Source organism: Glutamicibacter sp. HZAU (assembly GCF_004100365.1).
Taxonomy (GTDB): domain Bacteria; phylum Actinomycetota; class Actinomycetes; order Actinomycetales; family Micrococcaceae; genus Glutamicibacter; species Glutamicibacter nicotianae.
Genome location: NZ_SCKZ01000001.1, coordinates 1 through 57671 on the forward strand (window position 1 = coordinate 1; position 57671 = coordinate 57671).

The window sequence follows — 57671 nt, forward strand, 5'->3', positions numbered from 1 at the left end:
CGCATCAGCGTTATCCGCAGTGTTCACGTCCGTGTTCGCATCGGTATTCGCGTCAGTATTCGCATCCGTATTGGCATCGGTGTTCGCATCAGCGTTATCCGCAGTGTTCACGTCGGTGTTATCCGCCGTATTTACCTCGGTGTTGTCCGCCGTATTCTCATTAGTATTGGAGACCAAAATGTTGAACGTAACCTCGTCTGTGGACTCATCGTCGGCATCGCCGTCTGTTGCAACAGCGGTGTGAGAACCGACGGCCAAGCCTTCAAACGATGTGCTCCATTTGCCGTCCTCGCCAACGACTACTTCTTGGGAAGTGGCGACGTCTCCATCGAGCGTTACTGTTAAGGTCGCACCTGGTTCGGCTGAACCTGCTACAACAACTGTGCCGCCTTCGGAGAACTCTTGTCCCTCGAAAGGAGTTTCGATGACCACAGGAGCTTCAACGGCAGCCCGAACTTCGGATTTTGCAAACGAAACCTTGTTAGCGGCTTCTCCCATCGACGGAAGTAGCTCCACTGATAGAGCAGTAACGAAATCGCCTTGTTCAGTCGAGTCAGTCTCGCTGTTCGGATCGTCAATAACGGTGGTTCCCTGTTCATTAACAGTAATCTCAACGATTTCGTTCAGAACTTCTGCAAAAACTGGTTGCAGTGGTTGAGTCACACCGTTTACGAGTCCGGTAATGGTGCCATCAAGTCCGTCAATAACGGGGTTGAGCGCAGTACCAACTGCGCCCCCAACAATCCCGGTCACGTCTTCAAGCAGTGGAGTTACCACATCGCCCAAAGGGATACCCAAGAGATCTAGATCAATGACCGTGGTCGGCTCAGTCTCAACCAGGCCCAAGAAACTTGCGACACTACCCGTGATATCTGCGGTGCCTCTTACTGCTCCAAGATTCACACCAAGATTTACTACGATGTCGATTTCGTCCAACGCAGCGTTTACTTTATCGCGCAGATCCGTAATCAGATTCGACAACGCCAAGGTGACTTCCTCGGCGATATCCTGGACGGCTTCGGGGGTCAGAACTTCATAGTTCGGAGTCTTGTCATTCAGGCCACCCGTCGTGATTTTTGCCAGATCGACAGTAACGTCGCCTGTTCCCAAATCAATGGACACGAGCCCGGTATTAGTGCTGATTACACCAGTGAGAACGTCAGTCTTTACTTTCCCGAGAGCGTCATCCAACCCGTCAAGGCCAACATTGGCTCCTGTTACGCCTAATGTCGTAATTCCGAGTGGAATCGAGATATCTTCCAGCTGCGAAATAATAGTCCCCAGCGCACCTTCAGTCGAGAGGGTGGTGTTCAGAGTTGTTCCGAGACCATCAACAACCGATCCAAGGGAGTTGGTCAGCTCTTCGATTGCAGGACTGCTAACGGTGGCTGTAGCTCCTGCAACTACGTAGTCTGTCGACAAAGTTCCATTAGTTTTTTCCGCCTTGGAACCCAGTGCGCCAATTTCCAGCGATGCTTCGTCAATAAGGTTGTCGGTAAGTCCACTAACCTGAAGTTGGTCAAGCAGCCGAGTCAAATCGACGTTAGCGAACATTTCGCCAGATGTAATATCGTCGAGTCCGATAGTTCCATCGGAACTGACTACACCTGCGCCGGCCTTCGCAATAGTATCGCTCGGGGTCTCGGCATATGAATTTAGAACCCCAGCATCGCCCAAGGTCAGAAGTCCGTTGCCGTTGCCATTGATCAATGGCAACGCGCTTAGTCCGGTACCCAGGTTAAGCGTCAGTGCATCCAAAGCTTCAACGGCTAGTGGGCTATGAACTGGGCCCGGCGAACTTGGGTTACCCGCATAGGCAAAAGCAGCGTCAGCAACAGGAATATCAAGCAAGTTCAGATCCAGTACTCGCCCCAGCGCTTCAGAGCCATCAGTAGGTGCCGCGTACGCGGCAGTTACGGTTGGAGCCACGAAAAGGCTGGCAACGACTGCACCGGCAAGAACCCGGCGTACTGCACGCGGCTTCTTACTATTCTTAGGTGGCAAATTGTTTGCTTGCACCACTATCCTCCAAAAGATGGTTGTGATCAGGAAACTCATAAAAGCCCCCATTTGACCCTACGGTGGATCAACTCATCCTCACAGGTTTCTTTCAGCCATTTCTTTGCATACTCAGGTCAAAATTATTATCCGTTCGGCCAAAATCATTAGCTTGAAGGTAATACTGATAAGTAATTCAATTTCTCACGAGTTGAGGAATTGAGGTTTTATTAGGCTTTCACCTGACAATTTATCCGAATGGAAAGTAACAATAGGACTAAAACCTAGTAATTCGATCTGTCAAGTCAAGGAATTGGACTGGTTGGCCATAGACTGGGCTTCACCGGCTAGCTCACGTCACGTCTGGATGAGTTGATCATGCCGGGCAGGATAACGACGGTTTTCAGAACTGAGGATTCTTGTATGGAGCAAATGCGTATTCACTTGGCTGATAGTGACCATTTTTCAAGGGCCGGAATTGCTGGCGTCTTGTCTGACGCTAATGACATGCAGATCGAACACGTTTCGGACTCCATGACCGAAGCAGTTCAAGCGGCAACCGAGCTGAAGCCAGACATTGTCATTCTGGAATCATCCCTGAACGGGACAGATTTGCTCAGTTCGATCCGCGAAATTTCGGAAAAGACACCAACTACCAAGATTGTCGTTTTGGCTACCCGATACCGGAGGGACGAGATCTTCAAGGCCTACGATGCTGGCAGCGCAGCACTGCTTTCAAAAAGCTCCATCAGCTCGGAATTGCCTAGCGCCTTGCGTATGCTCACCGCTGGATACCAGCTTTTCGCTGAACCCGAGGATGGCTGGGAGCCGCCAACGCGCATTGTGCGCCGAGCCACGCAGCAAGCTGCCATAAGCAATCTCAGCGAACGTGATCGCAGCCTAACGCGCCTGGTAGCTGCGGGGATGACGAATTCTCAGATCGCGCGCATCGCGCACATTTCCGAAGGATCAGTCAAGCTCCATTTGGCTCGCATCATGGAGGAACTTGAGGTGACCAATAGGGTGCAGCTTGCGGTCATTGCCACAGAAACCGGATTGGTGTCCTCGGCAGACCTGCAAATCGCCTAACGGTATCGCCCGGACCGTTAGTACACCGTACGCAGCTGGCTGGCAGGGATCCACATTTCTTCGCCGTCACGGTCGATCCGCCGCCACGCGCCCTGTCGGGCCACAATGACAACTGCAGTATCTGCAGGCAGGATTCGCGCCAACGAATAGTGATCGCCAGGACCGCGACGCGCGTTCAAGCCAATGGTGGTCAGCGCACGCTGGTTGGGAACGGCAATCAATCCGCCTTTGGCTGGACGCGTTGGAATCTCCTGCAAGTACATGCTTGGAACCCAGCCGAGCAATTTGCCGCACTGCACTTGGGACCATAGGCCCTGCTGGAGCATCGAGCGGACCTTGGATCCCTGGTCAATGACCTTGAGTACCGGATAACCGGTGCCGCCGCCCTTGCGCAGATTCAACGTAGCTGTCGTCATATGGGTGGCTTCGATCAATGAATAACGTGAAAGAACCGGCTCGGCCAGTTCGTCATCGTCTTCTGTAACCGCCGGCTCGTCGAATACCGCTGGAATCGGTTCAAGATAGATATTCGGCAACCAACCATACGTATGGTGCACGAGAACGTGCGCCCACGAGCCCTTGACCTCGATCAGCACCAGCTCGGTGCCTTGCTCCAGATGGCTTTGCACTACATAGTGGCGGCCGGCGCCCTTGCGCAGCTTGAGCGAGGCAGTCGTCCGGTGGGTATTGGCAACGGACGACGTCCGCGCCGACTGATGTGGAAAGCCCACCTGGTTCACGACCACCTCAACTGAAAAACTTAGGGAAGCAACCACCGGTTGCTTCCCTAAGTTTATTCCATATTTAGAAGATGCGTGCTTCGCAACCTCTTAGGATGCGGAAGAGCGCGAGCCGAGCTCTGCGTCCAGTCGCAGCAGGCCGCTTCCGTCGTTGCCGATCATCTTGACGCGGTCCAGGATTTCGCTAACGGTGGCTTCCTCTTCCACCTGCTCGTCGATGAACCAGTGCAGCAGCGGCATGGAGTCGATGTCTCCCTCGGTCTGTGCCAAGCGGTACAGCTCGCGGATTGCTTCGGAGACCTTCTGCTCGTGCGCCAACGAGGCAGCGAACGCGTCGGCAACGCTGTTCACGTTCACGGTCGGTGCAGGCTGCTCGCCAATCTTCGGGTGTGCCGAACGGTCGGTCATGTGGGTCATGAACTTTTCCGCGTGCACGATTTCCTCGCCAGCCTGGGCGCGGAACCAACCAGCAATGCCTGGGAGGCTCAAAACGTCCATTTCAACTGCCAGCTGACGGTAAACCGTGGCTGCGGTTAGTTCGAGAGTTACCTGGGTGCTGAAGGCTTCTGCCAGTTTTCCTGTAAGTTCCATGCCACCAGAATAACCCTGCACAAGCGCCTTGTCACCGAAGTTTGGACTCACTTAGTCCAACCTGAATTAGGGAATCATCCCAAGTTGGGATCAAGTTAACATAGCCGATACTAACCTAGGTTAGGCCAACCGAACCGCTCGCAATCTACTTGCCCAACCCTGCCCGACGCAGTGCCTCAGCCATCGCTGTGTTGCCCGGTGCAGCAGGTTTTCCCTGGGCGGACCGGGCATTGCGATTCTGCCCATTCCGATTCTGGCTTGGTCGTGCCGAACCGCCAGCCCCCGGTCCCTTCCGCTCGCGCGGTCCGGAGCCCTTGGCTGTTTCCCCGGCCGCGGGCAGTTCATCGTCCAGGCGCAGGGTCAGCGAGATGCGCTTGCGCACAACGTCTACGTCCAGCACCTTGACCTTGACAATCTGGCCGGAGCTGACGACCTCGCGAGGATCCGAAATGAACTTGTTGCTCATTGCCGAGACGTGAATCAGGCCGTCCTGATGGACACCGAGATCCACGAACGCACCGAAAGCCGCGACATTGGAGACTGTGCCTTCCATGATCATCCCCGGCTTCACATCCTTGATGGTCTCCACGCCTTCTTTCAGCGTAGCCGTCACGAACTCACCGCGCGGGTCACGGGCAGGCCGGCGCAGCTCGGCGATCACGTCGCGAATGGTTGGCTCGCCAAACTGCTCAGTGGCGAAGTCCTGCGGGTTCAGCTCCTCAAGCCGGCGGCCCTGGGCCTCGGCGCTGGCCTGCAGGGTCTTGGCCAACGCGTAGGCTTCAGGATGCACCGAGGAAGCGTCGAGCTTCTCCTTGCCTCCGGTAATGCGCAGGAATCCCGCGCACTGCTCGAAAGCCTTGGTTCCCAGACGGGGCACCTTCAGCAAATCCTTGCGGGTGGCGAAAGGTCCGTTGGCGTTGCGATGATCCACGATGTTGCGGCTGAGCAGCGGTCCCACGCCGGCCACACGGGCCAGCAGCGACGGAGATGCGGTATTCACATCGACGCCCACGGCATTCACGCAGTCCTCGACCACCGCATCCAGCGCGCGGTCCAGCTTCGAGGCAGTGACATCATGCTGGTATTGCCCCACGCCGATGGACTTCGGATCGATCTTCACCAGCTCGGCCAGCGGGTCCTGCAAGCGGCGGGCAATCGATACCGCGCCACGCAGCGACACATCCATATCCGGCAGTTCCTGGCTGGCCAGTTCCGAGGCCGAGTACACCGAAGCGCCAGCTTCCGAAACGATGACCTTGCTGATGCCCTCGCCGCCCAGCGCCTTGATGACTTCAGCCGCCAGTCGGTCCGTTTCACGCCCGGCCGTGCCATTGCCCACCGCAATCAGCGTCGTGCCATGCTTCTTTGCCAGATTAGCCAGCACTGCGATGGATTCATTCCACCTATTGGCTGGTGCGTGCGGATAGATCGTCGTCGTTTCCACCGACTTGCCGGTCAGGTCCACCACGGCAACCTTCACACCGGTGCGCAGGCCTGGGTCCAAGCCCAGCACGGCCTTGTTGCCAGCCGGCGCAGCCAGCAAGACGTCGCGCAGGTTCGCCGCGAAGATCTTCACCGATTCATCTTCGGCGGCTTCGAACAATCGCGAACGCAGGTCGGATTCGAAACGGGTCAGCAGGCGGGCCTTCCACGCCAACCGAACGGTCTGCGCAATCCATTTGGCGGCAGGTGCATCGCCAGGAACATTCAGCCCCAGGGACGCAGCAATGGCGTTCTCGTAATTGCCGCGGGCGTCGGCCAAAGCCTGTTCATCTCGTGGGTCAGCTTCGGCAAGCTGCAGATTCAGCACCCCTTCGCGTTCGCCGCGCAGCAGGGCAAGGACCCGGTGCGAGGGCAAGCGATCAAGATCTGCCACGTAGTCCAGGTAATCGGAGTACTTCCCCTGGCCTTCTGCGGTCGCGCCGGCGGCGACGCTGGCACCGATCTTTCCGGTCTTCCACAGGCGTTCGCGCAATTCCCCAGCGAGAACAACGTCTTGGGATACCCGCTCGGTCACGATGGAACGCGCGCCGGAGAGCACATCTGCAACGGTGGCAAAACCTGCCTCCGGGTTCAGGTAGCCGGCAGCCGCCTGCACCGGATCCGTCGATGGATCAGAGAGCAGCAGATCAGCCAGGGGTTCCAATCCGGCTTCGCGGGCAATCTGGGCTTTTGTGCGGCGCTTTGACTTGAATGGCAGGTAGAGGTCTTCGAGCTCCGCCTTGGTGCCAGCCTCACGAATGGCCTGGGCCAGCTGGTCTGTCAGCTTTCCGGATTCGGCAATGGCTTCAAGGACAGCCGCTCGGCGGTCCTCCAGCTCGCGCAGGTACCGCAGACGTTCTTCGAGCAAACGCAGCTGGCTATCGCTGAGCATGCCGGTGACTTCCTTGCGGTAGCGGGCAATAAAGGGAACCGTTGATCCGGAGTCCAAGAGTTCGATCGCTGCCTTGATCTGCCATGGTGCCACAGCGGATTCGCTGGAAAGTTCCCGGGCCAGTTGGGCAATGATGTGCTGCCCGGTCGCGCTGTCTTTTGCGGTGTTCTTCTGCTCGCTAGTCACCGATCCATTGTGCATCATGCGGTCCGATCTTCTGATGATCGACTCGGTTGGCATTCAGCAGAAACTCAATCTCCGTAGCTATGATTTGTTGTTATGGGGATTGTGAAAGTTCGAAAGTCAGCGGCGCTAATTGCTATTTCAAGCATTGCGCTTTTGAGCAGCGGATGCGCATTTGTCGAGGACACTGCGGCCGATGCAGCCAACCAGCTGACTGATGCCGCGTCCAAGGAAATCGTGCGCCAGGCCTGCGCTCCCGTCCAGGACGGCACGATCGACGCAAGCGAACTTCGCGTCCTCTCATCCATAGTGAAATCAGTTCAAGGCGGCGGCCTGCCACAGGAATTGGTTGATGTGCTCCAAGAACTGGCGAACTCCGGAGACCAGGCACCTGAAGCCCTGCAGCAGCGACTGGTCGAGATTTGCGACGAAGCGACAATTTCCAACTAGCCGCCGTTGGACGCACCAAGTATCGGCTGATCTAGACTTTTCTCATGGTCGAAATTCCAACAAGCGGCAAAGTACGTCTCGATGCATGGCTGTGGGCGGTGCGCATCTACAAGACCCGTTCGGCTGCGACCACTGCCTGCCGCGCCGGGCATGTCCGCTTGAACGGCGACCCGGTGAAGGCCTCGCAAGCTGTGGTTTCCGGTGATCGCATCCGTGTACGCAAAGACGGTTTCGACCGCGATCTCGAAGTCAGCGGGCTGATCTCGAAGCGTGTTGGCGCGCCAGTTGCCGCCAGATGCTACATCGACCACACCCCGCCCCGCGAGCGCCTGGTCATTCCCCAGGTTCCGATTCGCGAGCGTGGCGCCGGCCGGCCCACCAAGAAGGACCGCCGCGAAATGGATCGCTTGCGGGATTCCTGGCAGGCCCCCGAGCCAGGTTCTGATCTGTCCTAGGACAGTTCAATCGCCGGAACGTCGGTGGTGAATCGGAAGATCTGCGCGTAGAAAGCCAGGGAGCTTTCCAACGCCTTGATGATGTTCTCCGACTTCCTGAAACCGTGCTGTTCCCCTTCAAAGAGGATGTAGGCATGGTCGATGCCGCGTTCGGCGAGCGCGTCTGCCACCACCTGCGACTGCGCCGGCGGCACCACCTTGTCTTCATCGCCCTGCAGCAGCAGTACCGGGCAGGAAATCTTGGACACGTGGTTGATTGGCGCGCGCTTTTCATACAGTTCAGCGGCTTGAGGGTACGGTCCCACCAGCGAGAACATGTACTGGGATTCGAAGTCGTGGGTGTCCTGCACCAGGCCCACCAGATCCGAGACTCCGTAGCGGCTGATGCCTGCGGTGAAGGCATCCGAGAAGGTCAGTGCGCACAGCACGGTCCACCCGCCAGCGCTGCCGCCTTCGATGCCGATGCGTGCGGGGTCGGCGATACCCTGCGCCACCAGCGCATTGACCACGGCGACAGTATCGGCCACATCGACCACGCCCCAGGCACCGCGCAGGCGGTTGCGGTATTCACGACCGTAGCCGGTGGAGCCGCCATAGTTCACGTCAACGACGCCGATTCCGCGCGAGGTGTAGTAGGCCACCGTGGCGCTGAGCGTCGGCGAAGCCTGGCTGGTCGGCCCGCCGTGCACGAAGGTGACGAATGGCGGCAATTCGCCCTCCATTCCTGCATAGCCTTCCTGGGATGGCCGGTAGAGCAGGGCATGGACGGATTGTCCCGCGAGGTTCTTGCACTCGAATTCCTCGACGTCTGGAAGCATCGCTGGGTCCGGCAGCTGGGCGATCGCACGGGTCACCGCGTGATGCTCCAGCGTATCGAGGTTGATCAAGGTAATCTCTTCGCCCTGGGTCATCGATGACGTGCCGGCGAGCAGCCAGCCCTCACGCACAGCGAAGGGGCGGATGCGGGTAAACGGCAGGTCGAAATCCTCCAGTCCACCGGTATCCGCGTGCAGACGTGCCAGTCTGGTGGTGCCGGTGCCGTAGGAGCAGAGCATGGTGCGGGCGCTTTCTGCCAGGTACCACCCGGTACCTACCTGCCAGAGCGGGCCAGCGAATTCTGCGGGACGGTCAACCAGCCGGGTGATGCGCGCCGAGCTGTCCTGGTAGAGGTAAGGGTTCCACCAGCCGCTGGCATCGGAGATGAAGGCCAACTGGTCATCATCAAGCCACTCTGGCTGCATGACCGAGATATCTGCTCCACCAGCAATGACAGTGTCCTTGAGTTCGCCTTCGCCAGCGAAATCGGCCAGGTGCAGTTCGGTGGAGTCCCACGGCATATTCGGGTGTTCCCAGCTGATCCAGGACAACCGCGTTCCAGCTGGATTCATCCGAGGCGCTGCGACAAATCGTGCCGGGCCGCTGAGCAGGCGGATCTTGTCCAGGTCCTCGGCGGCGCTGCCGTCCAGCGGGATTTGCACGATATGGCGTACCGGTTCTGCTCGCAGGTCTTCCATGATGGCCAGGATGGAATCTTCCGGGCCTTCGGTGAATTCTGCGAATCTCAGCTGCGGATCTGCGCCGTTGCCGCTAGCCGGAGTCAGTGCCGTCGGGTTGTGCGTGCCTGCGGCTTGGGAGTACACCCGCTGGTCAGCGAAGTTCACGAAGACAATGGCCGGCGTGCTGCCTTCAATGAGCATCCAGCTGGCGCCGCCGTATTCGTGGACTCGGGAGCGCACGTTGTACGGGGCCTGGATGAGTTCTGCGCCGGGCGTGCCGTCGGTGCCGTATTCCATAAGGGTGATGCGCCCGCCCTCGGCGGGACGGCCTTCTTGGACAATCAGCTTGTCCCCGTAGAAGCAGGCACCGCCCAGTGGCTTGGTTCCTGCTGCAACGTCATGCGCGGAAATCGATGATGGCCAGGATCCAAAGGGCAAGTGCGTAGGCATATTCTTGATCCTAGCGATCTTTGCGATTCATCACGACCCTCGACAAGCATCAATTCGGTGCGCTTGGATTGATCCATGACGAGATATGCAGTTTTCCTGCGTGGTGTGAACGTCGGCGGGGTCAAAGTCCTGATGAAAGACCTGGTCCATCTGCTAGAAGATGCTGGTTTCACCGACGTGAAAACACTATTGGCCAGTGGCAATGCCGTGCTCAGCGCACGCACCGATGACCCGCTGGCCGTCAAGAAAAAATGCGATGCGGTCCTGGCCGAGTACTACCAGCGACCGATTCCCACGATTGTCTGCACCGTCAAGGAGGTCCAGCGGCTGTCCCAGCCTTTCCCGCTGCCCCTGCCTGAACCGGCCAGCGAGCACCACGGGTATTTCACGCTCTGCGAATCAGCTGCGGATGCCCAGGCGTTGGGCGCTGCCATCCAGGACCTGGCTGAGCCCGCAACCCATCTGGTCCAGGACCGTGCCGTGGCGTGGATTGTCCGCAAGGGGCAGAGCACCACGAATCCCATCGGGAAGCTCATGGACGCCCAGGCGAAGCACCGGCTGGTGACGACCCGGAACCACAACACCCTGGTCAAGGTCGCAAAGATTCTTGGCTGAGATCTCCGGTGAGCAATAATTGAGCCTTGTCCCCCTGATTGACCTGCAAAAGGCTCCGGAATGTACATCCTGATCGAACTCATTGGCATCTTCTTCTTCGCCGTCGCGGGTTCCTTGATGGCTGCGCGCCGCGGCTTCGACCTGCTCGGCTCGGCCTTCCTCGGCGGAGTCTGCGGCTTGGGCGGCGGAGTGGTGCGGGATTTGATTCTCAATCAATCACCAGCGACGTTCGAGCACCCGGTCTACTTTGTGCCTCCGGTGCTCGCTGCCCTTTGCGTTTATGCATTTACCCCCGCGGTGCAGAAGCTGCACCGGCTGGTCCAGCTCTTCGATGCGGCAGGATTGGGCCTATTCTGCGTCACCGGTACGCTCAAGGCCCTTGAAAACGACTTCAATCCGGTCACCGCGGTCCTGCTCGGTGTCATCACCAGCGTGGGCGGCGGCTTGATGCGCGATGTCATCTCCAATGTGACCCCGGATTTGTTCAACCCGCGCGACATCTATGCGCTGGCCGCCATGGTGGGTGCGGCGCTTACCGCCGTGGCATGGCATCTGGGTGTGATGAACGTTCCCGTCGGTGCGGGCATTGCCGCCTTGGCGTTTGCCATCCGCGTCGCGTCCATCCGCTTCAGCTGGTCGGTGCCGTTGGCCGCGGGCCATTGGCATCGATCCCATCCCGCGCCTGGGAGCAACGATGGCCCCCAGCGCCACTACTAGTCGATGCGCTCGAGCTTGCCCAGCTCTTCGGTGCCTGGCGAATCGTCTTCGATGGTGCGCGGAGGGTTGATGATGATCGCACCGATCAGCATCACCACGACGCAGCCGCCCAGCATGGAGAAGGCGGCTCCCCACGAATCGGTGGCCTTCTGCACCACGCCGAAGAGCATCGGAACCACTGCGGCGCCTGCGTAGCCCAGGCCCTGGGCGAAACCGGAGAGCACCCCCGAGCCGTAGGTGGTGCGCGAGCGCAGATTCATCATCAGCAAGGCGACGGCAAAGGTGCCCTGCCCGAGCCCGGCCAGGCAGATCCACAGCGCCGTGTTCTGCGTTGGCGACAGGTAGATGCCCAGGTGCCCGGAGATCCAGCAGGCGGTGAAGACCAGCACTGCAATGATCGGGTGCTTCAGGCGTGGCACCCAGAGCGGGACCAGGAGGCTGACCGGCAGGCCTAGGATGGCGAAGAGCGCGAGCATGTTGCCGGCGGCCAGTTCGTCCAGGCCGCGGTCCTGCAGGTACGGCGGAAGCCAGGTGAAGTAGACGTAGGTCTGTGCCGAGTTTCCGGCCAGGAAAATTGCCAGGCCCCATGCCACCTTGGACTTCCAGGGGTTGATCTTGGCGATCGGCTGCGCGATCCCGCTGGGGTGCACCGGGTTATCCGGGCGTTGCGTCCCGCGGTCGGCGAAAAGCTGCACCAGCCAGGGCACCAGGACGATGCCAGACAGGGCGGCCCAGGAGCCGATGGACACCTTCCAGTCGCTGAGGTTGGCCAGCGGGACAGAGAACTGCGGGGCCATCCAGGTGCCGACGGCCAGCATCGTGACATAGCCGCTGGTGACCATGCCGATGCGGTCCGGGAAGTACTTCTTGACCAATGGCGGCAGCACCACGTTACCCATGCCGTAGCCGGCCAAGGTGATGATCGACAGGGCGAGGAAGGAGTAGACCTCGGGCATGAAGACCCGGGCGACCTGGCCGATGACTGCCAATGCCAGCGAGATCATCAGGGTTTTTTCCAGACCGAACGCCTTAATCAGCCGCGGGGTGAGCAACCCGAAGACCGCGAACGCAATGGGTGCGAGCATGGCCAGCAAGCCGGTGGTGAACTCCGTGAATTCGATGTCCGACTCAATGCGGGAGAGCAGTGGGGATACGGAGACCACTGCGGCGCGGAGCGAGAGCGCCAGCAGCAGGATGCCAAGCAGCGCTCCAACTCGTCCTCTGTTTGGAGAAGCAACGCTCTGGTTCTTCATTGTTTTCTACCTGCTCGCTATTCGTTGAGGTTTCCCAACTTTTTTATTTTCGAAACCAACTCTAGTAAGCGATCGAGCTCACCATCAAAATTGCGCTCGTACCAAGTCCCGGGCAGGGCCAGGTTTGCGTAGAGCCCCTCGCCGGCAAGCATCACCAGATGCGCGATGTCCTTGCTGCCGACTTCATCCAGAATGCACCGGTACCACCGCTCATTGGTGCTCTCGATTTTCTCCGTCGCCGCCTTGACCCCGGCCTGGGCCAGGCGCTGCAGGGCCACCAGATGCCGGTCCAGTTCGGTATCGACTTCCGCGCTGGTGCGCACGTAATAAACCGACGCGCCCTCCGCCGCGGTGCGCATCGACTCCGCATCCCGGGCAACATGCCCCTCCGCGGCTTCGATGACTGCGTCGGCCAAGGCTTCCTTGGAGGCGAAGTGGTACAGCAGCCCTCCCTTGGAGACTCCAGCGCGTGCGGCCGTGGCGTCCAGCGTGGCAGCCCGCTCCCCTTCTTCGCACAATAGTGCGATGTAGGCGTCAAGCACTTTGCCGCGGGCAGCGGGTGGGCGAGCCATAGTTCTCCTTTTCCAGGGCATAGTTCGTGATCGATCTGACTTTACCAACAATTGTAACTATACCGTCTAGACGGTACAGTTATTAATTGCGGCAGAGAACCGCGCATTCCACTTCCTATTCCTACCCAAGGGCGAACGTCATGACCTCGAATATCTCCGAACGCGCACTCATGCTCAGCAAGCCGCGCCGTTGGGCGGCGCTGGTTGTCCTGCTGTTCCCCGTCCTGCTGATTTCCGTCGACAACACCGTGCTTTCCTTCGCGGTGCCGGCAATCACCGAAGCGCTGTCCCCAACCGGAAACCAGCTGCTGTGGATCATCGACATCTACCCGCTGATCCTGGCCGGATTGCTGGTGCCGATGGGTTCGCTGGGCGACCGCATCGGCCGGCGCAAGCTGCTGCTGATCGGCGCTACCGGCTTCGCGCTGGTCTCGGCACTAGCAGCCTTCGCCACGGACGCCACACAGTTGGTCGCAGCCCGCGCCATGCTGGGCATCTTCGGCGCCATGCTGATGCCGGCCACGCTGTCGCTGATCCGAAACATCTTCCCGGATGATGTTGAACGCCGCACCGCCATTGCGGTCTGGGCGGCTGCATTCTCCGGCGGCGCAGTGCTGGGCCCAATTGTCGGCGGCGTGCTGCTGGAGCACTTCTGGTGGGGCTCGGTCTTCCTGATGGCCGTGCCAATGCTGCTTCCCCTGCTGATCGGCGGCATGATCCTTGTTCCCGAATCCAAGGACCCGAACCCTGGCCGTGTGGATCCATTCTCGATCCTGCTGGTCGTCTTCACCCTGCTGCCTTTCGTTTACGCGATCAAGACCGCGGTCAGCGCGCCATGGTACTTCTCAGCCGCGGCCATCGTCCTCGCCATTGTGTGCGGCGTTGCTTTCGTGCGCCGCCAGCTCAAGTCCCAGCAGCCGATGCTCGATGTCCGCCTATTCAGCAACGCGCTGTTCTCGGGCGCGCTGATGGTCAACCTGATCGGCATCTTCTCGCTGGTGGGCTTCATCTACTTCGTCTCCCAGCATCTGCAGCTCATTGCAGGGTTCTCCCCGCTCCAGGCCGGGCTCTGGATGACACCCGGCCTGGTGCTGACCATGGGCTTCGGATTGCTCTCGGTGGCACTGTCCCGCCGTTTCGGCACGCCGAATGTCATGGCCATTGGCCTGATCCTCTCCGCGGTCGCCTACCTCATGGTGATCATGGCAGGAGAAGGCTCCAACACCTTCTTGCTGCTGGCCGCATTCGCTGTCCTGGGCACGGGCATCGGCATGACCGAGACCTTGTCCAATGACATGGTGCTCGCCGCGGTTCCAGCCTCCAAGGCCGGCGCGGCCTCGGCCATCTCGGAAACCGCCTACGAGGTGGGATCGGTGCTGGGTGTCGCGGTACTGGGAACCATCTTGAATACCGCCTATACCTCTCGGCTGCTGGTTCCAGGCTCGCTGACCGACACCCAGGCGCAGCTGGCAGGTGAGACATTGGGTGGTGCACACCATGTGGCCGCTTCGCTGCAGCCTGCCGACGCGCAGGCCCTGCTGGACTCCGCCGCGCTGGCTTTCGACCACGGCGTGGTGCTCACTTCCGGTATCGCCGCAGTCTTGTCACTGGTCGCTGCAGCAGTGGTGTTCAGCGTTATCAAACCCGCATTTCGATGAACTCCCCGAACCAGTTACCCAAATTTTTGATTAATTGGTTCAAAGTTATTCATTTGTCGTCAGCAAACACGTAGGCTAGGCAATGTAGTTCCAAAGTAATTCGCGAAGTACCCGTTAGAAGTTTGTGAATGTCTTACCACCTCGGTTGACGCGAGCCCCTTCTAGACGTGAAGTGAATGACTTGGCTGCTTCGCATCATTCGTAATCCTTCCCGGATGCCGAACGGTGCGTAGATTACAACCAAGCTCGCCAGCTAAACGGCGAGAAACGTCTGAAAGGACCAAATAAGAATATGGCAACCGGAATCGTCAAGTGGTTCAACGCTGAAAAGGGCTTCGGCTTCATCGCTCCAGACAGCGGCGATCCAGACGTCTTCGCACATTTCTCCGCAATCCAGACCCAGGGCTTCCGCACCCTGGACGAGGGCCAGAAGGTGGAGTTCGAAGTCGTTGAGGGTCCAAAGGGTCTGCAGGCTGCAGACATTCGCGCTCTCTAAAGCAGGGCTTTGGCACTTACGCCAGACTTAGCCTAGGAAACGGCTATCCGCACAGCGGGTAGCCGTTTCCTGCGTCTGCGGCAGAAATTGCAGGAATATTTCCTAGCCATCGGCGGTTGTACCGGATGTGAAGCTTTCTATCCTGGATCTGGCACCGGTTGCACCCGGGTCAACGATTTCCGATTCTTTCAAGTCCTCCGTCCGCCTGGCGCAAACCGCAGAACGCCACGGGTATGAACGCGTCTGGTACGCGGAACATCACAATATGCCCACCATCGCTTCCAGTGCGACCTCGTTGCTGATCAGCCACATTGCCCACCACACCGAAACCATCCGGCTGGGCTCGGGCGGCATCATGCTGCCAAACCACTCCCCGCTGGTGATCGCCGAGCAGTTCGGCACGCTGGCCGAAATCTACGGCGACCGCATCGACCTGGGCTTGGGCCGCGCCCCGGGCACCGACATGACCACCTTGCGCGCCTTGCGCCGTGATCCCTCGGCCGCAGATTCCTTCCCGCATGACGTGCTGGAACTGCAGGCTTACCTGGCCGGCGAATCCCGGGTTCCCACCGTGGCAGCCACCCCGGGTGCAGGGACCAACGTCCCGCTGTACATTTTGGGATCCTCGCTTTTCGGCGCAAAGCTCGCAGCCCAGCTCGGTCTGCCATATTCCTTCGCTTCGCATTTCGCACCTGCGGCGTTGCATGAGGCAATCCGCATCTACCGCGAGGAATTCACCCCATCAGAGCAGCTAGCTGAACCGTATGTCATTGCCGGCGTAGGCGTCCTGGCCGCGGAAACTGCCGAGCGCGCGCATGAACTGCTGGAAGTTGCCCAGCGCCATCGGGTCGCCAGCTTCATCGGCCGCTCGGCGAAGAAGGAATTCACCGAAGCGGAGATCGATATGCTCATGGATACTCCGCAGGCGCAGCAGATCCTGGACATGATGCGCTACACGGCAGTGGGCACCGGGGAGCAGGTAGCTGAGTACTTGCGCCACTTCGCTTCGGCAGCGCAGGCGGATGAGCTGATCACCATCCATTACCCCACCGAGGAGCAGGCCCGGCTGGATTCGGTGATGATTACCGCCGAGGCCTGCCAGCTGGCTATCGCCCAGTAATTCCGATCCAGCGCTTTGCTGCCATCACCAGCAGCGCAATCAGGGCGAGGGTCAAGCAGAGCTCGACGCCAATATAGGCATAGTGCCATAGCGATCCGCCATCGGAGTTTCCAGCAAGTACCGCATCGGTACGCGCCGAAAGTCCAGGGCGGATCGCTGCGGTTTTAAGCAGCAGCATCAGTCCGACCAGCCCTACGCCCCAACTCCATGCCTTGCCGGCACCACGCTTGAGCGAACCGGCCAACAGGGCGATGAAGAACAGGATCTCGACCATGTTCATGGCGAAAAAGACCCGGCGGCCAATGCCCAAACCCAAGGGAATGGTAATCCCGGGTGCGGTGAATTTAAGTGGCGCCTCAATGAACGAGATGCCGATAATCAGCCCGAGCCACAGTGCAGGAATGTAGATCCGTGCGACTACAGCCCACTTGGCGCCCGTGGAGGGGGTCTGCAGAGAACTAGTCATGCTTCCACAGTACGCCGGAGCCTAGCTTGCTCGGCGCAGTCCAGTCCATGCCCAGATCGTGAGCGCAGCGGCCACCGCGGAGCAGAAGAGGGAGAAGACCAAGATGCTTTGCTGCTGCCCGAAGACTCCCACGGCCCAGCCCAACGCGATGACCGGAACAGCACTGCCCAGGTAGGTCACCAGGTAGATGGTGGACACCGTCTGGGCGTGCTGCTGGTCGCTGACCGCATCAACAGCGGAGGCGAATGCGGTGCGGAAAGCAATGCCCTGGCCCAGGCCAAGGAGCACCAAGGCAGCGATCGCCCAGGCCAGCTGGCGATGCTCGGCGGCCACCGCCAACCCTACGGTGGAGGTTGCCATCAGCCCCAGTCCAATCGGCAGGAGCCTCTTCCCGCCACGCACCACCAGCTGCGACAGGGCGGAGATGCCCAAGGGCAGGCCGGCGATCAGGCCGATGGCCAACAGCGACTCCAAGCCGAAGGCACCGGCAAAATAGCCCGGGGCCAACGACAGCACGAACCCGAAGATGGCAAAGCTCAAGAAACCGACCAGGGCAGCGAGCCAGAATTGCTCCCGCGCCGAGCTGGGGATGCCCAAGCGGCGTGGGGCCAGTGCTTTGCTCCGCTGACCGCGTTCGGCCAGTGCGATTGCGGGACGTGCCTGCAGTGTGCTCAAGGGAATCAAGACCAGCAGCAGCAAGAATGCCTGCACCACAAACACTGTGTGGCGTCCACCGGGCAGATCCGCTAGCGCGCCGCCGAGAACCGGACCGAAGGCGACACCTCCAGAAGATGCCAGCAACGTGAAGCGCGAGGCCCACTCTGGCCGGGATGGAAGCAGCTCGCGAAGCGCTGCTGCGCTGGCGCCGGTAGCCAAGGCGACCCCGGTGCCCTGCAGACCACGGCCAAGGCACAGTTCCAGCAGATTGCTGGCCGAAGCGAACACGAGCGTACCGGCGATCGAGACGACGACTGCTACCACCAGAGCTGCACGGCGGCCGATATGATCCGACCAGTGCCCCACCGTGGAAAGGAAGAGCATCAGCGAGCAGACATAACTTGCGAAGGCGACGGTGGTTCCCATGGCGCCAAGGTGCAATTCGGCCTGCAGTGCCGGGTACAACGGGGTGGCCAGGTTGGCCCCGACCAGCAGCAGGAAGCTGACTGCCACGGTGATCACCAGCCGGGCGGTGAGCCCCGGGTTCCAGGAGAGGACCCGATGGTTCATGGGCTGCATGCGCAGCTCGCTGATGACCGACAAATTCACTCCCAGAATCAAAGTAGCCACTACCAATTGGGCAAGAAAGGTGCCCGGAAAAGTTTTTACCGGTGGGGCCACTCGCTGCCCCACCGGTGAGTTGAGCGTTCTGCTTGCGTTTGTCTACTGCAACAGACCGTTCAATCACTAATATCCGCTCACCAGAAGCAACCAGGGATATTTCTTGCTAGAATTTGAGCAGTTTGTTCAAAAAATTGGCCCCGAAGTTGACCCGGAGTGAGCATATAGTGCGATTAGATGATGTAGACCTGAAAGTGCTGCTCGCGCTGATCAGGGATCCCCGCATCCAGATCTCTGAACTCGCAGATGAGGTCGGTGTTGCGCGCAACACAGCGCAGTCGCGCTTGCGCCGGTTGCAGCGTGCCGAAATCCTGCGTGATGGCGGCCGCGACATCGATTTGAGCAAGCTCGGCTATGACGTCCTGGCCTTTGTGACCCTGGAAGTGAACCACCGCGACCTGGATTCGGTCATCACCGCACTGCGCCAGATCCCCAACGTGCTCGAAATCCATGAGACCTCCGGACGCGGCGATGTCTGGGTGCGGCTCATCGCCACCGACACCCACCAGCTGCAATCGGCGTTGCGCCAGATCCTGCGCATCAAGGGGGTCACCCGTTCGGAAACAACATTCGCGCTCCACACGCATTTGGCCTACCGCGCCGCTCCCCTGCTGGAACATTATGCGGAACATGACCACTAGGAAGTCATTCACTTTCCACTGCAGAAAACAAGTCTTTCGTTTCGAGTATTCGGGTCCTACTCTGGGAATACGAGAAGTCACGAGGTGAATCCCCGGCTTCCGGCGGATCCCTCGTATTCGACGAAGGAGTACGCAATGAGCAAGGATTTCGACACCACAGAATTTGCGCCGGAGTACGGCAACGATATCTACGAACCCGATGACGGTCGGGATTCGCAGGCTTACGAGGGCTCCAGCGACATGCCCGAGACGATGCGCAATCTCGACCCGCTGGCACAACGCCACTACCTCTATGACGATGATCTGGAAACCGAGGATGATCTGGACAACGAATTCACCTCAGAAGAAGACGAGGGCGAGGAAAGTTCGGAGCTCGTTGATCTTGAGGACGAACTCTAGTCCGCGGGCTAAGCAAATCTTGGGCTAAAGGCCATAGACTTTAGAAGTGATTAATCCAGTTCATCTGCGCACATTGCTCGAAGTGGTGGCGCATCGTTCCTTTGCCACGGCCGCAACCCGCTTGGGCTACACGGCCAGCGCTGTCTCCCAGCAGATGACAGCATTGGAGCGGAGCACCGGAACCACGCTGTTCCTGCGCGGCGCACGCTCCATTACCCCGACGCCCGGCGCGCTGCGCATGGTGCGCCACGCCAAACGAGTCCTGACCGACCTCGACGCGCTCATGGCAGACGTCGCCACGATCTCTACCGAAGCTACCGACCTTGAGGAAATCAAGCTAGGCATCTTCCCGTCGCTGGCCACCTACGCACTGCCGCAAATTCTCAAGGCCCCGGATTGGTCCTCCCTGGGCATCAACCTGCGCCTGTGGATCGGCGAACCCCAGCAGACTGTCGCGGGCCTTGGCACCGGCGGCGACCTCGACCTCGCACTGATCTTCCAGGTGGGACCCGGCGGACTGTCCTGGCCGGCGTCCCTTGAACGCACCTGGCTGGGCGATGACCAGTTCCGCGTGGTCATCCCGGCCTCCTGGCCAATCGCCGAAGACTCCCAGCTGACCGTGGACCAGCTGGCCGAATGGCCATGGATCTTCCACCACCCGGGCACCTCGGACGCCACCCTGATTTCCCGCTTGTTCTCGTCCTACAACATCCACCCGCAGGTGGCCGCCTACTGCGATGACTTCAATGCGTCGCTGAGCCTGGTGTCTTCGGGTCTGGGAGCCGCATTGGTCCCCGATCTGGCCATGGCCAACGCTCCGGAAGGCATCCGCATTGTGGATGCACCCGAGATCCGCCTGGCCCGCTCCATCTTCGCGCTGAAGCCCGAGAATTCGAAGAAGCCGAAGGCGGCACTGGTCTTGGACCGGCTCGCCCAGGTCCTCTCCCGCTAATTCATTGCGCCGCGGCCCCAGCGATGGCCGCCTGAGTCCCAAGAAAGAGGAATTCCCCGGTGGAGAACCCAAGCCCTGCATCCTCCAGCGACAGCGTGGTCATCTCGGCCGTGCATGGCCCCATCGGCCATATCCAGCTGAACCGCGCCGGCAAGCTCAATGCTCTGACCCTGGAAATGCTCACCGAGCTGGGCCGGGTGCTGCGCGCCTGGGCCGCGGACCCTTCGATTTCCCTGGTGCTGCTCACCGGCCGCGGCGAGCGCGCCTTCTGCGCCGGCGGGGACATTGCCGATTTCCATGCAGCGGTCACCACCGGACGGCACCAGGACTTTGTTGATCTGCTCTCCGCCGAATTCGAGCTCGACTATCTGATCTCCGCCTACCCCAAGCCGCTGATCAGCTTGGCCCACGGGATCACCATGGGCGGCGGCATCGGGTTGGCCTCGCACGCACCGGTGCGCCTGGTGACCCCGAACGCCACCATGGGAATGCCCGAAGCGAAGATCGGCTACACCCCTGATGTGGGCGGCAGCCACCTGCTGGCCAACGCCCCGGGACACTTCGGCGAGTACTACGCCATGAGCGCGCAGTCCTTCACCGGAGCAGATGCAGTGCTTCTCGGTTTCGCCGACGTCGTGGTCACCGAGGAATTCGCCGAGAACATCCTCGATGAGCTCGAGGAGTTCGCCGGGCTGAATGCCGGCGAGATCGCGGCGGCCATCGAGGTCATGCACGGAGCCCCGGAGTCCTTCGCACTGGAGATGGATCGCGGCTGGATCGACCATGCTTTCAGCGCCGGCTCCCCGCAGGAAGTCATCGAGCGCCTGGGGCAGATGGTCCATCCCGCGGCGCAGCGCGCGGCGCAAATGCTGGCGGCGAACTGCCCCACCAGCATGGCCAGCGCGTTCTACAACGTGCGTGCCGCCCGTGCTGAGCAGGACCTGCGTTCGGCATTGGACCGCGAGCTGCGCTCGGCCCGCTACCTGATGCACCGCCCGGATCTTGCCGAGGGCATCCGCGCCCAGGTCATTGACAAGGACCGCAATCCCACATGGATTCCGGCTTCGCTGGACGGAGTCGACCACGCGGCCTTGCGGTCCCTGGCTGCTGATTCGGAAGGCTAGCTGTCGGCCCCGGGCTTGCCTTCTGGCCGGGTGACATCCGCATGCACCGGCCGCACCTTCGCTGATTCCCTCGGCTCGATGCGCGGTGCGCTCACCGCATCTTCTGGTTCGTGGACCGTCGACGGGGTGATGTCCACGCTCCTGGGCGCCGCATAGTCCAGCGGCGCATGCTCTCCGAAGTGGTCGGCATCCGCCTCATCCCAATCCTCCTTCCAGGAACTTGGAATGTCCTCTAGCAGCTCGCCGGGACGCAGCCACTGGAACAGCGAAGCGTAGGAGCGGGTGGACTGAAGGTTCACCCGGCGGCGCAGCATCCTGGTGTTCAGCTGTTCCGGGCTGGTCAGCCCCATCGAGGCCATGATCTGCGCGCATTCGGTGACGGTCAGGCGATGGTAGTTGTAGACGCGGTGCCCCTTGTCCTCCACATCCAGTGCGCGCATCAGTCGCTTGTTCTGCGTAGCCACGCCAACCGGGCAGTGGTTGGTGTGGCATTGCTGGGCTTGGATGCAGCCGGTGGCCATCATCATGGAGCGTGCCGAGAAGGTGAAGTCCGCCCCCTGGATCAGCCGCTTGATGATGTCCGAGCCGTTGGCGACCTTGCCCGCGGCGGCGAGGCGGATCTCATCGCGCAACCCGGCACCCACCAAGGTGTTGTGCACCAGCATCAAGCCTTCGGTCAGCGGCGCGCCAACATGGTCTTCGTATTCCAGCGGAGCGGCGCCGGTGCCGCCCTCGGCACCGTCAATGGTGATGAAATCCACCAGGATTCCGGTTTCCAGCATGCCCTTGCACAAGGCCATGACATCGGTGCGGGAACCGACGCAGAACTTGATCCCCACCGGCTTGCCGCCACTCAGTTCGCGCAGCTTCGCCACGAAATGCATCAACTCGCGCGGGGTGGAGAATTCTGCGTGGCTGGCGGGCGAAATGCAGTCCACGCCCATCGGGACATCGCGGGCCGCGGAGATCTCTTCGGTGACCTTGGCAGCTGGCAGCACGCCGCCGAGCCCTGGCTTGGCGCCCTGGGAGAGCTTGATGGTGATGCCCTTGACGTTCTCGTGGTTCGCCTTGGCCGCGAAGGTTTCCGGGTTGAAGCGGCCTTCCGGGGTGCGGCAGCCGAAGTAGCCCGAACCGATTTCCCAGAACAGGTCGGCACCGTATTCCAGGTGGTACTTGGTCAGCCCGCCCTCGCCGGTTTCGTGGACGAACTCGCCCGTCGCCGCTCCCTTGTTCATGGCGAGCACGGCGTTGGCGGACAGCGACCCGAAGCTCATCGAGGAGATGTTCATCAGCGAGATCTCGTAGGGCTTCGAGCATTGGCTGGAGCCCACCCGAACGCGGTGCTGCGAGGTTGCCGGGGCCACCGGGGCCGCCGAGTGCAGCAGGTATTCGTGGCCGACTTCATTGACGTTCAGCTCCGTGCCGAAGGCCTTGTGGCTATCTGCGCCCTTGGCCCGTGCATAGATCAGCGAGCGGGTATCGCGGCTGAAGGGGCGTCCATCGGTGTTGCGCTCGATGAAATACTGCTGGATCTCGGGGCGGATGAACTCGAAAAGGTAGCGGGCGTGCCCGACGATCGGGAAGTTGCGCAGGATCGCGTGCTTCTTCTGCGACAGGTCCCTGATGCCCAGCAGCACCAGCAAGCCGGTCAGCACGACGAGGATCCACCAGACCCATTCGCCGGAGGTGCCGGCAAGGATCGCGGTCACCACGAAGCCTGTGAATAGGACTGCCAGGAACAGGAGAACCACTATTCGCATCATATTGCGAGCCTAGTACGTCCCTGCCAGCTTGTCAGTCCCCTCAAGCCAGCGGCCGGTGAATCAGCTGGGCAGGATCCTGTCTGCTTCGCGCACCGACATGCGGGAGAACAAGGATTGCTCGTCGGCCAGCAGCTGATGCGCCGCACCGCGTTCGCGCACCTGGCCATCGTGGAGCACCAGCACGCTGCGCGCCCGGTTCAGGATCGAGAGCCGGTGGCTGATCATCAGCACTGCCATCCCTTCGGCGCGCCGGCGCTCCACAGCATCCAGGACCAGCTGCTCGCTGCTGGCATCCAGCGCGCTGGTGGATTCATCGAGGATCAGCACCGCAGGCTGGCGCAGCAGCGCCCTGGCCAGGGCCACCCGTTGCCGCTGGCCGCCGGAAAGCCGTGCAAAGCGATCCCCCAGCCGGGTCTGCAAACCGTCCTTCTGCTTGCGCAGCCATGGCCCCATGCCCAGCTCTTCAAGGACTGCTTCCATCGCCGCGTCGCTGATCCCCTCGGCACCGAGCAGCAGGTTCTCGCGCAGCGTGCCGCGGATCATCACCGCCTCCTGGGAGACCAGGATGATCCGCTGGCGCAATTGCGCCAAGCTCGCGGCTTCCAGCGGCACATCAGCAAAGCTCGCCTTGCCTTCCGCTTCCACCGACCGCACCAGGGCGGCGGCGATCGAGGACTTGCCGGACCCGCTCTCGCCCACCAGTGCGATCAAGGATCCCGGTTCGAGGTCGAAGTCCACGCGGCGAACTGCGCGATAGCCTTCGAATTCAACACAGAGATCCGAAACGCGCAGCGTGCCGGTGGCAGGCAACGGCACCGGGTTGGCTGTTTCATGCACCGGATGACTGGCTGCCGCGGTGGCGTGCAGCCGGCGAGCGCTGGCCAGCGAGTCCTGCAGGCCCAGGATGAAGCCGTCCACGGCGCGCACCGCTTCATAGGACGGGACCAGGGCGCAGCACAGCAGGAGCAGCGTGCCGAATTCTCCGGCGGATCCCAGCAGGACAAAGAGCGTGAGCAGGCTGCCCCAGATCACCAGCTGGGTCAGCGTGGCCCGTACCGCGGTCCAGCTACCGGTCGAGCGGGCGGCCTGCCTGGTCTGCTGCAGGCTGCCCCGCAGGCTCTCCATGACCGGTTTGCCGGCGTTGAAGCCGTGGATCACGTCGATGCCGGCCAGCGTGTCGGCCAGCAGCTGATTCTGGACTCCGCGGGCGGCGGCGGTGCTCCGGGCGCTGGAGCGCAGGGAGCCGACGCCGATGGCCGGGATGAGCACGCCAATGAGCACATAGCCGGCGAGCAGCACCAGGGCCGGTTCGCCGCCGAAGATCGTCCAGGTGCCCCAGGTTCCCAAGGCGCTGACTACTACGGCCGCCACGGCCGGGGGCAAGGTGTGCGCGAAGAACACCTCGACCTTGTCGATGTCGCTGGTGGCCTTGGCGAGCATCCCGCCGGAATTCTTGGTGTCGGCGGTGAATGGCGCTTGGCGTTCGAAGGCCTCGTACATGCGGTTGCGCAATCGTGCCAGCGACAGGAACGCCACCCGGTGGCCAACATACTGTTCCAGGTAGCGCAGTGCTCCCTTGGCCAGTCCCAGGAAGATCACCGCGGCTGCCAGCATGCCCCAGCCGGTGCCGGCTGGCAGCAACCCGGTGTCCAGCTGCAGGGCCTTAGCCAGGCCGAGGCCGGCGATGACGTAGATTCCCAGGGACGCCAGCCGGGTGGCGCAGGCGAGCACGCAGGCCAGCAGCAGCGGCGGGAGCAGATCCCTGGTGCTGCCCAGCAGCCAGGCGACGGTCTTGAGCGTGGAGGTTTTCTGTGTATGCATTAGTTCCCCTCCCCCATTTCGGTCCGGCCGCCGGTGTGCAGGGCTTCGGCGCGGTGGCGGAATCCGTCCATTGCCTCTTTGAGATAGCCATCGGTGGCCAGCAGTTCTTCGCGGCTTCCGGCTTGGATGAGCTGTCCCTGGTCCATGACCAGCACATAGTCGTAGTCGGCGAGCAGGCCCAGACGGTGGGTGACGGTAATGACCGTGGTGCTGCGGTCCAGGGTACGCAGGGCCCCGAGCACTTCCGCTTCGCTCTGCACATCCAGGGCGCTGGTCGGTTCATCGAGCAGCAGTATCGGACGCTGCGCAAGCAAGGCCCGGGCGAGCGCCAGGCGTTGGGCTTGGCCGCCGGAGAGGCGTGACCCGCCCTCGCCCAGGCGTTGGTCCAATCCATCGGGTTGTCCCTCGAACCACGGTCCCAACCCGACCCGGCGCAGCGTGTGGAGCAGTTCGCCGTCGCTGGCGCCTGGCGCACCGAGCAGGAGGTTCTCGCGCAGGCTCATGCCAAAGAGCGTTGCCTGCTGTTCCACCACGGCGGTGCTGGCTTTCAGGGTTGCCGGGCCCATGGCCTGGCGGGCATCGCGGATGGTGCCGTCCGACGCTTCGAGCTGTCCCTGGAGCACGCGCAGCAGGGTCGTCTTGCCGCTGCCCGATGGCCCGATGATGGCGGTCCGCGAGCCTGCCGGGAAATGCCAGGAAATGCCGGACAGCGCCTGCTGCCCGCTGTCGTAGCCGGCGCTGACGCCGTCCAGGATCAGATCGCGGTGGCGCAGGTCCACGTCCAGCGGGTTGGCCATGGAGCGGTGCATCGGGATGCCGGCGACCTCTGCCAGCTTCTTCTCGGCGGCTTTACCTGTCATCCCGATGTAGAAGAAGCTGCCCACGTAGTTCACCGGCGCGAGCATCAAGAAGCTCAGGATCACCAGGGACAGCGCTGCGCCCGGGGAGATCGCCCCGGAGCCGGCGCGCCACCAGGCCAGCAGGCAGGCGGTGGCGAGCAGCAGCACGGCAAAGCTTGAATCGATGACCAGCAGGATCAGCTGGTTGCGGGCCAGCAGCTTCATCACCTGCTGTCGTACCCGTTCGGTGGCCTTTTGAATGCGGGCGCCCATCCAGCGGCTGCCGCCGTTGAGCTTGAGCATGCCCAGGGAACGCAGCGCATCAAGGAAGGTCGCCGAGAGGATGCCCTGGGCTCGGCGGTATTCTCCGTTCGAGGCGCCGAAGCGCCGCTGGAAGCCCAGCACGATGACCGGAACCAGTGCGGTGGGAACCAGCATCAGCAGTGCGCTGAGCGGGTCAATGGCAAAGGCGATGAAGCACAGGATCAACACCGGGGTGGCCACCGCGGAGACGGCCGGGCCGATGAAGCTTGAACGGTACTTCACCGACCGTTCCACCGAATCCATGGCAACATGGACCAGTTCCCCCTCGCCTGCGGCACGCACTGCCAGCGGGCCGATGGACAGGTAGTGCTTGAGCAGCTTCATGCGGTGGTGCTCGGTGAGGTCTTGGCCGTTGCGCGAGATCACCACGGGAATCAGGAAGGTGGCGACGGCCATGGCCAGCAGCTCGCCGATAGCACTGAAATACCATTGGGCGCCCAGCCGGCGATGGGACAAGAGCTCATCCAGGCCCTGGCCCACGACGATCACCAGGCCGGCGGTTCCGGCCGCGGCAATCAGGCTCAGTGCCACCACGATGGCTGTTGACGCCGAAAAAATTCCAAAGACCCTACGCACCCTCCTATCCTAGGCCAGAGCCACCCGGCAGCCGCCCGCCGCGGAATGTGCCGTCAAGGCGCGGGCCGTTGAAGCGTCATACATTGCCCGTGGCCTGCGAAGTGCGCGAAACTGGAGTGCATGAGCACTCCGGAGCTGAAACAACGTCCGCATTCTGTCACCTTGCGGTTCCTCGCCGCGCCGACCGACGTCGATGTGACCGGGATTGTGGCTGCGGGCACCGTTCTCGAATGGGTCGACAAGGCCGCCTACGCCGCAGCGGTGGGATGGTCCTCCAGCTATTGCGTCACCGCCTATGTCGGCAACATCCATTTCGAGGACCCGATCCACTCCGGCGATTTGGTGGAGGTCACCGCTTCGGTGGTGTACACCGGCACCAGCTCGATGCATATCCATACCGAGGTGTCCTTCAGCGATCCGCGCGAATTGCGGCCGGTGAAATCCAGCAGCTGCCTGGTGATCTTCGTAGCCGTGGACGAGGAGGGCAAGCCGACACCGGTTCCAACGTTCACCCCGGGCACGGCCAAGGAAATCGCCATGCGCGAGAATGCGCTGGCACGCATCGAGATCCGCGAGCAGATTGTCGCGTCCATGAATGGCCAGGTCTACACCGATGAAGGCACCGCCGAGCGGGTTGTCCTGCGCTTTTTGGCGGCGCCGACCGATGTGAACTGGGGCGGCAAGGTGCACGGCGGCATCGTGATGAAGTGGATCGATGATGCCGCGGAGCTGTGCGCGGCCCGCTACTGCCAGCAGGAAACCGTTGCGGTGTTCTCCGGCGGGGTGCGCTTCTACCGGCCGCTGCTGATCGGCCACCTGGTAGAGGTCGAAGCCCGCCTGGTCTATACCGGCAACAAGGGCATGCACATTGCCGTGCACGTGCGTTCGGGCGATCCGAAGACCACCAACATGCAGCTGACAACCTACTGCCTGACCGTGATGGTCACGCGGGATGAAACCGGGACTGCTGTTCCGGTCAAGCCGCGGGTTCCGGTCTCCGAGGAGGACCGGCGGCTCTGGAATCACGCCCGCGACCTGCTGGCCATCCGCGCGAACGCGCCCGGCGGCTACACCCCAGTGCATCTGGCCGAGGAGAACGCCAAGTGAGCACAGATAAGCCATTCGTCAAGGTTTGCGGCCTCTCCACAGCCCAGGACGTGGACGTCGCCGTGGCCCACGGCGCCGATGCCGTCGGGTTCGTGCTGACCGAAAGCGTCCGCGAAATTCCGGTCCAGCGCGCTGCCGAACTGGTCAAGGCGGTTCCCGCAGGCATTGCCACCGTGGCAGTCTTCCGCGGCGAGGACATCGGCAAGGTGCTGGAGCGGGCCGGACGGGCCGGCGTGGGCTGGGTGCAGCTGCATGGGCAGCGCACGGCCGCGGATGTGGCAGCCGCTCACGAGGCGGGGTTCAAGGTCATCCGCGCGGTGCGACGCAATGACTCCGAAGAGCAGTTCGCCGATTGGGGCGAGGAGCTGCTGCTCATCGACGCCTCGGTTCCAGGCAGCGGCGAAAGCTGGGACTATGCGGCGGTGAAGGACCTGGCCGCGGGACGCCGCTGGCTGGTGGCCGGCGGGCTGTCCGCGCAGAATGTGGCTGAAGCCTTGGACGCCTCCGGCGCTTTCGGCGCCGATGTCTCTTCCGGCGTGGAGTCAGCGCGCGGGGTCAAGGATCCCAAGCTGATCGCCAGTTTCATCGAAGCAGCCAAGTCCTAGCCAAGCTCCCCGCGACAGCTGATTCAGCGGATCCAGTTATGCGGGGCGGGCTTGCGGGTGCTGGGCAGCGCACCGTCCTCGCGCCATTGGTGCAGCCATTGAGGCAGCACCAGGTCTTCCGGCATTTCCAAGCCGACAGCCGCCAGGATTTCCTCATTGGGAACTGCGCCCTTTTTCGAGGTCATGCGGGTGGCAATGTAGGCGCGGGCGTAGATCTCGCCCTTCACCACGATGCGCTGCTCGAAGTAGATGCACTTGTCGTCCATGCCGATCAGCCGGGTTTCCTGCGAGAACTTGGTTCCCAGGCGGACCGACTTGCGGAAGGTGACGGTCTCGGTCTGCACGACCGGAACCCACTTGTTCTTGGACATGATGTCCCAGACGCCTGAGCGGAACATCAGATCGAAACGTCCGAGGTCGAAGATGGAAAAGTACATGCCGTTGTTGATGTGGCCGGCAAAGTCGATATCGGTCAGCGTGGCGCGCATGTCCACTGAGCTGGTGTCGAACAAGGTCAGCTTGGAAGCCTTCTTGCTTTTCAGGTAGACCATGAGAATTCGGAAAATCATGTGCATACCATCACATTACTCGTTAGTAACCTTTATTCCTAGATCATGTCCTTCCCAGCTCAGCATCGAGACTAAGCCTCCAGGCTCATGCCCGGAACAGCGCAAAACGGTAAAATCGGTTCCAATGCCTGGCCAACGCAACAAACAAGGAACATCATGCGCCGACTGCCCGAGCTAGTTCACCGTCGGCTCCCGACGCTGCCTCCGGTGGATTGGGCACGCCCCGCTCCCGATCGGAAGGGACTGCGCCGCGATGTGATCGTTGCCGCGGGCTTCCTGCTGCTGGCGCTGGCCATGCACGAACTCATGCAGTCCCTGACCGAACGGGAGGACGCGCCAGATCGCCTGCTCTCCTACCTGGTCCTGGCGTCCTTGATCGTGCCGCTGATGTTCCGCCGGCGCTGGCCGATTTCGATGATGCTCATCGGTTCGGCTGCCTTCTTCGGCGCCGGTAACGAGAACACCTACCGGGTCGGCATGGAACTCTGCGCGCAGCTGGCCTATTTCATTGGCATCTACACGGCGGTTACCTGGTCGAAGAACCGCCGGGGCCTGTGGACGGCAATGAGCGTGGTGCTGTTGTTCATGGCCACCTGGCTGATCATTTCCTTTTTCTCCTCGGACCTGTTCAAGGCGACCGGCACCTCCATGGTCGAAGAACCGGCAGGCGTCCTGCCCACAACCACGGCCTTCGTCCTCTACAACCTGCTGATGAACCTGATGTTCTTCGGAGGTGCGATCTTCCTTGGCATGGTCAGCTGGACCAATGCCTATGCCAGCCAGATCGTCGAAATCCAGGCGCAGCGCATTGCCGAGCAGTCACAGCAGCTGGCAGACCGCGCGGTCAACCAGGAACGGCTGCGCATTGCCCGCGAATTGCACGATGTCATCGCCCACCACATCGCCTCGGTGGGCGTCCAGGCTTCGGCCGCCCGCATGGTGCATGACCGGGATCCCCAGCAGTCAATCGAGCTGATGCGCGGCATCGAATCCTCGGCTCGCAGCGCAGTCAGCGAAACACGGGCCCTGCTGGGCGTATTGCGCGAACATGACGACCCGGATGATGTGCCGGGCTCGGCCGAGGGCGCACGGAACCCCGAACCGTCCATGGCGCAGCTCGACGAGCTGATCGCCACGAATGAGCGGCAGGGACTGGGCATCCAGCTCTCGTGCGATGAGCACCAGCCCGGTTTCATTTCTTCCCTGCCAGCCGGCCTGTCGCTCGCGCTCTACCGCATCAGCGGCGAGGCCTTGGCCAACGTCCGCGCGCATTCCACTGCCCGCACAGCCACCTTCTCGCTGCGCTCGGGAACCGATGCGGAGGGCGCATGGGTAGAAGTCGAAGTCACCGACAGCGGCCGTCCCCGGCCTGATTCAGCCGGAGGCGGCTACGGCCTGCGCGGCATCCGCGAACGCGCCAAGCTGCATCACGGGCTGGTGGAAATCGGCCCGCGCATTCCGCACGGCTGGCGCACCCGAGCCCGGTTGCGGGTGGTGTCCGACGCGGCAACTAGACTGTCATCATGAGCAAAATTACCGTGGTGATCTGTGACGATCAGTCCCTGATCCTGTCGTCGCTGAAATTGATCTTGCAAACCGACCCGCAAATCCAGGTCATCGGCACGGCAGAGAACGGTCAAGCGGGCCTGGACCTGGTCCGCGAGCTGAATCCCACGGTGGCGCTGATGGATATCCAGATGCCGCAGATGGACGGCATCGAAGCCACCAAGCTCATCGCCAGCACCACGCAGACCAAGGTCATCGTGCTGACCACCTTCAACCGCGACGACTACCTCTTTGACGCCATGGATGCCGGCGCTAGCGGTTTCCTGCTGAAGAATGCCGAACCTGAAATGCTGGTCACCGCTGTGCACCAGGTCGCCGCCGGCCATGGCCTGCTCTCCCCCGAAGTCACGCTGAAGCTCATCCAGCGTGGCACCAGGGCTGGCGCTGGCGCGGATTCGGCAGAGCCATCTGCCGAAGCGCAACGGCTTGAGACGCTCACCGAACGCGAACGCCAGGTCCTGTCCGAGCTGGCCCAGGGCAAGAACAACCAGGAAATCGCAGCGGTGCTCTCGCTGTCTGAAGCCACGGTGAAGACCCACCTGTCCAACCTGTTGGCAAAACTGCACCTGCGCGACCGGGTCCAGGGTGTCCTCTTCGCCCACCGCGCCGGACTCATCCAATAGTTTCATTCCCCAGAGGGAGCGCAAATGCGCCGTCTTTTCCTAAGCTGATGAGCAGGAACAATATCTGGCAGAGGAAAGCATGCTTGAGCTACATCATGTGTCGCGGTCATTCGCGCAGAATCCAGTCCTGAACGACATCAGCTTCACCGTACCGGGCGGGGCGCTGACCGGATTCGTCGGCGCCAATGGTGCCGGCAAGACCACCACCATGCGCATCATCATGGGATTGCTCAGCGCCGATTCGGGTTCCGTGACGCTCAACGGCCAGCCGCTGACCGGGGCTACGCGCCCCAACTTCGGCTACATGCCCGAAGAGCGCGGCCTGTATCCCAAGCAGCCCGTCATCGACCAGCTGGTCTACCTCGGACAGCTGCATGGCCTGACCCGCTCCGGTGCGCGGAAACGCGCCATGGAACTGCTGGCCCGCTTCGGACTCGATGACCGAGCCAAGTCGAAGCTCGAATCGCTGTCCCTGGGCAACCAGCAACGCGTGCAGGTCACCGCGGCACTGCTGCACGAGCCCGATGTGCTCATCCTCGACGAACCCTTCAGCGGCCTCGACCCCATCGCCGTTGATGCGATGAGTTCGATCTTGCGCGACTATGCGGCGCGCGGCGTTCCGGTGCTCTTCTCGTCGCATCAGCTGGATCTGCTCGATGTGCTGGTGGATCATCTGGTGATCATCCAGGACGGCAGGATCCTGGCTGATTCCTCGGCTGATGAGCTCCGTGCAACCCAGGCTTCCCGCCACCGGCTCTCCCTGGGTTCCGACACCGGGTGGCTGCGCAGCGAACCTGGCGTCACCGTCATCGATATTTCGGGCCACGAGGCTTTGGTGAATTTCGATTCCGAATCAGATGCCCAACGCGTGCTGGCCACCGCCATGAGCCGCGGCCCGGTGGCAGAGTTCGCGGTCCACCGCCCTTCGCTGGCCGACATCTACCGGGAGATCATCAAGTGAACGCTTCCACAGCCCCCTGGCTCATCGTTGCCCTGCGCGAAGTCGAAACGAAGCTGCGCGACAAGGCCTTCATCATCAGCACCATCGTGACCTTGCTGTTCATCGTCGGCTCGGTGGCCATTACCGGTGTCCTCGGCAATCGCGCCTCGCATTTCACCGTGGCAGCCACCGACGATACGAGTTACCAGGTGCTGGAGCAGGTGATCAAGGATCGCCCCGACGATGTGGAATTGAGCATTTCACGGCTTACTCCAGAGAATGCCAAGCAGCAGCTCTCCGCCGAGCAGCTGAGCGCCATCTTGTCCGCTTCGGATGACGCACAGGAATTCACGTTGACCGGTTTCAACGAGGTTGACCAGGAGCTCAGCTCCCTGGTCCGCGAGGCGATGAAATCGGTGATGACCGATCAACTACTCGCAGAGGCCGGACTGGAATCATCCAGCCTGCCCGATAATGACGACTTGGTCACCGACCAGCTTCACGGCGACTCCGAACGGGCGGCGATGGCAAGTGTCATGGGACTGGTCTTCTCCTTCCTCTTCTACATGGCGGCGTTCCTCTTCGGCATGCCCATAGCCAATTCGGTGATTGAGGAAAAGCAGAACCGCGTGGTCGAGATCCTGGCCAGCACCATCCGCCTGCACCAGCTGCTGGCAGGAAAAATCATCGGCAATGTCATTCTGGCGATGCTCCAGCTGCTGGCCTTCCTCAGCATCGGCTTGCTGGCCGCCTACATTTCCCCGATCCAGATCCCGTTCCTCGGAATCGTCACCCAGGTGGCCGGATGGTTCGTGGTGTTCTTCTTCGGCGGCTTCCTGCTCCTGGCCGGGATCTGGGCGGCCCTGGGGTCCTTGGCTACCCGCACCGAGGATCTGCAGCAGTCCAGCGGGCCAGTGGTAGGGCTGTTGATGGCGGTGCTGTTCATCGGGTTGTATGCCAAGGGCAGCTTCCTGGTGGTCGCTTCCTACATTCCCATCGTCTCCTCGGCGGCGATGCCCATCCGCCTGCTCTCCGGCGAAGTAGCGATCTGGGAACCGGTGCTTTCCCTGGCCATCCTGCTTGCCGCCTGCTGGCTCGTCTTGCTGTTCGCGGAGCGGATCTACCGCCGGGCGGTAATGCACACCGGTGGCGCGCTGACCTTGCGCAAGGCACTGAAGCTCGAGGTCTGAGCCGGTGAAGCGGGACCAAGACGTTGCACAGCCAGCGTCACTAGACTTGAACAAGTGAGCGAAGAAAAACCACTGTTGCATCTGCCGGCCCGCCTGATCATTGTCTGGCTGGTGCTGATCGTTGGCATTACCGGATCCACGCTGCTGTCCACCGCCGACTATGTCACCGGTGGCAGCCTGTTCTCGCTGATTGCCCTCTGGGTGATCAGGCTCGTGGCGATCGGCAGCTTCTGGCTGCTCGAAGCACGCAAGGACACGAAGATCTTCGCGATGCTGCTGGTCCTGCTATCGCTGGTCCTGGACATCCTGCTGAAGCTGCCAGTGCTGGACACCGTGGAGTACGGCGACTGGTTCCTGGTCTCCGCGCTGGATCTGACCGGCATGTACACCGGCTACTTCACCGTGTGGGGCATCGTGCTCCCGGTGCTGTCGCTGGCCGGCTGGTTCATCCTGCGTCCGCGCCAGCTCGCCGGCTGGATTGTTGGCCTGCTCTCCGCGGTGGGCCTGGGTTTCGTTGCCCTGTCGGTTGCAGGTTCAGCCAGCGGATCCGTCTTCGCCTTCACCCTGGCGACCTTGGCGCGCTACCTTGTTCCTGCGCTGCTCGCCGCCGCGGCCGATTTCCTGGCCGCCAAGCTCAAGGAACGCAAGAAGTAGATAGTTCTCAAGAAAAAGGCTGTGGCCAGCATCCATTCACCTGGATGCTGGCCACAGCCATATGTGCTTACTCGCTAGATCAACTCATCGCTGAGGTGATTAGGGGTGCCGAAGCGGTGCGCGGTAATGGATACCGCCTGCTCATGCAGGAACGGAAGCATTTCCACACGCCCGGCGGCGGTTACCGGAGAAGCATAGACGGCCACGTCCGGCTTGCCGTTGGTCGCCTCGGCAACCGCCTTCACCGAGCCGCCGATCAGGCGGATGCGGGCAGCGGAATCCGGGCCGGTCTTCGCCGCCAGCTTCGCCGCGCGGGCGGCGAAGGCCGCGGCATCCTCGCGCACCACGGTGACCGAGTTCTCGGCCAGCAAGTTGCGCACGCCTAGCGGCAGCGGCACATCAGCGGAGAAGAGCACGCGGGACCCTGCGGTGACGCCGGCGGCGATAACGCGCAGTGCCTCGGCCAGGCCGTGGCCGCTGGTGGCTTCCTCGAAGCGCACGGTCACATCGACCGGACGGTAGCGCAGGATGTTGCGTTCTGCGAGCAGGCCCGAGCGATCCTTGGCCTGGTTGAACTCGGTGTTCCACCACAGCTTGTCGCTGGCCAGCGCGGAGCGCAGCCACTGCGCCTGATCGGCTTCCAGTTCGGCGGTGTTCAGCAGGCGTTCGTCGAAGGCCGAGAGCGCCGCGCCCTGCTTGGCCGGTGCATCGGTCCACGAGCCCATGCCGACCAGGTAGTTCGGTCCGCCGGCTTTGGTGCCTGCGCCGATGGCCGACTTCTTCCAGCCGCCAAATGGCTGGCGCTGCACGATGGCGCCGGTGATGCCGCGGTTGGCGTAGATGTTGCCCGCCTGGATGTTCTCCAGCCAGTAGCCCATCTCCGCCGAATCCAGCGAGTGCAGGCCCGAGGTCAGTCCGTAGTCCACCTCGTTGACGATCTCTACCGCTTCTTCCAGCGTATCGGCGGTCATCACGCCGAGGATCGGGCCGAAGTATTCGGTCTTGTGGTATTCGCTGCCGCGGGCCACGCCGTAGCGCACGCCCGGCGAGTAGAGCTTGCCCGAATCATCGAGCTGCGTCGGCTCGATAGCCCAGCGCTCCCCGGCGCCCAGGGTGGTCAAACCGCGCTTGAGCTTCTCGCCCGGCTCGCCGATCAGCGGGCCCATCTGCGATTCCGGGTTCCACGGGTAGCCGACCTTCAGCGACTTCACCGCGTCGATCAGCTGGTTGTTGAAGCGGCGGGATTCTGCCACAGAGCCCACCAGCACCACCAGCGAGGCGGCCGAGCACTTCTGTCCGGCGTGGCCGAAGGCCGAGGCCACGACATCGCGGGCGGCCAGGTCCAGGTCCGCGTTCGGGGTGACGATGATGGCGTTCTTACCGGAGGTCTCGGCCAGCAGCGGCAGGTCCTTGCGGAAGGAGCGGAACAGCTCAGCGGTCTCGTAGCCGCCGGTGAGGATCAGGCGGTCAACGCGCTCATCGGCAACCAGCTGCTGGCCCAGCGAGCGGTCGCCCACGAAGACCAGCTGCAGCACGTCCTTGGGCACCCCGGCATCCCACAGGCACTGCACCATGACTGCGCCCACACGGGCGGCCTGGGTGGCAGGCTTGATGATCACCGCGGACCCGGCGGCCAGCGCGGAGAGCGTGGAGCCGGCTGGGATCGCCATCGGGAAGTTCCATGGCGGGGTCACCACGGTCAGCTTCGAGGGGACGAACTTCGCGCCGTCCACGGCATCCAGTTCGCGGCCCAGTTCGGCATAGTAGTGCGCGAAGTCGATGGCTTCGGAGACTTCCACATCGCCCTGGTCGATGGTCTTGCCGCATTCGGAGCCCAGCACCTCCAGCAAGGTGGCACGGCGCTCCTCGAAGAGCAGGCCGGCGCGGTGCAGGATCTGCGCACGCTCGGCCGAGCCCAGCTGCTGCCAGCCGGCCGCCGCTTCCACGCCCATGGCGATGGCTTCGTCGAGCTCGCCGGCGCTGTTCAGCGTATTGCCCTTCACCAGGTCCTTGCCCAGCGGCGAGTCCTGCATCTTGGACAGGATCTCGCGTCCCCAGGCACGGTTCTGCGCCAGGTCCGGGTCGGTATCCGGGGTGTTGAAGAATTTGGTGGTGCCGTCGGCGAAACCTGCCACGCGGGCGCCCAGCTCAGGGTCCGGGACCTGGCGGTTCTGCACGCGGTGCGGGGCGGGAACCACATTGGTCATGGTTTCCAGCGACGCGAGGAAGCGGTTCTTCTCGCGTTCGAACAATTCCTCGTTCTTGGCCAGCTCGAAGACTGCCGACATGAAGTTTTCCTGGCTGGCGCCTTCTTCGAGGCGGCGGATCAGGTAGGCGATGGCCACGTCGAATTCCTGCGGGTGCACCACCGGGGTGTAGAGCAGCAGCGAGCCGACCTCCTTGCGCACCGCTTCGGCCTGGCCGGTGGCCATGCCCAGCAGCATTTCGAACTCGATGCCATCGGTGACGTTGCGCGACTTGGCCAGCAGCCAGGCCAAGGCGACATCGAAGAGGTTGTGCCCGGCAATGCCGATGCGGATGTTCTCCACATGTTCCGGGCGCAGGGCGTATTCCAGCACCGACTTGTAGCTGGTGTCGGAGTCCTGCTTGGTGTGCCAGGTGGCCAGCGGCCAGCCGTGGATGTCCGCTTCCATGGTTTCCATGGGCAGGTTGGCGCCCTTGACCACGCGGACCTTGATTGGCGCGCCGCCGTCGGCCACGCGGGCCGCGGAGAATTCCTGCAGCTGGATCATCGCGCCCAGGGCATCGGGCAGGTAGGCCTGCAGCACGATGCCGGCTGGCAGCTCCTTGAACTCCGGCTTGGACAGGATCTTGGTGAAGACCGCGATGGTCAGCTCCAGGTCCTTGTACTCTTCCATGTCCAGGTTGATGAACTTCTTCTTCGGGCTGCTGGCAGCCAGCTGGTACAGCGGCTGCAGCTTTTGAACGATGTGCTCCACTGCTTCGTCGAAGGCCCAGTGGTTGTGCGGGGCGACGGTGGAGGAAACCTTGATCGATACGTAGTCCACGTCATCGCGTTCAAGCAGCTTGGTGGTGCCATCCAGCCGGCGGGCGGCTTCGCCTTCGCCGAGGATGGCCTCGCCGAGCAGGTTGACGTTCAGGTGCACGCCCTCGCGCTTGATCTTGGAGATCGCGCCGCCGAGCTTGGCGTCGGAGGCGTCGATGATCAGGTGGCCCACCATTTCGCGCAGGACCCTGCGGGCGATGGGGACAACTACCTGCGGCATAGCCGGGGCCAGGGCGCCGCCGACGGCGACGGCCTTGCGCATGTACCAGGGCAGGAAGCCTGGAACCATGGGGGCCAGCTGCTTGAGGTTGGCCGCCGCGACCTTCAGGTCTTCGGGGCGGATCACGCCGTCGACGAAGCCCACGGTGAAGTCCAGGCCCTTGGGATCCTTGAGCACGCCGGCCAGGCGGGCGGCGGCGGCATCCACCGGGTAGTCGGAGGCTTCGGTGAGCCAGCGGCGCACCAGCTTGATGACGTCGTCAGCAAGTTCGGCCGGCGAGGTGAGCGGGTTGCCGTCGGCATCCAGTGCGGCTGGCACTGCCTGCTGGGTATGGGTGAAAGACACTGGTGGTCCCTTCGATGCAATTCGTACTTGTGGTTCGGCACCGAACGCTGATGTCGTTGTGGCTTGTCCCGGCGTTTGGCCGTTGCCGGCGGAGCGCAAGAAAAAGCTGTGTGCAAGATCGAGTATGAACCCTTATTGTCTTAAGCAAAAGTGAACAAAGCCGAAGATAATCGTTCGGTTTTGCCAAAGTATCCGGGCTCCGTGAGTCCGCATTAACTGAATGGCGGGAAAACCTTGCTTGAACTGAGAAGATTGCGCCTGCTTCGCGAGCTGCATATCCGCGGAACCATTGCCGAGGTGGCCGATGCGCTGAGCTACTCGCCCTCCTCGGTGTCGCAGCAGCTGAGCCAGCTGGAAGCGGAAACCGGGGTGGAGCTCCTGCGGCGCACCGGGCGCACGCTCAAGCTCACCCCGCAGGCGCAGATCCTGGTGGCCCACACCGAAGAGCTGCTCGACTCGATGGAACGTGCCGAAGCCGATTTGTCCGCGGCCATGTCCACGGTGTCAGGCACCGTCAGGCTGGCAGTTTTCCAGACCGCCATGCTGCGTCTCATGCCGCCGGTGCTGCGCGAGCTGCGCATCAAGCACCCGAACCTGCGGGTGGAAATGAGCCAGCAGGAACCAGCCGATGCGTTGAATGAAACCAGCAGCCGCAACTTCGATCTGGTGGTCGCCGAGCAGTACTCGGGGCACTCGGCGCCGCACTACGACAACCTCGACCGGCGTGTTCTGACTCACGATCCGATCCGCCTGGCCCTGCCGGCGCGAGGCGGAGCCGGGAACGCCGAATTCGACCGGGTGCACCACCTGGAGCATGCCCTTTCCCTGCCCTGGGTGGTCGAGCCCGACGGGGCCGCCAGCCGGCACTGGGCGCTGCAGGCCTGCCGGCTGGCCGGGTTCGAGCCTGACCTGCGCTACGAAACCGCTGATTTGCAGGCTCACGTGCAGCTTGTCGCCTCGGGCAATGCCGTGGCGATGCTCCCGGATCTGGTGCTGCGCGACCAGCGCCACGCGCTGCGCACGGTGGATCTTCCCGGCGCTCCCGAGCGCACGATCTTCACCGCCATGCGGCATTCTTCCGTCCAGTCTCCGGCCATCCGCGCGGTACGCAAATCGCTGCATGCCCAGCCCGGAATGAGTGATGCAAGCAACTCGGCGATTTTGGCTACACCTGCAGACTTCGATACGGTCGACTAGATAACAGATAGATCACAGACCGAATGGCACCCGGCGACAAACCCGGGAAATAGTGCCATAGTGGTGACTCGCACCACAGAAATCCGCGCCTTTGGCGGCTGGGAATAGCCGCGGGCACAAACGGTAATGAGGAAAAATGTCCGACCAGACTTTCCAGATGATTGCGATCGCAATTTACATGGCCGCGATGCTTGGCATCGGCTACATTGCATATCGCCGCACCAACAACATTGACGACTACATGCTGGCCGACCGCGGCCTGAAGCCCTGGGTTGCCGCCCTGTCCGCCGGCGCCTCCGACATGTCAGGCTGGCTGCTCATGGGCCTGCCCGGCGCCATCTACCTCGGCGGCCTGCACGAGTCGTGGATCGGCATCGGCCTGCTCATCGGCGCCTGGCTGAATTGGAAGTTCGTCGCCCCGCGCCTGCGCTCCTACACCGCAATCGCGCAGAACGCCATCACCATCCCGAGCTTCTTCGAAAAGCGCCTGAAGGACAAGGCGCACCTGCTGCGCATCGGCTCCTCGCTGATCATCCTGGTGTTCTTCACCTTCTATGTCTCCTCGGGCATGGTGGCCGCAGGCAAGTTCTTCCAGGCATCCTTCGGCTGGCAGTACCTTGCGGGCATGATCTTCGTCGCAGTCATCACCCTGCTCTACACCCTGTTCGGCGGCTTCCTCGGAGCTTCGCTGACCGATATGGTCCAGGGCGTGCTGATGTTCGCGGCGCTGATTGCCGTGCCAATTGTGGCAGTCATCCAGATCGGCAGCATCGGGGACATCACCTCGAAGGTCACCGAAGTCAATCCCGAAGCGTTCAACCTGTTCTCCTCCTTCAATGACAACGGTGCGATCCTTGCCACCGTGGCCATCTTCTCCACCGCCGCCTGGGGCCTGGGCTATTTCGGCCAGCCGCACATCATCGTGCGCTTCATGGCGCTGCGCACCCCGGCTGAAGCCAAGACCGCACGACGCATCGGCATCGGCTGGATGTTCCTGACCACCCTGGGCGCCGTGGCCACCGCGTTCATCGGCGTCGCCTACTTCGCCAAGGAGCCGCTGGACAAGGCCAGCAGCGAGACCGTCTTCCTGCTGCTCAGCCAGATCTTCTTCCACCCGCTGATCGCCGGCCTGGTGCTGGCCGCGGTGCTGGCCGCGATCATGTCCACCATGTCCTCGCAGCTGATCGTCTGCTCCTCGGCACTGGTGGAGGACCTGTACAACATCACCGGCCGCAAGGCTTCGCCCAAGGCCCTGGTCATGCTGGGCCGCTCCGGCGTGCTGCTGGTGGCCGTAATCGCGGCCCTGCTGGCGCTGGACCCTGGCTCGTCCATTCTCAAGCTGGTCTCCTTCGCGTGGGCGGGCTTCGGCGCCGCCTTCGGCCCGGTCGTCCTGCTGGCCCTGTACTGGCGCAAGCTGACCGCCGTAGGCGGTTTCGCCGGCATGGTCGCTGGCGCCGTCGTGGTGTTCATCTGGGGCAACGTCAAACCGCTGTCCGCGGCCATGTACGAGATCGTCCCGGGCTTCCTCGCCGCACTGGTTGTCGCATGGCTGGTTTCCCGGGCAACCTACCGCCCGAACCCGACCATCGATGCCGAGTTCACCGAAATGGAACAGGAAGTCGGTTCGAAGGTCACCGCCTAGCCGGCATCCCGGTGCAAAGCTCCCCTGGCCATCTGGGCCAGGGGAGCTTTCCCGTTGCAGGGCCCGGTGTAACAGTTCGGCCTGGCTTTCAGCTCCTGCCAGCCGAAGCGCACCGGGCACAGTAGCCTAGAGCTATGCCCGAGCAACCGAGCTGGAAGGAACGATTCCAAGATGAGCACCACGAGCAAGTTCACGCACTGGCAGCGCACCGAGTCGCAATTCCTGGCCGCTGACCCGCAGGCCGTCTACTCGATCGTGGGCAACCTGTCGCAGACCGGGCAGTGGATGAAGAGCTTCGACGGCTTCATCGTGCACGATGACCAGCGCGGGGTGGGCACGAAGGTCGACCTGCTGCCGCCGGGCAAGCTCTTCGGCCCATTGCACCGCAGCACCGCCCCGTCGGGTTCCATCACCCGGCGCAACCTGGACACCCTGATGGTGGAATTCACCCAACCGCAGCCCGCCGGCGAGATGGTCTTGCGCTGGCAGGTCGAGCCGCTTGAGCACGGCTGCGTGCTGCGCTTCACCGTTGAGCTCAACGGCCCGGGCACCACCGCCTTCAAATTCACCGTGGCCAACGCGTTGTGCAAGGACTTCGCCATCGCCGCGGCCCGCCTCTACCGGATCATCGCCCCGAGCGCGCACCGCAAGCGCGATGCCCAGGTGGTCATCTCCGGCGGACGCGGATTCCTCGGCCGCAATCTGGTCGCGGACCTGGTCTGCCGCGGACTCTCGGTTTCGGTGCTGACGCGCAACCCCGAGGATGGTTTCCCTGCCGAGCAGTACAGCTGGGACGGAGTCCACCAGGGTGCCTGGGCCAATGTGCTGGCCAGCAAGCATCCGGTGCACCTGGTCAACCTGGCCGGCGAGCGCGTCGACAAGCGCAACACCCCGGAAAACCTGGCGGCGCTCACCGGTTCGCGCGTGGCCTCCACCCAGACCTTGGCCGAAGCCGCTGCGACGGCACCGAAGCTTGCCACCTGGATCCAGGCCAGCACCACCGCGATCTTCGGCGATGCCGGCGAAGAGGAGCTGACCGAATCCAGCCCGGTCCCCACCGACCAGCGCGCCCTGCCGGAAATGACCGGAGTCGCCTCAGCCTGGGAACAGGCCTTCACCGAGGCCGAGGTCAATGCCGAGCAGCGCTACCTGCTGCGCACCTCGCTGGTGATGCACCCCGACGCTCCGCTGCTCGGCCCGCTGAACCTGCTGGTGAATACCGGCCTGGGCGGTCCGATGGGCGATGGCAAGCAGTGGTTCAGCTGGATCGGGTTGGAAGACTGGTTGCGCCTGATCCGCTGCCTGCTCGGCTTCGAGGAGCCGGCCATCCCTGCCGGCCTGGTGCATGCAGCCTGCCCGAAACCGCTGCGCAATGCCGAGGTCATGGCAGCCTTGCGCTCCATCGCCGGGCTGCCTGGCCTGCCCACCGGTTCGGTGCTTCCGAAGGTCGGCGCCGCGGTCATGGGCTCCAACGCCCGGGTCGCGTTGACCGGACGCAAGGTCACCAGCGAAGTCCTGCAGCAGGCAGGATTCGAGTTCCAGCAGCTGGATTTCGCGGCCACGGTATCCAGCTAGCGTCCGTGCGCTGCTGCAATAGGGAGTGATCTTCACCGCGCATTGATCCCGCGCCCGCCGTTGCATGCCAAGTCACAAGCTGCAACAGCGGGTGCTGGCGCAATGTTCACCACCCGTTAAGCAGAACGTGTGCCGGTGCTTGCAAAGAGCCCTGAGCATGAAACTGTCACGCATTGCGTCGTGCCATTGCCCTACTTCGGACAGTTTCAAAGGACATCTCCACATCATGGCCAACATTCTTGAAGCCCACGCCCCGGCTTCTCACCACCGCATGCCCAAACCCAGCGATCTCGACAAGCTGCGCCACAAGGCACGCACCGTCACCGATCAGCTCAGCGCCAACGTCGCGGTCGACGCGGCCTACAACGAGTCCGAACCGGCAAATCTCCCGGCCAAGGTCCTGCGCATGGACCGCAAGCTGAAGAACATGAGCGAAGTCCGCCATTTCTTCCGCACCAACACCACCCCGATCTTCTTCCTCGGCGCCACCCCGGTCAACCTGCTGGGTCTTGACCGCTGGGTCCGCAAGTTCAGCTACATCACCTACTACGACGGCTGGGATGGCCATCACCCGAGGGTCTTCACCCCCGCCGAGAAGCCCTATGTCGATTTCCAGAGCGCCGAAGAGATCAACAACTGGCTGCTGGAGAACTCCGAAGTCCGCGAATACATCGATTCCCAGTGCACCCCGGGCGGCCCACGCCCGAAGATCGCGATGGTCTTCTTCGACGAGGAAACCGAAGCGATCTGCGAGGAGCTGGGCTACGACCTGATCCTGCCTTCGGCGGCACTGCGCACAGAACTGGATTCCAAGATCGTCACCACCAAGCTGGGCAATGCGGCCGGCGCCCCATCGGTGCCCAACGTGCTGGGCACCGCCGATAGCTACGAGGAGCTCATGGAACTGGCCGAGGAAGCCGGCCTGGGCGATGACCTAGTGGTGCAAACCCCCTACGGCGATTCGGGCAAGACGACCTTCTTCATCGATTCCAAGGCGCAGTTCAAGCAGCACTCCAAGAACATCATCGGCGAGCAGCTGAAGATCATGAAGCGCATCAACAACCAGCCGGTGGCCGTCGAAGCGGTGCTGACCGAATGCGGCACCGTGGTCGGTCCGATCCTGACCGAACTGGCAGGATACAAGGAGCTGACCCCGTACAAGGGCGGCTGGTGCGGCAACGAGATGCACCCGGATGTAGTCACCGACTCCCAGCGCTCGCGTGCCATCGACCTGGTCCGCAAGGTCGGCAACGGCCTGAAGGACACCGGCTACCGGGGGTTCTTCGAGGTGGACGTGCTGGTGGACACCGACACCGACGAGGTGTACCTCGGCGAGCTGAACCCGCGCATCTCAGGAGCCAGCGCCATCACCAACGTCACCGCCGGCGCCTACGCCGATGTTCCACTGTTCCTCTTCCACCTGCTCGAATACCTCGACGTGGACTTCGAACTTGATGTCGACGAGATCAACGCCCGGTGGGAAGAGATGAGCGGGGCAGACGTGTGGAGCCACATGATCATCAAGGAAACCGATGACATCCTGCAGTACATCACCCACGCGCCGCGCACCGGAAACTACTACCTCGACTCGCGCGGCAAGCTGCAGTTTTCCCGTTCCGCCTTGGACTGGCACCAGCTGCAGACCCACAAGGAAGCATTCTTCCTGCGCATCTACGGCGTTGAGGATTACCGATGGAAGGGAGCCGATCTTGGGGTCCTGGTCACCAAGGCCAAGCTGCAGTACGAAGGCAAGAAGAAAACCAAGCTCAGCATCGATGCCAAGCACTTCATCTCCTGCATCCGATCCCAGTACAAGGGAATTGACGTTCCGCCAGCAGAGCATGGCAACTGAAGCGACTGATGCCGCCGGGCACATGGCGGCTAACCTCGCAGGTCCTCCCAGCAAGGCGCTGAACATCGCCACCTGGCAGTACCCGCAGAACATCAAGCGCTCTTTCCAGAACATCGCCCGGATCCATCCCACCGTGAAGGTTTCGCGCGGAGACGGCCCGATCGTCAGGTTGCACCTGGCCGAGGAGAAGCTGGGCAAGCTGGAAGTTGCCAAAGCGAGCATTACCGACCCTGCACTGACCGTGCGCGGGGTAATGCACGCGACGAATACCGATGCCGTGCTGGTCATGCACAATGGGCGGATCCTCTGGGAGAAGTACTACAACACCATGACCTCGTTGACCGATCATCTGCTGATGTCGGTCAGCAAAACCCTGGTCGGCTCCCTGGCCGGTGCGCTGGTGGATGCCGGAAAGCTCGATACCGAGCAGACGGTGACCACCTACGTGCCCGCCTTGGAGCGCAGCGGCTATGCCGGCGCCCGCGTGCGAGACCTGCTGGATATGCGTTCGGGGATCAGGTTTTCCGAGGAGTACCTGGATCCGCAGGCCGAGGTGCGCCAGCTGGAGGAAGCCATCGGCTGGGCGCCGCAGCGTGGCGGCATCGGCCCGATCGGGATGTACGAGTTCCTGCTGACCTTGGAGGCCAAGGGACCGCACGGCCCGGTGTTCGAATACCGTTCCTGCGAAACCGACGCCTTGGGCTGGGTGCTGGAAGCCGCCGGTGGCGCCCCGATGCAGGAATTGCTCTCGGACTATGTATGGTCCAAGCTCGGAGCCCAGCAAGACCTGGTGATGGGTGTTGACCAGTTCGGTACCGGCATGTTCGATGGCGGCTTCAACGCCTGCCTGCGCGATTTGGCGCGGTTCGGCCATCTCTACGTCAATGGCGGGCGGGCGCTGACCGGCAAGCAGGTGCTCTCCGAGGAATGGATTGCCGATACCTTCATCGATGATCCCGCGCTGGTCCAGGCTTTTGCCCAATCGCCGGGCGACAACATGATGCCCGGCGGGCACTACCGGAACCAGATCTGGTTCCCGAACCCTGCCACCGGGGCCGCAGTGGCCCTGGGCATCCATGGCCAGATGATCTACATGGATCCGGCGACGAAGCTGGTCGCGGTCAAGCTCTCCAGCTGGCCGTTGCCGCAGGATGCTTCCAAGCTGTTCCCGACCATTCGCGCGTTCGAGGCTATCTCGGCGCATCTGGCGGAACGGAAAATATAGCCTCCAGGCCACTGGCCAAGGCCCTGGTTTGCGCATCGTGCGCGAACCAGGGCCTAGGACGTTGTGCCGGCGGCCATCCTGCGCTCCAGCCCCTGCACAACTGATGCGCGAATCCGCCCGGCAAAAGCGGGCGGATTCGCGCTGTGTTCAGCTCAAGCCGCTCTGCACGCTCAGGACTGCTGCGCCGCGACCTGTTCCAGGGCTTCGCAGGTGAACACCTGGTAGCCCAAGTCCTGGTGGTACCCGTGGATCTCACGGGTATCGAGCCGGTCCATGTAGTCCAAGATGCCCAAGGTGATCTCCTGCCCCGGAACCAGCACCGGGAAACCCGGCGGGTACGGGGTGACGAACACGGCCGAGACCACGCGGTCCCCCGCCAGCAGCTGGGTACGGATCTGCGCCGAGGACAGGAAATGCGTCGCCGGATCCTGGTAAGTCAGGTAGTAGGCCGAGCGCATGTCGCCGCTGCCACCGCCTCCGGAGAATTCAGGAGCGAAGGCGCTGAAGTCCGGCAGTGGAATCTCTTCGGTCGCAGACTTCTTCCCCAGCGCCAGCACGCGGCCATCCAGCCGGCGCTTGCGATCCAGTTCCTCGGCGATCTTCACCAGCACCTCGATCAGGTGCGCCACGGCGGAACGCGTGGTGCCGATATTGGTCATCAGCAGCACCGAGGTGCGGCTGGTCTTGTTGACCTGGATCGAGTGCCCATCCATCAGGTACTCGTGCTTGAAGGTGTCCCCGTCCACGCCGGTGCGGCTGATGTCCAGGGTCAAGCGCGAGGGGTCCACCACGAACTCGTCTGCCGCCCAGGCTTCGTCCCAAGCCGCCAGGCCGTCGCGCACCGGGTTCTGCGTCGCGGACTGACGGTACTTCTGCGGAATCAGATCCGTCGAGTGCAGGATCTTGAAATACTTGCCCAGCAGCTCGTTGCGCGCCAAGGCCCGCGAAATCGACTGCGCCAAATCGACCTGTCGCTGCACCAGCGCATAGCCTTCCAGCTCTGCCTGCCGGCGGCCGATATCCAGCGAGGCGAGGATCTGGTAGTTCGGCGAGGTGGAGGTGTGGGTCATGTAGGCCTCGCGGAAGGCGTTGAGGTTGCGCACCGCGAAATCCTGGTCATAGATGTGGATCATCGAGCCCTGGCGCAAGGAGGTCAGGGTCTTGTGCGTGGACTGGGTGGAATACACGCGCAGGCGGACCTGCTCCGGATCCGGAATCAACCGGGTGTCCAGCCAGGCCTGGTCATTCTCCGGGTGCGCAATGCTCCCCGGTTCCGGCAGCGAAGCCTGCAGCGCGGCGTAGCGCTCGCGGTATTCGGCGCTGTCCAGTTCTGCTTCCAGCACCCCAGCCACGGTCATCGCGGTGCGCCGTCGGTACACCGGGTGGAACCCGGCGAAGGCGAACCAGGCCTCGTCCCAGAGGAATACCAAATCGGGTTTGATCGCCAGGCATTCTTCCATCACCCGGCGCGGGTCATAGATGATCCCGTCGAAGGTGCAGTTGGTCAGCGTCAGCATCTTGACCTTGTGCAGCAGGCCCTCGCGGCGCAACTGCAGCAGCCGTCCCTTGATCTCTTCCAGCGGCACCGCCCCGTACATGGAGTGCTCGTTGAGCGGGTAGGCCTCCAGGTAGCTCACGTTCGCTCCGGCCAGTACCAGGGAATAGTGGTGCGACTTGTGGCAGTTGCGGTCCACCAGCACGATGTCCCCCGGCGCAAGGATCGACTGGTGCACGATCTTGTTGGCCGTCGAGGTGCCGTTGGTGACGAAGTAGGTTCGGTGGCTGCCGAAAGCGCGGGCCGCCAGCTCGTGGGCCTTCTTGATGGAGCTCTGCGGATCCAAGAGGGAATCGAGCCCACCGGAGGTGGCCGAGGTTTCGGCCAGCAGCAGGTTCTTGCCGTAGAAGTCCACCAGGTCCCGGGCCCATGGGGAGTTCTGCACCGATCCGGCACGGGAAATCGGCATGGCATGGAAGACTCCACCGGGCCGTTTGGCGTACTTTTGCAGGGCATTGAAGAACGGGGTCTGGTACCGTTCGAGCACTTCCGAGACAATCGACAGGTGCAGGTCCATCCGGTCGTTGCGCGAGAATATCCTGCGGAAGCGCCCGGTGATTTCGTGGGCGATGGATTCCAACGCAACTCCCGCGATCAGGTACACCGGAACTTCGGGCCGCAATTGGTCAAGGATGTTTTCCAAATCCAGCAGGCCGCGGATCTGCTTGGTGGATTGGAAGTAGCCCTCCATCCGCCGGGCAATGAAATTCTTGAGCGTCGAGGAGAGCCGGCGGCGCGTGCAGACATCAAAGCGGGCAGTCAGCACGACCGCCTGGATGCCGGGATTGATCAGGATCGCGGCCAAGGCGTCTTCCACGCTGGGCACCACCACGAAGTTGTAGTGGAAAGGATCGGTGTGCTGGCGCTGTTCGGCGATTTCGTCCTTGAAGCGCTCAATTTCTTCCGCAGGCCCATTGTCCACCAGCAGGATTTCCACCATCGGGACCTGCGCCTTGCCGTGGCCCGGAGCGACATTGCCCAGCTGGGCCGGATCCGCTTCCGCCCCTTCGTGGCCGTCCATGTCCACGTATTGGGTCTGGTTCCTGAAGGTCTGGTTCGCTTGGTAGACCAGCTTCATGGCATCTTCATACTGCCCGCCGGACATGAGCCGGGAAACCTCGTTGAAGTATTCGATGCCGGGATTCGCCCAGTACGGTTCGATGGCTGCCAGCAGCCCCATCAACCGGCCGGCTTCCAGCTCATGTTCTGTGCGGCGTTCTTCCTCCTGGTATTCAGAAGAAATTTCGCTGAGTACATAACCCAAGTGCTCCCACGCATCCTTGCGCTTGCGCCACGCGCTTTCGGGCGTCGCCGTTCCTTGGTTCGTCCCGTAGGTCAACCTCTTGCTCACGGTTGCCGGTCTTCCTTTCGCCCCTGCAGAGTTAACTGGTTGTTAACCGCGCGAGCACAGCTGCCGCGCTCGGTATCGTGAGACTATGCCACTTCCGGAACCGTTCCGAACCATTGCGGCGATATTACGCATTATTTTCGTCATTCGATGAAGTGTTCACCCAGCGTTTACCGCAGGTGGAATGAACCGGAACCAAGAGCCAGAAACCGGTGAATTATCGCTGAATTCTTTTGCCTTGCCGACCGCTCAGGATTCCGCGGGCTGCCCGCCGCGCTTGCGCGCCCCAAGCACCATCGAGGTGCGCAGCTGGACCATTTCACCCCAGTTGGTCTTGGCGATGAATTCATAGAGATCCCGCTGGGTCGGCACGGTGACATCGACCAGCAGCTGGGCATCACCGGCCACCGCTGCAACGTATCTGACCTGCGGCAATCCAGCGAGCAGGGTTCCCAGCGCATCCACATCGGCCGGGGAGACCTGGACCCAGAGCAGCGCTTCGACCTTGAACCCCATCAGTGCCGGGTCAACCAGCGCGCGGATGCTGATGTGCTCGCCGCGCAGTAGCCAGTCAAGCCGGCGGGAAACCGAGGTTTCGCTCATGCGCACCTGCCGGGAAATGGTCTCGATGCTGGCCCGTCCGTCCTTGCGCAGCACGTCGACGATGAGGTGATCGCTTTCGCCTAGCTCCCCGATAGGGTTCCATGCAGTTAATTCGCCTCCGACGCTGGGAGACAACGCCGTTTCCTGACCCTGGCTCAGTTCCCCGCCGCGCCAGGCGCGAATGGTCTTGAAGTATTTCAGGATCGGGTAGATCTGGATATTGCTCAGGCCCGGTGTCGCTGGCAGCTGCAGCGTGAGGATGTCCTGCAGCCCGCCGTCATAGTGCAGTTCGCTCACGACGTCGCTCTCACCGGTGACCATATAGGTGAAGCTGGTGTCGGTTCGCGCGGAGAGCGCCTGGCTGGCAACCGGGATCGTTCCCGGCGCGCAGCTCAGCGAAGCGATGACAGCGCCGGCGCGATGGAAAATGGCCGCGATCTTCACCTTGCCCTGCTCAAGCATCGCTGATCCGTAGCGGGCTACGGTGCGTTCCGGTTCGCCAATCACCCTGGCGATCTTGCGCCACGTTGCCCTGCCATCCACCTGCAACGCGACAATAATTCGGCGTTCCAGGTCGCTGAGCTCGGTCAAATCCTTCATCATTCCTACTTTCAGGCCACAACCGCCATCTATCGCCAGTGCTACTGCGAATTATCCGGAAAGACTCCCGAATGTTTCGTCGAAATCCCCGTAATTTACGAGGCCAAGAGTGCCAATTTGGAGGAATTGGCCAGATTTATGGCCAATCAGCCCACATCTTGCCAGAAGCATTCTAATCCCGGATCGTTGAACCCGAAAGAGATCCACCTCACATTGATTTTCAGACCCTAGGAGCGCAAATGAATCCGCAACTCGTCATGGCGGCAGGTGATCCTGGTTCAACCGATATCTGGGCTGTCGCCAACTCCCCCGTTCTCTGGATCTGCGCGCTGGGCGTCTTCGCGGTCATCTTCGTCCAGTGCATCCTGTACTCGCGTGCAGCGAAGAAGGCCGCCCCGCACGTGGACATGCCAATCAATGAGGTCAAGGAATCCTTCCGCGCTGGTGCGGTAGCCTCCATCGGGCCTTCGCTGGCCGTGGTCCTCGTGGCTATTGCCCTGCTGGCCCTGTTCGGCACTCCGGCCGTGCTGGTGCGCATCGGCCTGATCGGCTCTGCCGCGGCCGAAACTGCTTCGGCCAGCATCGCCGCGGGCACCATGGGCGCCCAGCTGGGCGGCGACAGCTACACGCAGCAGGTCTTCGGCGTCGCCTTCATGGCGATGAGCCTGTCCGGCGCAATGTGGATGATCTGCACGCTGATCATGACACCGCTGCTGAAGAAGGGCGGCTCCACGCTGGCCAAGCGCAATCCGGCAGTGATGGCGCTGATCCCCACCGCCGCCCTGCTCGGCGCCTTCTCCGCCCTGACCATCGCCGAGCTGCCCAAGTCCAATGTGCACCTGATCCTGGTCGGCATCTCCGCTGCGGCCATGGGCTTGTGCCTCTACCTGGCCAAGGTGCTGGAGCTCAAGTGGCTGAAGGAATGGGCCCTGGGCATCTCGATCGTCATCTCCATCGTCGCCGCCTACTTCCTGCACACCGCCTAAGGACCGATCATGACTACGACATCCCAATTGTCCAGCGCCGACGCATCGATGGCGCGCTTCGAGAAGCAGACTTCCCGCTACGGGTCCATCACGATGCTCATCGGCTTGGCCCTGTCCCTGATCGGCCCGATCTACGTCGCCTTCTTCAGCGGGCTGGAGATCACCAGCACAATGATCTGGGTGGCCTTCCTGACCGTAGCCGGCACCTTCGGGGTACTCTGGTTCGTCGAGCCGCTGACCTATTTCCCCATCCTGGGTTCGGCCGCCATGTACCAGGCCTTCATGATCGGCAACATCTCGAACAAGCTGCTGCCCGCGGCCATCGTGGCGCAATCGACCATTGGCGCCAGGCCCGGAACCAAGCGCGGCGACCTGGCCGCGGTGATGGCCATCTGCGGTGCCGCCACCGTCCACCTGACCAGCTTGCTGCTGTTCGTCGGCCTGCTGGGCACCTGGCTGGTGTCCTTGATCCCCGCCGATGTCATTGATGTTGCCCGCCTGTACATCCTGCCGTCGCTGATGGGCGCGGTCCTCGTGCAATGCATCGTGGCCATGAAGTCCCTGCGCCCGACGGTCATCGCGATCGTGCTGGCCCTGGTGATGAACTTCGTCGTTGTCCCGATGGCTCCGGCCATCGGCATGTTCGCCACCGCCATCGTGGTCATCGCCTCCATCGTCTTCTCCTGGGTCCTGCGCGACCGCAAGAAAATCTACACCGCAGAAAGCTAGAGGATCATCGCATGCTGAACACCTACGGCCTCACCGACGCCGAAACCCAGGCCTTGCACGAGGACTACCTGCACCTGCACCGCAACCCAGAGCTGTCCATGCAGGAGCACAACACCGCTGCGTTCATCGAATCCAAGCTCAGCGAACTGGGCATCGAGCACTTCCGTTGCGGCGGCACCGGCGTGGTGGGCATCCTGCGCAACGGCGAGGGCCCGGTGGTGGCCTTCCGCGCCGACAGCGACGGCCTGCCGATTGCCGAGGACACCAAGGCGGAGTACGCCTCCACCGCCAAGGGCTTTTTGGCAGATGGCACCGAGGTCCCGGTGATGCACGGCTGCGGCCACGACACCCATGTGGCCAGCGCTCTGGGCGCGGCCCGGGTGCTGGTGCGCAACACCGATGTGTGGGCCGGCACCGTGGTGTTCATCTTCCAGCCCGGCGAGGAAACCAGCGCGGGAGCCGCCGCAATGCTCGCCGACGGCCTGTGGGATCGGGCACCGCGGCCAACCGTGGTCCTGGGCCAGCACGTATTCCCCTTTGCCACCGGCACCATCCATATCACCCCGGAATCGGCGATGGCCATGGCCAACTCGCTGGAGGTCACCCTCTACGGCAAGCAGGCCCACGGTTCCCAGCCGCAGGATTCCATCGACCCGATTGTGCTCGGAGCCAATATCATCACCCGGCTCCAGACCATCACCTCGCGCGAGCTGCATCCGCTGGATTCGGCCGTGGTCACCTGCGGCTCCTTCCACGCGGGCCTGAAGGAAAATATCATCCCCGACACCGCGGTATTCACGCTGAACATCCGCACGCTCACCGAGCCGGTGCGCGAAAAGGTCCTGGAAGCAGTCACCCGCATCATCAACGCCGAAGCGGACGCCTCAGGGGCACCTCGGCCCAAGATCGAGCAGCTCTACACCTTCCCGCGGCTGTACAACGACCCGGAGCACACCGGCAATGTCGTCGGCTCGCTGCGCGAGGAGTTCGGTGAAGAACAGGTCGGTCTGGTGCCGCCGCTGATGGGATCCGAGGACTTCGGTTCGCTGGGCGATGCCATCGGCGTGCCGTATGTGTTCTGGATGTTCGGCGGCGCCGACCCGCAGGACCCGGCACCGGCTGGCAACCACTCCCCGTTCTTCCTGCCTGAGTACCGTGGAGCGTTGGATTCCGGCGTGCGCGCAGCCTTGGCCGGAATTCGCCATTATCTCGGCGCCTAACTAGCCAACAAGAGCGCGTAGGGCCTGGGTGAAGGAAAATTTCCTTCACCCAGGCCCTGAGCTGTTTCAGCTCCCCCGGCGTGTCAGAGCTGGGCGCGCCCGTCGAGGTAGGCGCCGAGCACCTGCAGCACGCCGTGCTCAAGGTTGGACGGCGCAGTGAAATTCGCGGCTTCTGCCACCACGGGGTGGGCATTAGCCATCGCAAAAGAGTAGGTGGCGGCCTTGATCATTTCCAGGTCGTTGGGGTAGTCGCCGAAAACTGCTGTTTCATCGGCGCTGATTCCCAGCTTCTCCTGCAGCGCATTCAGGGCCAAGCCCTTGTGCACGCCGTGGTTCATGGCATCGACCCAGTGGCTGCCGGAGATCACCACCTGCAGCGGAACTTCCAGCGCCGTCGCCATCTCCTTCACTGCACCGGTGCCGACGTTGATTGCCATCTTGATGATCTCGTCCTCGACCAAAGCCAGGTCGTCCACCACCTGCACTGCACGGTAATACGGTGCAATCGCGGCGGCGAACGCTTCATCGGCGCGCTCCACATAGGCGGTGCGGCGTCCGCACAGCACCAATCCGGCATCGAGCGCAGATTGCGCGCGGACGGCCTGGATGACCGCGTCAACCGAGGACTTATCGATGATGTTGGAGTAGATCTCGTTCTCGCCATGCATCACGACGGTGCCGTTCTCGGCAATGATCGCGATCTCGCCCAAGGGGGCGAACTGCTCGCGCAGGGTGGCGAACTGGCGCCCGGAAGCCGGCACGAACTTGATGCCGCGTTCCTGGAGCCGGTCGATGAGCGCCCAGGATGCCTCCGGGATTTGGCCCTCGCCGTCCAGGAAGGTGCCGTCCATGTCAACGGCGACGAGCTTGATCTGGGCGTTCGGGTCAATCGTATGCATAGGTTCCTAGTTGCCGGGATTCAGCGCGCGATGCGCGGCGCCCAATACCCCGGCGGCGTTGTTGAAGCGGGCGGGCACGATCTTGGCACGCAGTTCCAGCTGCGGCAGGAATTTCTCGTGGTCTTCGGAGATCGCTCCGCCGATAATGATCAGATCCGGGCTGCAGAGGAATTCCACGTGGGACAGGTAGCGCTGCAGGCGGGCGATGTACTGTTCCCAGCTGAGGTTTTCCTCGTGCATGACTCGCGCGGCGGCCTTGCTCTCGGCATTGAAGCCGTCGATTTCGAGGTGGCCGAATTCGACGTTAGGGAAGAGCACTCCGTCGCGGAAGAAAGCCGAGCCAATGCCGGTGCCCAGGGTCAGCAGCAAGGTGCTGCCCTTGACAGGCTTGCCATTCTCGGCTCCCGCACCCGCGTAGACCTCGGCGACGCCGGCGGCATCCGCGTCATTGAGCACAAAGACGTCGCGGCCCAGGAGCGCACTGAACGAGGCGGTGACATCCAAGCCGATCCAGGCCTTGTCGATATTGGCCGCCGAGTGCACGACGCCGTCGATGACGATGCCGGGCACGGTGACACCCGCGGGGATCCCGGCCAGCTCATCGCCGGTGAGCTCCTGCAGGTCGGCAATGATTCCTGTCATCACCTGGGCGACGGCCTCCGGATGCGCGCCTTCTGGGGTGGCGGCCTTGCTGAAGGTGCTCTCAACGAGCTTGCCGTCGGTTCCAACCAATCCGTACTTGATGGACGAGCCGCCCAGATCAAGGCCGATGGCAGCGAACTGCGACGTGGATGCCGATGCGTCAGATGGTGCCATCAGTGGTCTCCCCGGTGATGCAAATAGAATTTTAAGGACTCTTAACAATATATAGCTTGGATCACTTTGGTCAACGTGCCCGGTAGTTTTCCCACAAGTTGCCCAAGGCGAGCTCCCGGGCACCAGCCAGTGCCCCGCGTGCCGCGGCTTCGGTTCCCAATGCGGAAAGCTGCACATGGACCGGCTTGGGCAGCAACCCATTCAGCTCGCTCTCCAATGCCGCGCACAATTCAGGGGTCAGGCCCGGACCGATGGCCACCACCCGCTGCGGATCGACGAAGCCAATCAAGTTCGCCAGGACCTGGCCGAACGGCGCAAGGAATGCCGGCCAGTTCCGTTCGTCGGCCAGCTTCTCCCAGAGCACGCGGGTCTGGAACATCCCCGCGTCGGCGAGCGCTTCGCGCAGGTTTGTCCCGCCCACCAGCTGGGTCTCCAGCTCGCCAGCGGTGCCGTGCTTGCCGCGGTGCAGCGCACCGTCGATGACCAGTCCTGCGCCCAGGCCAGATCCGATATAGATCATCATCAAGGAGTCTGCCTGCTCCCCCGCTTCGGCCAGGGCCATCCAGTTCACGTCGTTATCCAGCAGCACCGGAACACCGTCAGCAAATTGGCCTGCAAGGTCAGCTCCGGAGGAAGGGAAAATCGGGGTAGCCAGCACGCGCAGCTCGCCATCGCGCTCCACCGGGGCCGATTGGCTCACGGCCGCGGCCAGCAGCGGGGAGCCGAGCTCGGCGGCCACGCGCGAAATCTCCCTGGCACCCATTTGCGCTACTTCCGCTGCAGTGGTTTGCGCGGTGAGCGGGTGGAGGCGGTCCACCAGGGTTTGCCCGGCCAGGTCGGTGGCGCGGACCTGCAGGAATTCAGCCTGCAGGCACAGGGCCAGCAGGTGGCCGAAGCTGCTGTCCAGCGCATAGTGCTCCGGTACGCGTCCGCGCTTGGGCTCGTTTTCCCGCTCGATGGCCAACGCCAACCCGTTCTCCTGCAGGCGCGAAATCGCCTGCGATGCGGTGGGCTTGGAGATGCCCAGATCCGCGGCGATCCGGGTCCGTGTCGCCGGGGCCTTGCAGAGGTAGTCGAAGACCCGGATGTCGGTCAGGGTTGCCAGGGCACGGGGCCCCGCAGTGGAATCAGTCACCCACCAATCCTACTGGGCTTCCGCCCCGATTCCGGGCAGCAGAACTTGGCGTACCGAGCGCCCGTCAGCCAGATCGTCGAGGGCTTCGTTGATCTGCGCCAGCGGCCTGGTCTCCACCAGCTTCTCTACCGGGAGCCTGCCTGCGCGCCAAAGCTGCTCGTAGTAGCCGATATCCTGCTTTGGCAGCGCAGAGCCCATATAGCTGCCGATAATCGTGCGGGCGCCGGCGGTCAGGGTCAATGGCTCGATGCTGCTCATCGCGCCAGGGGCCGGCAGCCCCACGGTCACCAGGGTTCCGCCCACGCCTGTGGCCTGTAATGCGGTTTCGAAGGCCCGCGGATGACCGGCGGCCTCAACCACGATCTGCGCACTGCGCAGCCCCAGCTCCTGCGGCGTGCAGGCTTCATCGGCACCCAAGGCCAGCGCGGTCGCCAGCTTCTGATCATTGGCATCAATGGCCAAGATCCTGCCGGTAGTCCGCTGGCCGGCGGCCACCAGCAAGGCGGCCATGCCCACTCCGCCCAGTCCAATGATGGCCACATCCTCGGCACCGGTTGCCTTGGCGGCATTGCGCAGTGCACCTCCTCCGGTGAGCACCGCGCACCCCAGCACCGCGGCCACCTCGGCCGGCACATCCGCGCCCACCGGAACCAGGCTGCGCGCATCCATCACCGCATAATCGGCAAAGGCCGAGACGCCCAGGTGGTGGTGGACCGGCTTGCCATCGAGCATCAGCCGGCGAGCGCCAGTCAGCAGGGTTCCAGCGGTGTTGGACGCGGTGCCGGCGCTGCACGGCAGCTTGCCTCCGGTGGCGCAGGCTGCGCAGTTCTCGCAGCGTGGCAGGAAGACCGAGATCACCTGCTGGCCGATGTCCAGCTGAACCCCTTCGCCAACCTGCTCGATGATGCCTGCTGATTCGTGCCCCAGCACCATCGGGAGAGGACGCGGCCTGTTCCCGTCGATCACCGACAAGTCCGAATGGCAGAGTCCGGCCGCGGTGATGCGCACCAGCACTTCCCCGGGGCCGGGCTCGCCAAGGTGCATCTGGCGGATCGCCAGCGGCCGATGCTTGGCATAGGGCCGCTGGTTCTCCGGATGCTCCAGCACCGCGGCATGGATCTGGCGCATGATCAGCCCGCAGCTGCCGTGCTGGCCTCGGCCGTTTCCGGGTTCCAACCGCGCACGGCACCGTCTGGCAGCAGGTTCTTCACGATCAGCGAGCAGTCCTTGTCCCCCAGCCCCTGCTTGATCAGTTCGTCGAAGTGCTCGCGGGCCAAGCTGGCTGCCGGCAGCCGCACCCCGGTGCTCTCGCCAGCGTCCAAGGCCAGCCCGATATCCTTGCGGGCCAGGTCGGTGCGGAAGGTCGCTTCGAAGTTGTTGTTTGCCGCAGCGGTATCGATGATGCCGGGCACCGGGTACCAAGTCTGCTGCGCCCAGGACCGGCCCGAGGAGACCGAGGCGATCTGCCAGAAGACCTCGGGATCCAGGCCCAATGCCTCGGCCAGCTGGGAACCCTCGGCGCTGGCCATCAGGTCGATGAACAGCATCATGTTGTTGCAGATCTTGGCGGCAATGCCCATGGAAGGCCCGCCTGCGACGATGGTCTTGCCGCTCATCGGGGCGATGAATCCGCTGGCCCGGTCCATCAGTTCCGGCTCACCGCCAAGCATGAAGGCCAGGGTCCCCGCCGCTGCGCCGGAGATGCCGCCGGATACCGGGGCGTCAACGAAGTGCAGTCCACGCTCCGCGGAGCCTGCGTGGATGTAGCGGGAAGTTTCAATGTCCACCGTGGAGGAATCCAGCAGGAGCATGTCCTTGGTGGCGTTGGCCCAGATGCCTGCCTCGCCCTCGTAGACCGAGCGCACGTGCGCGCCCTTGGGCAGCATGGTGAATACCGCATCGGCATGCTCCATGGCTTCGGCCACCGAGCCGGCGATCTGCACCCCGCCGCCAGCCGCGGCGGCGCAGGCATCCGCGTCCAGGTCGTAGCCGCGCACCTGGTGCCCGACGGCCACCAGATTCGCTGTCATCGGTCCGCCCATGTTGCCCAGGCCAATCCATGCGTACGTGCTCATCTGCACACCCCTCGTCGTTGCGTACCGTCCTTTCAGGCCAGCGTAGGATGCCGGTCGCGCCGGACTCAATGCACCCCGGCACGGCAATTGCGCAAGCCCGGTGTGCGCTAGCGCACACCGTCCATGGCAGACTGTGGACTATGGACCGTCAGATCGATTACCGCCATCTCGAATCACTTATTGCCCTGCTGACCGTTGCACGCCTGGGCCGCTACACCGCCGCCGCGAACGTCCTCGGGGTAAACCACTCGACGATTTCCCGCCGCATCGACGCACTGCAAAAGGCGATGGGCGGCCACCTGCTCACGCGCACCCCCAACGGCTGGGAACTGACCGATCTGGGACGCCGGGCGATGGCCAGCGCGGAAACCATCGAGCAGGCAGTGGAGGCCATCGGCGCCGAGAAGGACTCCGGAGCGCTGGCAGGCCATGTGCGCGTCGCTGCCCCCGATGCATTCAGCGCGCACCTCGCTGCCCCGGCACTGGCCAAGCTCCAGGTAAAGCATCCGCAACTGGTCTTCGAGATCGTCTCCGAAACCACCCGTGCACGGCAGACGCGTACCGGCATGGATCTGGAGATTGTCATCGGCGAACCCCATGTCCGCAAGGCCGCCTCGATGAAACTCATGGATTACGAGTTGCGGCTCTACGCCACTGCCGAATACCTGGAAAGCCATGGCACGCCAAGATCCATCGAGGATCTGGCAGGGCATAGCTTGAACTACTACATCGATACCGCTCTGACGGTGGACAAGCTCGATGACGCCACCAGCGCCCTGCCACCGATGCGCCGCTCCATTTCTTCCACGAGCATCGCGGTGCAATACGCGGCCACCATGAACCATGCCGGCATCGGGCTGCTGCCAA

The 57671-nt window shown here is 62.6% G+C and carries 49 protein-coding genes (1 of these 49 running past the window's edge); 28 read left to right on the plus strand and 21 right to left on the minus strand.

What is annotated here, in order from left to right; all coding sequences use genetic code 11:
* On the minus strand, nucleotides 1-2058 hold a 2058-nt coding region (locus EKH49_RS00005), incomplete at its 3' end, for a choice-of-anchor G family protein (protein ID WP_161567396.1).
* Between the two features lie 363 nt (nucleotides 2059-2421).
* Between EKH49_RS00005 and EKH49_RS00010 the strand changes: the two genes are divergently transcribed.
* The gene (locus EKH49_RS00010; RefSeq protein ID WP_161567397.1) at nucleotides 2422-3087 is read left to right on the plus strand and encodes a response regulator transcription factor; all 666 of its coding nucleotides are present in this window, start codon (nucleotides 2422-2424) and stop codon (nucleotides 3085-3087) included.
* Nucleotides 3088-3104: 17 nt separating this feature from the next.
* On the opposite strand, the gene EKH49_RS00015 is transcribed toward EKH49_RS00010, so the two are convergent.
* The 3 genes from EKH49_RS00015 to EKH49_RS00025 form a co-directional block, all read right to left on the minus strand.
* Nucleotides 3105-3818 carry an SH3 domain-containing protein gene (locus EKH49_RS00015; protein WP_128469107.1) on the minus strand — a complete coding sequence of 238 codons (714 nt, stop codon included), beginning with the start codon at nucleotides 3816-3818 and terminating at the stop codon, nucleotides 3105-3107.
* Nucleotides 3819-3917: 99 nt separating this feature from the next.
* Nucleotides 3918-4418, minus strand: coding sequence for a ferritin (locus EKH49_RS00020; protein ID WP_038991642.1), 501 nt, complete (start codon nucleotides 4416-4418; stop codon nucleotides 3918-3920).
* A 145-nt stretch (nucleotides 4419-4563) separates the two neighbouring features.
* Complete coding sequence (locus EKH49_RS00025) at nucleotides 4564-6996, minus strand: Tex family protein (RefSeq protein ID WP_442903489.1); 2433 nt, start codon at nucleotides 6994-6996, stop codon at nucleotides 4564-4566.
* A 135-nt stretch (nucleotides 6997-7131) separates the two neighbouring features.
* Between EKH49_RS00025 and EKH49_RS00030 the strand changes: the two genes are divergently transcribed.
* Nucleotides 7132-7425 (plus strand): hypothetical protein, encoded by a 294-nt coding sequence (locus EKH49_RS00030; RefSeq protein ID WP_236640964.1) that lies wholly within the window; start codon nucleotides 7132-7134, stop codon nucleotides 7423-7425.
* Nucleotides 7426-7469: 44 nt separating this feature from the next.
* Nucleotides 7470-7880 (plus strand): RNA-binding S4 domain-containing protein, encoded by a 411-nt coding sequence (locus tag EKH49_RS00035; protein WP_128469110.1) that lies wholly within the window; start codon nucleotides 7470-7472, stop codon nucleotides 7878-7880.
* On the opposite strand, the gene EKH49_RS00040 is transcribed toward EKH49_RS00035, so the two are convergent.
* Nucleotides 7877-9826, minus strand: a complete 1950-nt coding sequence (locus EKH49_RS00040; protein WP_128469111.1) for a S9 family peptidase — start codon at nucleotides 9824-9826, stop codon at nucleotides 7877-7879. The genes EKH49_RS00035 and EKH49_RS00040 overlap by 4 nt on opposite strands.
* Before the next feature lie 75 nt (nucleotides 9827-9901).
* Here EKH49_RS00040 and EKH49_RS00045 point away from each other — a divergent pair, with 75 nt between their 5' ends.
* Both EKH49_RS00045 and EKH49_RS00050 read left to right on the plus strand, forming a co-directional pair.
* Nucleotides 9902-10441, plus strand: a complete 540-nt coding sequence (locus tag EKH49_RS00045) for a DUF1697 domain-containing protein (RefSeq protein ID WP_128469112.1) — start codon at nucleotides 9902-9904, stop codon at nucleotides 10439-10441.
* A gap of 60 nt (nucleotides 10442-10501) precedes the next feature.
* Nucleotides 10502-11158 carry a trimeric intracellular cation channel family protein gene (locus EKH49_RS00050; protein WP_038991632.1) on the plus strand — a complete coding sequence of 219 codons (657 nt, stop codon included), beginning with the start codon at nucleotides 10502-10504 and terminating at the stop codon, nucleotides 11156-11158.
* Here the strand turns inward: EKH49_RS00050 and EKH49_RS00055 are convergent.
* Entirely contained in the window at nucleotides 11155-12411 is a 1257-nt protein-coding gene (locus tag EKH49_RS00055; RefSeq protein WP_128469113.1) for an MFS transporter, read from the minus strand. The two genes, EKH49_RS00050 and EKH49_RS00055, sit on opposite strands and share 4 nt — an antisense overlap.
* Nucleotides 12412-12428: 17 nt before the next feature.
* A complete protein-coding gene (locus EKH49_RS00060; RefSeq protein WP_128469114.1) occupies nucleotides 12429-12983 on the minus strand; it encodes a TetR/AcrR family transcriptional regulator in 555 nt (184 codons plus the stop codon).
* Between the two features lie 140 nt (nucleotides 12984-13123).
* On the opposite strand from EKH49_RS00060, the gene EKH49_RS00065 reads away from it, so the two are divergent.
* The 3 genes from EKH49_RS00065 (at nucleotide 13124) to EKH49_RS00075 (ending at nucleotide 16257) form a co-directional block, all read left to right on the plus strand.
* Nucleotides 13124-14641 carry an MFS transporter gene (locus tag EKH49_RS00065; RefSeq protein ID WP_128469115.1) on the plus strand — a complete coding sequence of 506 codons (1518 nt, stop codon included), beginning with the start codon at nucleotides 13124-13126 and terminating at the stop codon, nucleotides 14639-14641.
* A 292-nt stretch (nucleotides 14642-14933) separates the two neighbouring features.
* Complete coding sequence (locus EKH49_RS00070; RefSeq protein ID WP_013349999.1) at nucleotides 14934-15137, plus strand: cold-shock protein; 204 nt, start codon at nucleotides 14934-14936, stop codon at nucleotides 15135-15137.
* Between the two features lie 127 nt (nucleotides 15138-15264).
* On the plus strand, nucleotides 15265-16257 hold the full coding sequence (locus EKH49_RS00075) for an LLM class flavin-dependent oxidoreductase (RefSeq protein ID WP_128469116.1): 993 nt from the start codon (nucleotides 15265-15267) through the stop codon (nucleotides 16255-16257).
* Here the strand turns inward: EKH49_RS00075 and EKH49_RS00080 are convergent.
* On the minus strand, nucleotides 16244-16723 hold the full coding sequence (locus EKH49_RS00080; protein ID WP_128469117.1) for a hypothetical protein: 480 nt from the start codon (nucleotides 16721-16723) through the stop codon (nucleotides 16244-16246). The genes EKH49_RS00075 and EKH49_RS00080 overlap by 14 nt on opposite strands.
* Nucleotides 16724-16744: 21 nt before the next feature.
* A complete protein-coding gene (locus tag EKH49_RS00085; protein WP_330857390.1) occupies nucleotides 16745-18010 on the minus strand; it encodes an MFS transporter in 1266 nt (421 codons plus the stop codon).
* A 218-nt stretch (nucleotides 18011-18228) separates the two neighbouring features.
* On the opposite strand from EKH49_RS00085, the gene EKH49_RS00090 reads away from it, so the two are divergent.
* From EKH49_RS00090 to EKH49_RS00105, 4 genes are all read left to right on the plus strand, one after another.
* On the plus strand, nucleotides 18229-18702 hold the full coding sequence (locus EKH49_RS00090) for an Lrp/AsnC family transcriptional regulator (RefSeq protein ID WP_442903490.1): 474 nt from the start codon (nucleotides 18229-18231) through the stop codon (nucleotides 18700-18702).
* 135 nt (nucleotides 18703-18837) lie between these two features.
* Entirely contained in the window at nucleotides 18838-19101 is a 264-nt protein-coding gene (locus EKH49_RS00095) for a hypothetical protein (protein WP_128469118.1), read from the plus strand.
* Between the two features lie 46 nt (nucleotides 19102-19147).
* The gene (locus EKH49_RS00100; RefSeq protein WP_038991624.1) at nucleotides 19148-20053 is read left to right on the plus strand and encodes a LysR family transcriptional regulator; all 906 of its coding nucleotides are present in this window, start codon (nucleotides 19148-19150) and stop codon (nucleotides 20051-20053) included.
* Between the two features lie 59 nt (nucleotides 20054-20112).
* Nucleotides 20113-21177 (plus strand): enoyl-CoA hydratase/isomerase family protein, encoded by a 1065-nt coding sequence (locus EKH49_RS00105; RefSeq protein WP_128469119.1) that lies wholly within the window; start codon nucleotides 20113-20115, stop codon nucleotides 21175-21177.
* Here the strand turns inward: EKH49_RS00105 and EKH49_RS00110 are convergent.
* The 3 genes from EKH49_RS00110 to EKH49_RS00120 are packed head-to-tail and all read right to left on the minus strand — an operon-like array spanning nucleotide 21174 to nucleotide 26458.
* Complete coding sequence (locus tag EKH49_RS00110; RefSeq protein WP_128469120.1) at nucleotides 21174-22940, minus strand: FMN-binding glutamate synthase family protein; 1767 nt, start codon at nucleotides 22938-22940, stop codon at nucleotides 21174-21176. The two genes, EKH49_RS00105 and EKH49_RS00110, sit on opposite strands and share 4 nt — an antisense overlap.
* A 60-nt stretch (nucleotides 22941-23000) precedes the next feature.
* Nucleotides 23001-24761: an amino acid ABC transporter ATP-binding/permease protein gene (locus EKH49_RS00115; RefSeq protein ID WP_128469121.1), complete on the minus strand. Its 1761-nt coding sequence runs from the start codon at nucleotides 24759-24761 to the stop codon at nucleotides 23001-23003.
* Nucleotides 24761-26458: an ABC transporter ATP-binding protein/permease gene (locus EKH49_RS00120; protein ID WP_161567398.1), complete on the minus strand. Its 1698-nt coding sequence runs from the start codon at nucleotides 26456-26458 to the stop codon at nucleotides 24761-24763. The genes EKH49_RS00115 and EKH49_RS00120 overlap by 1 nt, the downstream gene beginning before the upstream one ends.
* A gap of 162 nt (nucleotides 26459-26620) precedes the next feature.
* Between EKH49_RS00120 and EKH49_RS00125 the strand changes: the two genes are divergently transcribed.
* Entirely contained in the window at nucleotides 26621-27607 is a 987-nt protein-coding gene (locus EKH49_RS00125; RefSeq protein ID WP_128469123.1) for an acyl-CoA thioesterase, read from the plus strand.
* Nucleotides 27604-28212 carry a phosphoribosylanthranilate isomerase gene (locus EKH49_RS00130; protein ID WP_128469124.1) on the plus strand — a complete coding sequence of 203 codons (609 nt, stop codon included), beginning with the start codon at nucleotides 27604-27606 and terminating at the stop codon, nucleotides 28210-28212. Before EKH49_RS00125 ends, EKH49_RS00130 begins: the two co-directional genes overlap by 4 nt.
* A 23-nt stretch (nucleotides 28213-28235) precedes the next feature.
* Here EKH49_RS00130 and EKH49_RS00135 read toward each other — a convergent pair whose 3' ends face one another.
* Nucleotides 28236-28787, minus strand: coding sequence for an acyl-CoA thioesterase (locus EKH49_RS00135; protein WP_121867277.1), 552 nt, complete (start codon nucleotides 28785-28787; stop codon nucleotides 28236-28238).
* Nucleotides 28788-28937: 150 nt separating this feature from the next.
* On the opposite strand from EKH49_RS00135, the gene EKH49_RS00140 reads away from it, so the two are divergent.
* The 5 genes from EKH49_RS00140 to EKH49_RS00160 all read left to right on the plus strand — a co-directional run bounded on the left by EKH49_RS00140 (nucleotide 28938) and on the right by EKH49_RS00160 (nucleotide 33754).
* Nucleotides 28938-30308, plus strand: coding sequence for a sensor histidine kinase (locus tag EKH49_RS00140; protein ID WP_161567399.1), 1371 nt, complete (start codon nucleotides 28938-28940; stop codon nucleotides 30306-30308).
* On the plus strand, nucleotides 30305-30970 hold the full coding sequence (locus tag EKH49_RS00145) for a response regulator (RefSeq protein WP_128469126.1): 666 nt from the start codon (nucleotides 30305-30307) through the stop codon (nucleotides 30968-30970). Before EKH49_RS00140 ends, EKH49_RS00145 begins: the two co-directional genes overlap by 4 nt.
* A gap of 79 nt (nucleotides 30971-31049) precedes the next feature.
* Complete coding sequence (locus tag EKH49_RS00150) at nucleotides 31050-31931, plus strand: ABC transporter ATP-binding protein (RefSeq protein ID WP_128469127.1); 882 nt, start codon at nucleotides 31050-31052, stop codon at nucleotides 31929-31931.
* Nucleotides 31928-33100 carry an ABC transporter permease gene (locus EKH49_RS00155; RefSeq protein WP_128469128.1) on the plus strand — a complete coding sequence of 391 codons (1173 nt, stop codon included), beginning with the start codon at nucleotides 31928-31930 and terminating at the stop codon, nucleotides 33098-33100. The genes EKH49_RS00150 and EKH49_RS00155 overlap by 4 nt, the downstream gene beginning before the upstream one ends.
* A 54-nt stretch (nucleotides 33101-33154) precedes the next feature.
* The gene (locus EKH49_RS00160) at nucleotides 33155-33754 is read left to right on the plus strand and encodes a hypothetical protein (RefSeq protein WP_066144743.1); all 600 of its coding nucleotides are present in this window, start codon (nucleotides 33155-33157) and stop codon (nucleotides 33752-33754) included.
* A 74-nt stretch (nucleotides 33755-33828) separates the two neighbouring features.
* On the opposite strand, the gene EKH49_RS00165 is transcribed toward EKH49_RS00160, so the two are convergent.
* Nucleotides 33829-37347 carry a bifunctional proline dehydrogenase/L-glutamate gamma-semialdehyde dehydrogenase gene (locus tag EKH49_RS00165; protein WP_128469129.1) on the minus strand — a complete coding sequence of 1173 codons (3519 nt, stop codon included), beginning with the start codon at nucleotides 37345-37347 and terminating at the stop codon, nucleotides 33829-33831.
* A 234-nt stretch (nucleotides 37348-37581) separates the two neighbouring features.
* Here EKH49_RS00165 and EKH49_RS00170 point away from each other — a divergent pair, with 234 nt between their 5' ends.
* The 5 genes from EKH49_RS00170 (at nucleotide 37582) to EKH49_RS00190 (ending at nucleotide 44838) form a co-directional block, all read left to right on the plus strand.
* Nucleotides 37582-38544, plus strand: a complete 963-nt coding sequence (locus EKH49_RS00170; RefSeq protein ID WP_128469130.1) for a LysR family transcriptional regulator — start codon at nucleotides 37582-37584, stop codon at nucleotides 38542-38544.
* A gap of 136 nt (nucleotides 38545-38680) precedes the next feature.
* Nucleotides 38681-40186: a sodium/proline symporter PutP gene (putP, locus tag EKH49_RS00175; protein ID WP_128469131.1), complete on the plus strand. Its 1506-nt coding sequence runs from the start codon at nucleotides 38681-38683 to the stop codon at nucleotides 40184-40186.
* Nucleotides 40187-40357: 171 nt separating this feature from the next.
* Nucleotides 40358-41761 carry an NAD-dependent epimerase/dehydratase family protein gene (locus tag EKH49_RS00180; protein WP_128469132.1) on the plus strand — a complete coding sequence of 468 codons (1404 nt, stop codon included), beginning with the start codon at nucleotides 40358-40360 and terminating at the stop codon, nucleotides 41759-41761.
* A 226-nt stretch (nucleotides 41762-41987) separates the two neighbouring features.
* On the plus strand, nucleotides 41988-43613 hold the full coding sequence (locus EKH49_RS00185; protein ID WP_128469133.1) for a biotin carboxylase: 1626 nt from the start codon (nucleotides 41988-41990) through the stop codon (nucleotides 43611-43613).
* Nucleotides 43603-44838: a serine hydrolase domain-containing protein gene (locus tag EKH49_RS00190; RefSeq protein ID WP_128469134.1), complete on the plus strand. Its 1236-nt coding sequence runs from the start codon at nucleotides 43603-43605 to the stop codon at nucleotides 44836-44838. The genes EKH49_RS00185 and EKH49_RS00190 overlap by 11 nt, the downstream gene beginning before the upstream one ends.
* A 170-nt stretch (nucleotides 44839-45008) precedes the next feature.
* Here EKH49_RS00190 and EKH49_RS00195 read toward each other — a convergent pair whose 3' ends face one another.
* Both EKH49_RS00195 and EKH49_RS00200 read right to left on the minus strand, forming a co-directional pair.
* Nucleotides 45009-47744, minus strand: a complete 2736-nt coding sequence (locus EKH49_RS00195; RefSeq protein ID WP_128469135.1) for an aminotransferase class I/II-fold pyridoxal phosphate-dependent enzyme — start codon at nucleotides 47742-47744, stop codon at nucleotides 45009-45011.
* A gap of 246 nt (nucleotides 47745-47990) precedes the next feature.
* Nucleotides 47991-48944, minus strand: a complete 954-nt coding sequence (locus EKH49_RS00200) for an Lrp/AsnC family transcriptional regulator (protein WP_128469136.1) — start codon at nucleotides 48942-48944, stop codon at nucleotides 47991-47993.
* 239 nt (nucleotides 48945-49183) lie between these two features.
* On the opposite strand from EKH49_RS00200, the gene EKH49_RS00205 reads away from it, so the two are divergent.
* Genes EKH49_RS00205 through EKH49_RS00215 form a run of 3 tightly spaced genes read left to right on the plus strand, consistent with a single transcriptional unit; the run spans nucleotide 49184 to nucleotide 51879 of the window.
* A complete protein-coding gene (locus EKH49_RS00205) occupies nucleotides 49184-49930 on the plus strand; it encodes a DUF5058 family protein (RefSeq protein WP_128469137.1) in 747 nt (248 codons plus the stop codon).
* A gap of 9 nt (nucleotides 49931-49939) precedes the next feature.
* Nucleotides 49940-50659, plus strand: a complete 720-nt coding sequence (locus tag EKH49_RS00210; RefSeq protein ID WP_128469138.1) for a hypothetical protein — start codon at nucleotides 49940-49942, stop codon at nucleotides 50657-50659.
* Between the two features lie 11 nt (nucleotides 50660-50670).
* The gene (locus EKH49_RS00215) at nucleotides 50671-51879 is read left to right on the plus strand and encodes an amidohydrolase (protein WP_128469139.1); all 1209 of its coding nucleotides are present in this window, start codon (nucleotides 50671-50673) and stop codon (nucleotides 51877-51879) included.
* A gap of 83 nt (nucleotides 51880-51962) precedes the next feature.
* Here the strand turns inward: EKH49_RS00215 and EKH49_RS00220 are convergent, their stop codons facing one another.
* From EKH49_RS00220 to mmsB, 5 genes are all read right to left on the minus strand, one after another.
* Entirely contained in the window at nucleotides 51963-52778 is an 816-nt protein-coding gene (locus EKH49_RS00220; protein ID WP_128469140.1) for a Cof-type HAD-IIB family hydrolase, read from the minus strand.
* Between the two features lie 6 nt (nucleotides 52779-52784).
* The gene (ppgK, locus tag EKH49_RS00225) at nucleotides 52785-53594 is read right to left on the minus strand and encodes a polyphosphate--glucose phosphotransferase (RefSeq protein WP_038991604.1); all 810 of its coding nucleotides are present in this window, start codon (nucleotides 53592-53594) and stop codon (nucleotides 52785-52787) included.
* Between the two features lie 70 nt (nucleotides 53595-53664).
* A complete protein-coding gene (locus EKH49_RS00230) occupies nucleotides 53665-54729 on the minus strand; it encodes an ROK family transcriptional regulator (RefSeq protein WP_128469141.1) in 1065 nt (354 codons plus the stop codon).
* A gap of 9 nt (nucleotides 54730-54738) precedes the next feature.
* Nucleotides 54739-55857 (minus strand): alcohol dehydrogenase catalytic domain-containing protein, encoded by a 1119-nt coding sequence (locus EKH49_RS00235; RefSeq protein ID WP_128469142.1) that lies wholly within the window; start codon nucleotides 55855-55857, stop codon nucleotides 54739-54741.
* A gap of 2 nt (nucleotides 55858-55859) precedes the next feature.
* Nucleotides 55860-56804, minus strand: coding sequence for a 3-hydroxyisobutyrate dehydrogenase (mmsB, locus tag EKH49_RS00240; RefSeq protein WP_128469143.1), 945 nt, complete (start codon nucleotides 56802-56804; stop codon nucleotides 55860-55862).
* A 140-nt stretch (nucleotides 56805-56944) separates the two neighbouring features.
* Between mmsB and EKH49_RS00245 the strand changes: the two genes are divergently transcribed.
* Nucleotides 56945-57671, plus strand: partial view of a LysR family transcriptional regulator gene (locus EKH49_RS00245; protein WP_161567400.1) — the 5' portion only. The gene runs 203 nt beyond the window's last position; the window shows 727 of its 930 coding nt (coding positions 1-727); its start codon is at nucleotides 56945-56947; its stop codon lies beyond the right edge, outside the window.

Excerpts from the sequence above, each read along its gene's own strand:
- EKH49_RS00205 (WP_128469137.1), top strand. The coding sequence starts at position 49,184 with ATGAATCCGCAACTCGTCATGGCGGCAGGTGATCCTGGTTCAACCGAT.
- EKH49_RS00210 (WP_128469138.1), top strand. The coding sequence starts at position 49,940 with ATGACTACGACATCCCAATTGTCCAGCGCCGACGCATCGATGGCGCGC.
- EKH49_RS00065 (WP_128469115.1), top strand. The coding sequence starts at position 13,124 with ATGACCTCGAATATCTCCGAACGCGCACTCATGCTCAGCAAGCCGCGC.
- EKH49_RS00115 (WP_128469121.1), bottom strand. The coding sequence starts at position 24,761 with ATGCATACACAGAAAACCTCCACGCTCAAGACCGTCGCCTGGCTGCTG.
- EKH49_RS00135 (WP_121867277.1), bottom strand. The coding sequence starts at position 28,787 with ATGCACATGATTTTCCGAATTCTCATGGTCTACCTGAAAAGCAAGAAG.
- EKH49_RS00110 (WP_128469120.1), bottom strand. The coding sequence starts at position 22,940 with ATGATGCGAATAGTGGTTCTCCTGTTCCTGGCAGTCCTATTCACAGGC.
- EKH49_RS00010 (WP_161567397.1), top strand. The coding sequence starts at position 2,422 with ATGGAGCAAATGCGTATTCACTTGGCTGATAGTGACCATTTTTCAAGG.
- EKH49_RS00190 (WP_128469134.1), top strand. The coding sequence starts at position 43,603 with ATGGCAACTGAAGCGACTGATGCCGCCGGGCACATGGCGGCTAACCTC.
- mmsB (WP_128469143.1), bottom strand. The coding sequence starts at position 56,804 with ATGAGCACGTACGCATGGATTGGCCTGGGCAACATGGGCGGACCGATG.
- EKH49_RS00200 (WP_128469136.1), bottom strand. The coding sequence starts at position 48,944 with ATGAAGGATTTGACCGAGCTCAGCGACCTGGAACGCCGAATTATTGTC.
- EKH49_RS00150 (WP_128469127.1), top strand. The coding sequence starts at position 31,050 with ATGCTTGAGCTACATCATGTGTCGCGGTCATTCGCGCAGAATCCAGTC.
- EKH49_RS00235 (WP_128469142.1), bottom strand. The coding sequence starts at position 55,857 with ATGCGCCAGATCCATGCCGCGGTGCTGGAGCATCCGGAGAACCAGCGG.
- EKH49_RS00055 (WP_128469113.1), bottom strand. The coding sequence starts at position 12,411 with ATGAAGAACCAGAGCGTTGCTTCTCCAAACAGAGGACGAGTTGGAGCG.
- EKH49_RS00140 (WP_161567399.1), top strand. The coding sequence starts at position 28,938 with ATGCGCCGACTGCCCGAGCTAGTTCACCGTCGGCTCCCGACGCTGCCT.
- EKH49_RS00060 (WP_128469114.1), bottom strand. The coding sequence starts at position 12,983 with ATGGCTCGCCCACCCGCTGCCCGCGGCAAAGTGCTTGACGCCTACATC.
- EKH49_RS00040 (WP_128469111.1), bottom strand. The coding sequence starts at position 9,826 with ATGCCTACGCACTTGCCCTTTGGATCCTGGCCATCATCGATTTCCGCG.
- EKH49_RS00050 (WP_038991632.1), top strand. The coding sequence starts at position 10,502 with ATGTACATCCTGATCGAACTCATTGGCATCTTCTTCTTCGCCGTCGCG.
- EKH49_RS00215 (WP_128469139.1), top strand. The coding sequence starts at position 50,671 with ATGCTGAACACCTACGGCCTCACCGACGCCGAAACCCAGGCCTTGCAC.
- EKH49_RS00025 (WP_442903489.1), bottom strand. The coding sequence starts at position 6,996 with ATGATGCACAATGGATCGGTGACTAGCGAGCAGAAGAACACCGCAAAA.
- EKH49_RS00020 (WP_038991642.1), bottom strand. The coding sequence starts at position 4,418 with ATGGAACTTACAGGAAAACTGGCAGAAGCCTTCAGCACCCAGGTAACT.
- EKH49_RS00095 (WP_128469118.1), top strand. The coding sequence starts at position 18,838 with ATGAGCAAGGATTTCGACACCACAGAATTTGCGCCGGAGTACGGCAAC.
- EKH49_RS00070 (WP_013349999.1), top strand. The coding sequence starts at position 14,934 with ATGGCAACCGGAATCGTCAAGTGGTTCAACGCTGAAAAGGGCTTCGGC.
- EKH49_RS00125 (WP_128469123.1), top strand. The coding sequence starts at position 26,621 with ATGAGCACTCCGGAGCTGAAACAACGTCCGCATTCTGTCACCTTGCGG.
- EKH49_RS00035 (WP_128469110.1), top strand. The coding sequence starts at position 7,470 with ATGGTCGAAATTCCAACAAGCGGCAAAGTACGTCTCGATGCATGGCTG.
- EKH49_RS00180 (WP_128469132.1), top strand. The coding sequence starts at position 40,358 with ATGAGCACCACGAGCAAGTTCACGCACTGGCAGCGCACCGAGTCGCAA.
- EKH49_RS00145 (WP_128469126.1), top strand. The coding sequence starts at position 30,305 with ATGAGCAAAATTACCGTGGTGATCTGTGACGATCAGTCCCTGATCCTG.
- EKH49_RS00185 (WP_128469133.1), top strand. The coding sequence starts at position 41,988 with ATGGCCAACATTCTTGAAGCCCACGCCCCGGCTTCTCACCACCGCATG.
- ppgK (WP_038991604.1), bottom strand. The coding sequence starts at position 53,594 with ATGGCACCATCTGACGCATCGGCATCCACGTCGCAGTTCGCTGCCATC.
- putP (WP_128469131.1), top strand. The coding sequence starts at position 38,681 with ATGTCCGACCAGACTTTCCAGATGATTGCGATCGCAATTTACATGGCC.
- EKH49_RS00045 (WP_128469112.1), top strand. The coding sequence starts at position 9,902 with ATGACGAGATATGCAGTTTTCCTGCGTGGTGTGAACGTCGGCGGGGTC.
- EKH49_RS00080 (WP_128469117.1), bottom strand. The coding sequence starts at position 16,723 with ATGACTAGTTCTCTGCAGACCCCCTCCACGGGCGCCAAGTGGGCTGTA.
- EKH49_RS00220 (WP_128469140.1), bottom strand. The coding sequence starts at position 52,778 with ATGCATACGATTGACCCGAACGCCCAGATCAAGCTCGTCGCCGTTGAC.